Source organism: Roseimarinus sediminis, from assembly GCF_050433125.1.
GTDB lineage: Bacteria > Bacteroidota > Bacteroidia > Bacteroidales > Prolixibacteraceae > Roseimarinus > Roseimarinus sediminis.
The window spans coordinates 33,187-90,857 of record NZ_JBNPXV010000014.1; the positions used below are offsets into that span (position 1 = coordinate 33,187).

The following is a 57,671-nucleotide window of genomic DNA, read 5'->3' on the forward strand; positions in this document are numbered from 1 at the left end:
CCATTCCATGCAAAGGTGAAAACAATTGCTTTCCATCGCTTCCAATTGCCTCCCATTGCTTTCAATCCTTTTCTATTGTGTCCTATTGTGTCTATTGTGGTTTTTTTTAGTACCTGAGTACCTGAGTGCCTGAGTGCCTGAGTGAATAAGTTCATAAGAACGCCATTGCGAAGCAAGTTTCGATTCTGTGCAAAGGTGAAGACAATTGCTTCCCATCGCTTCCCATTGCTTTCAATTCTTTTCTGTTGCTTTCCATTGCGAAGCAAGTTAGCCGTCCACTATTCGCACACCAACGAGCCCCGTAGAAATATTCTCCTTACGTCGAATTTCACGGGGCAGGCAGCGAGCAACCAGCAACGAGCAACGAGTAACGAGCAACCGCTTCCCATCGCTTTCTTTTTCCTTCCTGACTTTTTCCTTCTTTTCAATTAAACGCCCCCACTTCGGGCATGGCTTCAATGGTGTAGTTGGCCTCATTATCGCTGATTGCTTCCGTTTCACCACAGCTTCCACCGTCGAGGGCGTTGCTGATTACCAGGTTGATATCCTGGGCGCTTCCCGGGGTGTTTTCAATCTGAAAAAGCAGGTCGACATAGGCATTGTTGCCGGCATCAACGCTTCCCGAAATCAGGGACCCTGTACGTGTTGGAGCTGTTGTGTCGTTGCCTTCGAGTGTTAGCACTGTAACATTTGATGGGTTCGAGGTATTGATTACCGTGCCTGTTAGAGTAAAGTCGAAGGTCCAGCCACTTTGATAGTCATAGGCGGCATCGGGTTCAACGCGAAAGATGACTTCGGTGGCACCATGGTTATAACTGGTATTCTCAGGATTAAAGGCCGGGTTGGTAGCAGGTGATAAATCGGGGCAGTCGGACGCACCATTGGGCGAAACGATCAGGTTGAAACGGGTGATGGAAATGGTAAAAGACACTTCATCGCTACAACCTGAGTTGCTATCGTAAATGTACAAGCTGGCATTATTGCTTATAACATCACCAGCATTGTATTGAGTGCCACTTCCGTTGCTTCCTGTATAGTAAGCTTCGTTGCCGCTAAGGTTGGTACCGGTGATGGCAGGCAGGGTATACGGGCCGCATGACGTTTGGTTGCCGGGTGAGTTGATAACAGGCAGCGAATTGACAGTAACCGTTACTTCGTTGGAAGTACCGTTGTTATTTTGATTTTTATAATAGTAGTATCGATAAAGAAAGGTACCTGCTGTTGTAGGTGTATATACTTCAGAACAGTTGTTGCCAGGATTGGCGATGATGGGGGCCCAACTGGTTCCACCATCCGAAGAAGCTTCGTAGTATTGAATGTCGCTGCACGAAACATTGCCAGAAACAGCGGCAGTAAAAGTGAGCTGATCGCCCAGACAAATGGAAGAACTGGAAGAAGTCAGGCTAAAGGTAGGGGCAGCATCATCGTTTACAATAAATACAATGTGCGACGAAGGGGCTGCCAGGGCAGCATTGCTTGGCGTCCCCAGTTGAATGATGATGGTTTCATTGTCTTCGTATTCACTGTCCTGATGAATGCTGAAGCTGATACTGGCAGTCGTGTTTCCGGCTGTGATTAGCAGGGGAGTATTGGTGTTTAGCGTATAATCAGTTCCTCCACCCGAGGCGGTACTTGATGAACTTATTGTGAAGGGGATACTAATATCGGATGAGCTTGTTGTATTCAGAGAAAGCGTGATGGTGATGCCCGTTTCTGCTTCCGTTTGGTTGGTGGTGGCTGCATCGAATTTAACCAGGGGCAAGGTTGAGAAAGTGACCCTGATTTTGCCCTTGGCCCCTGCACCCCCACTGGTTTCAGTTCCTGGATTGCCACTACTTACGGCACCCGAGCCACCGCCACCGTGCAATGCTCCCGGATTGCCGTTGAAATAGCCATTGATAGTAGTAATTCCAGCCCCTCCGGCCCCGCCAAAATCAGCAGTGCCGGCACCTTCGGTGTTATTGACGGCATCTTTCCCATCGGCAGTTGATCCGGCACCACCACCACCACCACCGGAACCAGCATCAGAAGCATTGCCACCGTTACCCCCTGAGTGGACTATGTCTCCAATGGCACCTGATACAGATCCTAAGCCACCTATCCCAGGTGAATTTTTATCACCTTCAGTACCGGCAGCTCCTCCCGGTGCATAAACTGTTGAGGTAGAACCAAACCAGGAGGCATTACCGGCCGTATTTCCAATGCCCCCTGCGCCAACTGTATAATTGTAGGTGCCCGATGCACCGCTTATTGTTTTGGCAGCATAAGCTCCCCCTGCGCCACCACCGCCACGGCTGGTGCCTTCTCCGCTGTGTGAGGCATTGCCGCCGCCACCGCCACCACCCCAGCATTCCACCACAATGGTGCTGATGCCCGAGGGAACGGTAAAAGTGCCGCTTTCATCCAACTCGGCCGTTACCAGTGATAGATAGTCTATTCCGGGAACGGGATTGATCCATTCATCAAAATTCTCAATTTCAGGGCAACTAGTGCCAGAACATATCACCGTATCGAAAACATATACATCAACCGTCGGATTCCCAAATGATGTAGTACCATCAACTTCATAATCGCCTGCAACAATCAGGTTGGCGTATGAATCTGCAGTAAAATCATCTGATAAATTGAAATCACCTTCTACCACTACCAGTGTTGTATTCGACATGTACATATCTTCAGCACTTAGTGATCCATCAACATCCATGATGGTAGAACTATTTAGTGAGATGCCTGCATCAACTACCACATTACTTCGTGTTGAAAGAAAGGCATAATTGCTCATGCTCAGACTACCAGAACTAATAGTTCCATCAACACTAAGAAGTGTATTTCCACTCATCGAGATTCCTGCATTGACATCAAGAATACCATTGGAACTTAACGAACTCGTATTGCTTAAGGTCAGACTTTCTGATTCAATATTTCCAGCCACTTCCAGAATTCCGTTTTCTGAAAGTTCAATGTTACCATTAGTGTCAAGATGCTGTCCAACAATTAGCTGGGCGTTATACTGAACTTTTAGTCCGGACATGAAGGCACTTCCAGTAACATTGATGTCAAATTGCCCGTTGTTGCCTCTGAGATCCAAAGATCCTGAAATGTCCAGATTTCCGCCAACATTGATTTCACCGCTATGACCAAACTGGAGATTCCCGTTGGTGACTATAAAATCACCAGCTATGTCCATTACCAAAGGTCCCCAAAAATTAAAATTGCCTGAGTTAGAAACAGTGAAGTCACCGGTTACAATCAGGCTGACATTTGGCCCCATTATCTGTCCACTGGCCCAGTTCAAATTACCATCATAGGTAATCACATGGCCGGCATTGATGTTTACCTGATCACCGGGCAAGGGGTATTTATTGTCTGTGCGTCCCCAGGTCGCATCATCGGTCCAGTCTCCTGTTGTAGCACTCGAGAAATAATCTGCAAAAATAGGTTGTGAGGTAAAAGTAAAAATGAAAAGCAGCAGGAAGATACGGAGCATGAACCGACCACTTCTTACAATGCCACGACCAGCCTCTCCAGCGGAAAAATTGCCGTTGATGGTATGAGCTGTGGTAGGTGAAACTTGTTTCATGCCGTTTTGGTGTTGTTATGATAACAAAATCATTAAAAAACCTTGATCTTGCCGGTGTATCCCTAATGCTGATTAGTATAAATAACGATTGGTGTTATGATAAATATACCTTAAGTAAGGCATGCACTGGTGTTGGTGCGACTTAACAGTAACTTGTCATACAGCTTTTTATTCGTGTTCAAAGATACTTATTAATAAAAAACTGGCCAACCACAACAAGTATTAAGATCGAATGATCGTATTTTTCTATTGTGTCTTTTTTGGAGTTCCTTAGTTCCTTAGTTCCTTAGTACCTGAGTACATAAGTTCATAAGAAGGCCATTGCGAAAATTTCGATTCAGTGCAAAGGTGAAGACAATTGCTTCCCATCGCTTTCCATTGCTTTCAATTCTTTTCTGTTGCTTTCCTTTGCGAAGTAAATTACGATTCCAATATCCGCATTCCAACCAACAACCTTGACAACCGATAACTGATAACCGCTTTCAATCCTTTTCTATTGTGTCCTATTGTGTCTATTGTGGTTTTTTTTAGTACCTGAGTTCCTGAGTGAATAAGTACATAAGTTTATAAGAACGCCATTGCAAAGATTTCGATTCCGTGCAAAGGTGAAAACAATTGCGTCCCATCGCTTCCAATTGCGTCCCATTGCTTTCAATCCTTTTCTATTGTGTCCTATTGTGTCTATTGTGGTTTTTTTTAGTACCTGAGTACCTGAGTGAATAAGTACATCAGTTTATATGAGCGCCATTGCGAAGATTTCGATTCTGTGCAAAGGTGAAGACAATTGCTTCCCATCGCTTTCCATTGCTTTCAATTCTTTTCTGTTGCTTTCCTTTGCGAAGTAAATTACGATTCCAATATCCGCACTCCAACCAACAACCTTGACAACCGATAACTGATAACCGCTTTCAATCCTTTTCTATTGTGTCCTATTGTGTCTATTGTGGTTTTTTTTAGTACCTGAGTTCCTGAGTGAATAAGTACATAAGTTTATAAGAACGCCATTGCAAAGATTTCGATTCCGTGCAAAGGTGAAAACAATTGCGTCCCATCGCTTCCAATTGCGTCCCATTGCTTTCAATCCTTTTCTATTGTGTCCTATTGTGTCTATTGTGGTTTTTTTTAGTACCTGAGTACCTGAGTGAATAAGTACATCAGTTTATATGAGCGCCATTGCGAAGATTTCGATTCTGTGCAAAGGTGAAGACAATTGCTTCCCATCGCTTCCAATTGCCTCCCATTGCTTTCATTCAACCCTTTTCTGTTGCTTTCCATTGCAAAGCAAGATAGCATTCCACTATTCGCACACCAACGAGCAACGAGTAACGAGTAACGAGCAACGAGCATCCGCTTCCCATCGCTTTCTTTTTCCTTCCTGACTTTTTCCTTCTTTTAGTTAAACGCCCCTACCTCGGGCATGGCTTCGATGGTATAGTCGGCCTCGTTGTCGTTGGCCGTTGAGGTTTCACTGCATCCATAGCCATTGTTGGTATTGTCGATGCTGATTTCAATCAGCTGTTCGCTACCCGGGGTGTTTTCAACCTGAAATAGCAGGTCAACATAGCTGTTGTTGCCGGCATTGATACTTCCCGACAGCAGAGTGCCTGTTCGCGATGGCGCTGTTGCATCGTCGCCCTCGAGGGTAAGTACGGTAACATTCGAGGGATTCATTGTCGCAATCACAGTCCCTGTCAGGTCGAAATCGAACGACCAGCCGTTCTGGTAATCCGAGCCTGCATCGGGCGCTACCTTGAATATGACTTCGGTGGCCCCATGGTGGTAACTGGTGTTCTCGGGATTAAAGGCAGGTTGTGTCGTGGCCGATAACTGAGGACAATCGCTTGCCCCGTTGGGGCTAAGCAACAGATTGAATTGCATGATGGTCAGTGCTATGTTCACGGTACTTTCACATCCATTGGCATTGTAAAGCGTCATGCTTCCCTGATAGGTGCCGGGTGGGGTGGCAGGACTGACCGAGATCGTATTAATTATTCCACCTCCCGGGTTAAAGGTGAAGGCAGTAACACCCTGGTCGGCAGGTCCGGTATTCCAGTCGATGGAATAAGAGGTGGGAGTTCCGCTGGCAGCGGAATAGCTAAGGCTGGTAGTGAGCGTATTGTAGCAAATGGCAGTGGCCACGCCGCCGGTAGTGATCAGGGGAACGGGATGAATGGTCACGGTGGCCGTGTTGGAGTTTTCAGTGTAAGCCCCGTCTGTCACCTCGCAACGCACCTGGTACGTTCCCGCATAGTCATCCATGTCGTCGAGCAACAGTGTTGCCGAAGTTTCGCCGCTGATGTCGGCTGTTGGTAACAGGGCAGGCGTAATGTCGGTCCAGTTGGTGCCAATGAGCACCTGCCATTGATAGTTGGGAGAAGCAGCTGTTGCACTCACAGTAAGATTTCCACCCTCGTTGGCACATATGGTGAGGTCGGCAGGATGGCTGTCGAAAATGGAGGCAGGCTCAATCAGTATGGTTACAGCCTGACTTGCTTCACAGCCGTTTGCTGTATAAATGGTCAGGGTCCCCTGGTAGGGGTTTATATTATCGGGTACGTTGGCAGGTATCTCAATTCCTGTGATCGTACCACCCGATGCGGAAAACGCAAAAGCAGTGGCTGCCTGATCTGTCAAACCTGCCAGGTTGGCCGTAGCGTCCCAGTTGATGGAGTAACTGGTTGGAGTGTTCGTACTGGCGGTGTAGGAAAGGGTAGTCGTCTGGCTGATTGTTCTGCTTCTTACAGCGGCGATGGTTCCATCGGTACTAATAGAAGGTAAGGGATGAACGATCATGGTGATTTCATCACTAAGGTCGGTGGCACTGCCTGGTAAACAGCCCGTCAGACTGGAAGTCATTTCACAGGTGATTTTTTCGCCATCGTTCAAACCAGATGTACTGAAGGTTGAGCCGTTTTCCCCCGGAATTAAAACGCCATCGTTGAACCACCGGTAATCGGGATCGCTTCCTCCATGCAAAGGGTGCGCCGTAAATGTGACCAGTTCACCTTCGCAGATTTCGTTCGAAGGACTGGCCGTAATGCTCACCTCGGGCGTAAAGCCATCGGAGACATAGACTTCGACCGAGGCTTCGGCGGTACAGGTGTGCTGGAAAACAATGCTGTCGAGTGCAAAATCGTTGCCTGCACCCGATCTGTTCTTGTTTACCAAGACCAGTTCTGCTTCATCGTAGCCTCCCGAATTCCAGTTATAAATAAACTGTTTCGACTGACATGCATCGTATTCGGCTTCGTATATTTCTCCTGCTTCTGTGCCATTAATGTATAACTGCAAACGTGAAGGCGAGCCGAGTTCGACACTCTGTACATAGTAGGAAAATTGATAATCAGTATTTTCAACAACATTTACAGTTTGTGACCAGGTGATGGTATCGGTATTACTCGTATTTCCGTTGACGACCATTTGCAGATTACCACTTGCAGGGGGACAGCTATAGAAGTTGTCATGTACACTTCCGGGATCATTCACAATGGTATAGAGGCCTTCGGGCCATAGTGCATTATTTGTTGGGGGTACATATCCGTAACTGCTTGTAAAACCTATGTTCCCAAGTTCAAAATTTCCATTGTAAACCAGGTTAACCCCACTCAGGCGGTTGGTATATACCGTATAGGTACCGCTCATGGTCGTAGTTGAATTATAGATAACAGGATCCTGATCAGTGGAGTAGAAATCGGGTCCCTCCCAGTAGATATTGTCATAACTGCCTTCACTGTCGAGTAGGATTGGATCATCCACACAAAATGAACCACCCACGCTGGCACTCAATTCGGGTGGGATAATGGCATAAGCCGTTACCGGGGTATAAGGGGTGGAACACCCTCCGGCAGTAAGCCTTACATAGTAGGTTTGGTTGGAAGCGATGTTCACCTGTAATGTTGAACTGTACCCGTTTTCTTGTTGAATCGGTTCGTAAGCACTATTGAACCACTCAAAAGTACCCAACTGAGCTGATGAAGCACTGACGGTAACCGTTACTTCATCGCCATATTTACACTGGCTGCCGGGCGAGGTGATGATGTCGGGCGAACCGATCGTAATATCCGTCCCGTTGTTGCTTCCTTCGAAATAGGGATCACTGGAGACCACCCTGACCCTGTAGGCTGTGCCATTTATAGCACTCAAAGGAAGGTCGGCCGTAATGGTGCCACTGCCTGTAGCGGTGCTTGTAAGTGTCGCAGGACTGCTAAAACTGCCGTTCTCATCCGAAAGCTGGACACTAAACACATTCCCTGAGTTAAACGATCCGCTTGTGGAGTAGGGAACTGTAATGGAGGAGCCGGGACAATAACTGTGTACTGATAGCGGGTGGGTGGTGATGCTAACTGCGGGCTGAACAATGATGGTATAATCTTCTACTTCGCCTCGCGTATTGTTTAGAATACCACAGGAAGAGCCACAATCATTATTGTTGTAACTTAATCTGATTCTCATGCGGGTTGTTCCCAGTGTTGCTCCTGACGGTACATCAAATGTATAATTTTGTGGACTGCTTGCATTTTCACCGCAAATAACATTCTCAGATGGATCGTCGAAATCACCATCCTGGTTCCAATCAATCCATATACCTATATCATAACCGTAACCCCCATCTACAAAATTTATTGAGATAGAAACATTTGTTTCTCCCTGTATTAAACTGGTTGAAGAACCAGTATAATCTCCGTAACCGTTGGTTGACCATCCTGTGCTGGTAGTCGTTATATCTCCTATAGTTACTCCATCGATATACCTCGTATTATAGCCAGTGTTTCCCGCGTCACAATAACTAAAACATGGCGAAGCAGCGGTGGTAAAAGTCCAGGTAGCAGCCCCACTGGCTTCACCACAGCCATTTACCGGAACTGCCCTCCAATAATACGTGGTATTGGCCGCCAAAGTACCTACACTGTAACTATTGGTTCCCACGTTTGCCGTCACAGAACCCGGCAAGCTTCCTGCCCCAAAGTATATATTGTAGGAAGTGGCTCCGGCAACAGCCGACCATGTTAGCTCAGTGAGTGGTGCAACATTCCCTGCATAGCAAATATTGGAAGCAGTATTGGCGGGGTTGGGGTTTGTAGCAGCTGCGGGCGTTGCGGCAGTAACCTCAACAGCTCCGGAAACCTCACTGGTCGAGGTACATCCGTATGAATTTGTGATGATAACATAATAGTATAGTGTTCCTGCTGTTGATGTCGGTGGTGTAAAACTTGAAGCAGTAGCCCCGCTTATCAGCGTACCATCTAAGTTGGAACTACTGGTGTTGCTGTACCACTGATACCCCGTAATGCTCCCGCTACCAGCTGTGGCTGTTGCCGACAAGGCGTTGGCAGCTTCGTTCAAACAATAGGCTTGCGTGGCAGCGTTGGGTTGAATACTGATAATTGGAGCTGTGGCATAAATCCATTCAAGTTCAACAGCGCCATCGGCACCGGTTTGTGATTGTCCGCCGCCTTCACCACGACCACCGCCACCGCCACCGGGTAGGTTCCCGGCTGTAGCGTTAGGCCAACCATCGGCTGATGCTCCATCTCCACCGTTCCCTGATCCGGTTCCACCTGCTGTTGGGTTCCAAGTACTATTACCACCATTTGCGCCAGGATTTCCATTGGACGTTTGAAAAGCAGAACCACCACCACCACCACCTGCTTCATTATCATCACCATTACTATTATTTCTGGCGTTTCCTCCGTTTCCTCCTGCCCACGCAGCTGTAATGATGCCACCTACGGTTTGTGCAGCACCACCTGCTCCACCATTTCTTGAATTACCAAGGGATAATCCTCCATTGGCCTGAATATAAGCAGATCCAAAAGTTACGCTTGAGTAGTTGCCCGGTGCAGTACGGGGTTGTCCAACAGTACCCCCAGTACCTACGGTAACATTCAATACGTTGCCGGGAACAAGTCCTGAAATGGTTCCTGCCGTAAAGGCACCGCCCCCCCCACCACCGGCTGCACCATTTCGGTTAGTTCCACCGGCACCGGCGCCCCATGCCTTCACGTTCACTCCTTCAACACAGGCGGGAACAGTCACATTGGTCACACCGGGTTCAAGCACAAAGTTATAATCGGCCTGGATTTGGAAGTTGTCGATGTCCACATTACAGGCTCCATTTCCTGTCTGTTGCCATTGAATTCTGAAGGTTATTGATGTATTGGCATCCGAAATTGCTGAGTAATCGTAATTTAGTGACACCCATGCATTCGCTGCTCCATAAGTTGTCAGCGGTTGGGCTCCTTCGTAATTACCACCATCGATGGAATAGGATACATTTGTTGAAGTGTAGGTCTCACCGGCCAGACTGCGACGATACTGAAAGTAGATTTGAAAATTGGAGAGATACTGAATGTCATTTCCTGAGAGTGTAAAATACCAGTAATAATCATCAACATCCCCGTTAGGAAAAGAATTGCGAATAGAATTTCCTGCGTTTGCTGCATTTATAATAGGAGAGCCAGAAGTTAAAGTACCTGAAGTGGTTTCACATTCATCCGTATAAGTGTAACTGCCGGTAACAGACAAAGGGAGCGGGGTCTGTGTGAGAATATTTGAGGAACAATTGGAAGCACTTTGGTTGAAATCCCAGTAAAAATATTGCGTTTGTGAATTACCCGGCTTTCCGGAAAACAGGATGAAAAATAGAATAAGAAGTTTTATCGCTACAGTTGTCCTGGTTTTGAGATATTTATTTGGAGTAACGTTGAAAGTTTCTGAAGTTGTGAGCCATTTTTTTAGATCATAGCTATAACAGGACAGCACTCTCAAGCCTCCTGTCACAACCCAAACCGATGACACAATTGTTTTAACCCTGCTCATTCCAACCAGTTAACATAGCAACTCCACAGCAGCTTTACCTGCCGGCCTTGCCTGTATGAAATAGATGTACACTTACCCTGAAATGAATGCTTAATCTTACCTCTTTTTCCTCTTGAATGTAAAATCCTCTTCCCCGTCCTGTTTTACGGGCGCATTATTCCGCTGCAAAAATAACAGCGTCTTTGATTGTATAAGCTGAGCTTTGCTGGAAAAGCAAATTGATTTGACGAATGCCGTGTTTTTTGTGACGAACGGAAGATGCAGGTCTGGTTCTTGTATTAAACGAATCGGTGGATTTGAGTACCTGATTGCATAAGAAAGCCATTGCAATGTAAATCACTAATCCAATATTTGCACATACCAGCAAACAGCCCCGTTGAAATATTCTTCTAAGGTCGAATTTCATATGGCAGACAACGAGCAACGGGCAACCGTTTCCAATTGCCCTGTGAAATGTAGAGACGCGCTATAGCGCGTCTCTACTATAGTGCGTCTCTACATTTCAATTAAACGCCCCCACTTCGGGCATGGCCTTAATAATGACCGAAGTCGATTCATCGGTGGCATAGTTACATCCCCATTCATCGGTTACCGAAGTAACGGTGAATACCGGTGTGATGCTGTTGCCCGGATCGTTGTTAATGTAGAAAATCAGGTCGACGGTGTTGGTGCCGTTGTTCACCTGGTAGTTGTTAAAACTCTGCGGGTTGGGTGAAGGATAGAGTCCGCCGGTACGTACATCGACTGTTGCGCCGATGTTGTAATCCAAATTCCATGTTGTTGCGTCGGAGTTGTTCAGGGTGACCCTGAAAATCACTTCGGTAGCACCGGCATCGTAGCTGGTATTTTCCGGGTTGAAGCCCTGGTTGGCGATCAGTTCGGGACAATCGTTGTTCGACGAGACCAGTTCAACGGTAACAGTGATGCTTTTTACTGTTACATCGTAGGTGCATGTACTGCTGTTGCCGCAGGCATCCGTAGCAGTCCAGACTACCGTGGTAGTGCCTTCAGGGAAGAGTTTACCATCGAGCGTACTTCCGCCTCCGTCGTAGTTATGGGTCAGGCTGCTTACAGTGCAGTTGTCGGAGGCAACAGGATCAAATTCGGCACCATTTACCTCGTAAATACAGCCGCTGTAGTTGGCATTGACTGTTTGTGTCCCCGGGCAGCTGGAAAAAACCGGGGCAGTGGCATCGTTAAAAGTAATAGTTATGGATGCAGTATTTGAAGTTTGACCTGTGTCGTCCTTCACGGTATAAGTGGTGCTGATTGAGCTGCATGCGCTGGCAGGTACCACAGTCAAAAGGCCCGAAGTCGTGACGGTCCATTCGTTTCCTTCGCCATCGGTATAGGTGTTTCCGGCTGTAACCGGAGCTCCTGTAGGATCAAGGATCACAGAAGTCAGGTCAAGTGCACTGTCATCGCTATCGTTGGCGAGCAAATCCAGACCGGAAGCTTCGCTGGTGCAGGTCAGGCTGTAACTGTCGTTGTTGGCAACGGGGGGCGTATTGCAAACACTCACAGAAAAGTTCAGTCCTGCGCTGGTGGCCGTACAGCCCTGGGCACTGGTCACTACCACGGTCACCACATCGCCGTCGCTCAGGGTGCTGGTGGTATAGCTCGTGCTGGCCGAGTTGCTTTGAACGGTAATCCCGTTGATTTTGAACTCGTAGGTACTTCCCCCCGAGGCGGTAAAGGTAACCGACTCCCCGCTGCAAATGGTATTGTCGGCATCGCTCGAAGTAAGCACGGGGGTGGGAAGGGGGTTAATGGTGAGGCTTACAGGTGTTCTCGATGTACTGGTACAGCCACTGGTGGTATTCCGGGCCTCGGCATAATAAGTATAAGTGCCGGCGGCGCTTTCGCCCGATGTATACGACAAGGTTCCAGTTGCAAGTGCCGTTCCTCCGCTTGCAGTGCTGTACCAGTCGGCTGTAGCACCCGAAGCCACATTAACGTTCAATGCGGGATTCGGATTGCCGGCACAAACCGTTTGGTTACCGGTACTGGCAGGAGCAAGAGGAAGACCATTAACATTAACAGTTACACTATTACAGGATGATTCACCACAAGTGTTTTCATAACGAACAAAGTAGGTGGTAGTGCTTGTTGGTGATGCAAGCACCAATGGAGAACCTGTTCCAACAGGGGTGCCGCCACAGCTGCCCGAGAACCATTGAAGGGTCGTTCCTGTTCCTCCCGTTGCTGTTAGGGTAATGCTTCCGGCATCATCGGCACAAAATCCATCACGATCGGATTGGACCGAGGAGGGAGCAACAGGAGCCGGGATCACCGTAATGGCAACAGGCCCGGTATTACTGCCGCTTACACACGAAATAGCATCCGTAACGCTGGAAACACTGATGGTAGTGGAAACCGAGGGTGAAACTTCAACCTCTGTGCCAGAGGTGTAGTTTGTAAAACTCTGGCCATTGCTCAACACCACAATATAAGGTGAGGTTCCTCCGCTAATGTCTACTTTAACTGTCACGCTGTTTCCTGCGCACATGGTGGTCGATGAAACAGCTGACAAGGCAGAGGACAATGCAGGCAAGGATAAATCCCAGGTGCCGGTCAGTGTGTTGCAGTTGTTAACATCCCAAACCCTTACCTTGTAAGTTCCTGAATTGAGACCGGTAAATGTTTTTTCCGATAAGGCGGAAATGGCTGTTGCAATAGTGTCAGAAGTTCCTTTAATTAATTTGTAAATAAAGGGTCCTCCACCACCCAAGTCAGCTACCGTGGCGGTAATGGTCCCGTTACTACCACCACCGGCACAGGTAGGATCATCACCTGCCGTGATGCTTGCTGTAAGGGGAGCGCTTTCAACGATTTCCGTAATCTCTGCGGTTTCACAACCACGGCTGTCCCTAATGATCAGCCCGTAAGTACCTGCAGAAAGCCCGCTCAAATCCTCATCATCGTCAAAGTCGTTGGCGGCATCGGTATCCCAGTCGAAGGAGTAGGGTGAAAATCCTCCCGAAACGTCCAGTTCAATGCTCCCGTTGTTACAGGTGGAAGGCGAGGCAACCGTAGCTGAAACAATATCTTTTGAAAAACTAATGGAAAAATTGTCGATATTGAAATAAGAATTGGCTTCATATTTTCCTCCGGCCACATCATAAATTTCAAAACGAAAAGTATTGATTCCATCAATGAAAGTAACATTGGTTGATGTTTCATCCAGGGTGATGTTGTCTGCAGCAACTTGTGCTGACCCGATTGGAATGTTAAATGCTGGAGAGGCCGCATTGTTTACATACATTCTGATACCAAAATCATCTTTATTGGCGTTTGGACCTCGGGTTAGGCTATAATCAAATGAAATAGTTGGAGTTGTGTTGTCAAGAGTAGCCCCTGTAAGGTCAATACTTCGCGAAATGTCAGATGTACCAGAAAGTGTTAAGTTATTAAGATCAGTGTTTCCAAAGGTTAGTGCATCCCCAAGTACTTTAATTTTATTTTGGTTATCAGTCCCCTCGATCCAATCATTGCTTCCAAAAAAGTTGTATGTCCCATCGTAACCCGAATAACTGGCCTGAGTGCCGTTAAAAGAATGTGCAGCTACATAAACACAAGATTCGGTGGAGATGTTGGGTTCGACTAAAGCAATTCCTGTTTTTACAGATTCACAAGCATTATCATCGGTCACAACAACATAGTATGTATTCTCGCCAAGACCGGTAAACTGATAGGTGGAGTTGTTATTGTTTGTGTTTGATGTTACCAGCGATCCTGAAGGATAAGTTCCGGTGTACAGTTCATAATTAAAGGGAGCGATACCACCCGTAAGGTTGATAGTGATTGAACCATCGGTTAGCGCAGCAGAAGGGTTGGAAGGGGTTGCAGTAATGACTATTTCAGCCGGCTCGGTAATTACAATGCTTACTGAATTGCTGTTGGCATTCAGATTGTCACGTGCCCTGACGGTATAAGTTCCGGGCAGAAGGTCTTCGAATACACCGGAAGACTGACTGGTTGAGAAATTATCGATGGAATAAATATAGGGCCCTGTACCAAGAGTCGCCACCACTTCAAAGGCTCCGTCGTCGGCACCATAACAGGAGATTTGTGTGGTGCTTACTTCTGCGAGGTCGATTGAACCGGGGCCTAACACGGTAAAAGACTCTTCCCAGGTACAATCATTGGCATCTTTCACAGTGACGGTGTAAGTTCCTTCAGCTAATCCTGTAAGGTCTTCAATTTCCCCAAAAGTTCCTGAGCCATTGATGTGGTGCCAGTCGTAACTGTAAGGAGTATCTCCTCCGGCAGCGGTGATGTCGATCGCACCGTTGTTTCCGGTAGTAGCGTTGCTTACCGACGAAGCCGACAAATAAACATATTCAACCGTAAAGGTTGAGACATCGCTGATGGAGTCGCGGCATTCGGTGGGAACGCCTAAATCGGTGATAATGCAGCGGTACTCGTAATTGTCGAGCAGAGAGACATCTGAAATTAGTAAGCTGGAAGTGGTCGCACTGGTAGTGCTCATCGAGGTCTGGCTGTAAACTCCTGCATCGCTCAGATTGGTAAATCCGCTTCCCGAATTGTATTGCCATTGCACATTATAGGGGCCTTCTCCTGTCCACTCAACTGTTATGCTTGTCGGATCTCCATAGCACAAGTCCTGATCGAAGGGCTGTGTGGTGATTTCCGGTGGTCCATAGGCATTGAAAGTAACAAAGGCAACACTTTGTGCTTCACAAGCGACCGATGCTGTAATTCTTTCTGCTCTAATGTAAAAGGTTTCAGTACCGGCTGCTGCAAAAGGAAAAGTGTACAGGGTGATGGTTCCACCGGTTCCCAGCACGGAATATCCGGTGGAGTCACCGGCTGCATTCACAGGAGTATAAATAACCAACTGTTCACTGTTGGTCAATGTGATTTCACCGCTCAATGTAATGCATTCATTGTTTTGGGCTGCACTTATTACTGAAGAAGACAGATCAGGAACCTGACACTGAACCGTCGCTTCAAGATCAAAAGGACTGCTTTCGCATTGGCTTCCTTGTTGCAGCGAAACACTCAATGCCCCGCCAACATATAAATCACCGCTATAAGTTGGTGAGATGTCCACTGTGCCATTACCAGTTCCACTGGAAGTAAAAGTAGTTGTACCAATGGTGTAGCCATCAATCTGCAGGTTGATGGTATAGGAGGTGCTGGCTGTAAGTCCGTTATAATTGACTGGTACAGGGTCGGTGGTATCGTAAATAGTTGCACCCAATGTAAATGTACCGCTAAGGGTGGTCGTGCCGTTAAGCGTTACCGCTGCTGAAAGCGGACTCACTGTTTCGCAGCCATTGCTGTTGGTGGCTGTGGCTGTAATTGCCTGTCCGGTTGAAGCAGAAGCAGATACACTCCATGCTCCTCCTGAAACCGTGGTTGTACCAACCAAGCCAGCATTCACATATACTTGAATGGTGGTTCCGTCGGGTTCCACCGAATAACCCGAGATGGTGCTGATTGAAGAAGCACAAAGATCCACATCCACAACCGGTGGAGTAGTAACACCCTGTCCAACCAACACCCCGGTGGATGGATCAGACAAACAGGTTCCGGAACCTATTTGTTGAGCAGTGAGGGTTATATTACAGATTTCTTCTGGATTTACATAAATTGACCAGGCACCGTTGGTCGTTAATATTTTTTCTCCAATTAATATTCCGTCTGCATACAAAAAGAGGGTTGCACCGGACACGCCTAATGTCCCTGTCACAACATCTGAATTAGGTGCTGTAGCATCGATTGCCGGTGCATTAATCGTACTGGTACAGTTTCCTACATTGAAATAGACTTTTGAAGAGGGACAGGTTGAAGGAGCTTGTGCAATTACATAGTAAGTATCGTCGCTCATACAGTTACCCTGCCCGCCACAGCCAATGTCAATGGTTCCGTTGGCAATATCGGCTGCAGAAATTGTATATGGATTGTTATCAGCCTTGTTACCAATCCATTCGGTATCATCGGCAGCATTGTAAACAGTGAACACTGTGAATTCGGGATAGTCAGCTACATTTAAAATTGTAACACCTTTATTTCCATTGTCAATGGTTACGATACCCGGTATTTCGGTACAGTCAGAACCAACAAAGGTTAGGTTGCATGTACTTAATGAAACCCCTTTACCCGGAGCAGTGGCAGTCGCGTTTAAAACATCTCCCGAAGTAAAAGGGCCCACACTTCCCAGTGACCAGGCGTTGCCTGAAACGGTGGTAGTGCCGATGGAAACATCGTTTAGGTAGACTTCAATTACGGTACCATTTGCCTCATTGCTTGAGCCACTTACCGAGGTTGCGCCTGTTGAGATAGGTCCCGTAATCGTCGGGCATTCACTCCGTATCAGCACCTCTTCTCCAGGAGGAGTGGGGGTTTGGTCTTCAATTAAATCTTCAAAAACATTGTCGAGATTGCTGCCTTCACTGGTGCCTCCCACATCCGACTGTGAATTTGATCCAATGCCCCCGTTGGGATTCATGGTGGTTAAAGCGGCATAACGTAAGGGGGTGCTGGACGAAACGCCCAGAGCCGACAAGGGAACAAAGAAATCGTAAAAATAGTCGGGCGACGAGGAATTGGTGGTAAAGGCTATCGATTGCTGGTAGTTGGTGTCGCCGGTATACGAAGATGAAGCTGCAGGCTGACTGGCAGTTCCATCAATATTATAAACAAATACCCCAAAATTGGTCTGTAGCGAAACCTCTATTTCAAAACCAGGATTCCCGGTAACTGCATTGGGATCGGCATCGGCTCCTGTAAAGCCAAACTTTCCGTCGGTATCGATCAACATCGAATAGGTTTTCGAGTTGGGCGCATAACCATCCAGGCGGAAGCGAAAAATCAGATTGTCACTGCCATCAATGTAAGTAAAGATAGCATTCTCTCCATCTTCGCTGGTTCCTACAATGTCATTAAAAGACCCGGAAGGGCCTTTTACCGGGTCACCCGAAGGATCGGGCCGAACAACAGTAACAACGGGTAGCTCAGTTTCAGTATGTTCATAGTCATTGGCAACATAACCGGTAGAATAAACCGAAGAATAACCATCGCCGTTAGGGTCGAGTACAGCAGCGCCGGTACCAGTGGCCGGCTTAATAATCAAACCCGGCGTCTGTGCCCGTGCTCCTGCTACAAGAAAAATAAATAAAAGTACAATTAACCCTGTGCGCATAGTAATAACTTCCGCCGGACCAGCAGTGAATAGTCATGTAATGATCAATGCTCTGCAATCAGGCATCTTTTGTTCATCCACCCTGTAAACCCGTTAATTAGTCTGCTAGTAAACATCGTCGGACTGCTGTTTGTTCTTTGTTTCCTGTAATTTGTTCTCCATTCAGTCCGCTGATCAACAAATATAGGACAAACGAAATCAAAATGCACCATCCCTCTGGTGAATAATCAAGAAAACAGATTGTTGATTGTTTGTCTGATAGGAATTTTAAGTACGCAGTGCTTTGCTATTTTTAAGCCTTAATGCATCTTTGTGCCAAAATTGCAAAAACATGTCTGGAATACTTTGCCTGGAAAGCTCCACCGAAATTTGTTCAGTCGCCCTGGCCGATAAGGGGAAACTATTGGCTTTGAAGGAAGATCGCAGTGGAATGAATCATTCACGCCTGCTGACCGTCTTTATCGATGAAATACTAAGTGAGCAAAACTTATCAGTCAGTGCGCTCGATGCCGTGGCCGTGAGTGGCGGTCCGGGTTCGTATACCGGTTTGCGCATTGGGGTTTCGGCGGCCAAAGGACTTTGTTTTGGTGCCGGGCTGCCCCTCATTGCCATCAGTCCGCTCGAAGCCATGGCCCACGAAGTAAGGATCAACAGCCATCAGTACGGAATCGAATTGAACGAAAGCGATTTGCTGGTGCCCATGATCGATGCCCGCCGCATGGAGGTGTATTGCATGGTGAGCGATGTCAACGGAAAACCGGTTCAGGAAGTGCAGGCCCTGGTCATCGACGAGGAAGCACTGAAGCAGTGGCCGCAACAGCGTTTGCTCTATTTTGGGAATGGGGCCGAAAAATGTCAGCCGGTATTAAGGGGCGAGAATTATCACTATGTCGATGGGGTCGTCGCTTCGGCCAAACACATGACTGCCCTGGCAGAAAAGAAATTTCTGGCTGCCGACTTTGTCGATGTGGCCTACTACGAACCCTTCTACCTCAAAAACTTTATCGCCACCATCCCGCGCAAGAATGTGTTGGGGAGGTAGGAAAGGAAAAAGTCAATAAGGAAAAAGAAAGCGATGGAAAGCGGTTGAAAAAGCTTGTTGGTTGTTGGTTGCTGGTTGGCGGTTGCTGGTTGCTGGTTGTCGGTTGCTGGTTGTCGGTGTGCGAATAGTGGAATGCTAACTTGCTTCGAAATGGAAAGCAATAGAAAAGGATTGAAAGCAATAGGAAGCAATTGAAAGCGATGGGAAGCAATTGTCTTCACCTTTGCATGGAATGGAAATCTTCGCAATAGCTTTCTTATGAACTTATGTACTTATTCACTCAGGAACTCAGGAACTCAGGCACTCAGGTACTCAAAAAAAACCACAATAGAAACAATAGGACACAATAGAAAAGGATTGAAAGCAATAGGAAGCAATTGGAAGCGATGGGAAGCAATTGTCTTCACCTTTGCATGGAATCGAAATCTTCGCAATAGCTTTCTTATGAACTTATGTACTTATTCACTCAGGAACTCAGGCACTCATGTACTCCGCCCAATGACTTTCTGACTTTATCCTCTCAGGACTTAGTGTCGACAGACAAATTTTCTGCTTTGACGACATCCTGATTTTGAGTAATGACTAAACAAGTGTTAATTCAGGTATTCGTTCAAAATGCTTTCTGTTGATTGTTTTTAGGGGCAAACGATACACCAATGCGCTGGCAGCGATGAAAATGTCCCTAAATTCAATGATTTTATTTGTTTTGCGCAAGTGATGGTATATTTGGCTGGACTTTTTTGCAACTACTAAATCAAATGGCAATACTGGAATGTCTTCTGTTAATATCCTGATATCGGCTTCTTTTTCCGGAGTTGGTGCACCCATGTATAATTCGTAAATAGTTACGGCAGATAGGTATAAGGGTATATCATCGGCTATACCGAACAGGGTGGTCGCCTTCTTGTTCTTTGCTCTCAGAAACTCAATGAATACCGATGTGTCAATTACCATTCCTGAACTTTCCATTGCCTGAATGCTTTTTGATTCTCTTCGAAAGCTTTGCAATCTTCAGCCGACCATGCAGAAACACCCAGGATCTTTTTCTTATACAAAGCCAGCTGATTGCTGTTTTCATTTTTTTGCCGGCTTAGCAAAATATCCAGAAAATCATTGAGCTCCTGCTTTCTGCTTCTGCTTAATTTGTTGTATTTGATCGTGATATCATCCATCGTTTTTTTACAAAGATATGAAAATACAATGATTTGCTAAAGAGGAAAGTAATGGAAATCCGCCAGCTGGCGTACTGCTTACCTGCCCTGTGAAATTCGACGTAAGGAGAATATTTCTACGGGGCTGGTTGCTGGATGCTGGTTACTGGATGCTGGTTACTGGTTGCGAATAGTGGACTGCTAACTTGCTTCGCAATAGCTTTCTTATGAACTTATGCACTCAGGTACTCAGGAACTCAGGCACTCCCTCATTCCCTCCCTCTGGCTCAATATTTGTTTGAATACCGTACATTGTAAAACGGAAACCATGAAACGAGCATTCATCATCATACTATGTATCGCTGCCCTGCTTCGGCTGGAGGCAAGGGAGCCGCTTGAGCGGATGGGCTTCGAGATTCGTTTTGGCCTTGTAAAAGGAGGAGCCGCCCTGTATGAACTGAGCGACACCCTCTACGACGGCAAACGCCATGTGCATTCACAGCTGCATGCCTACACCACCGGACTGGCCCATGTGCTCTACGAGGTCGACGATCGTTTTAGCAGCATCATTCATCCGGACGATTTTCTTCCGGTAAAAGCCAACAAAGTACTGAGAGAGAAAAAATACCGCTTCAACAACGAGGTCATCTTTTACCATCCCGACAGTACCGCCTTCAGTCAGCGTTCGGGCTGGCATCCTGTGTCTCCGGGCGTGGGCGACGTGTCGGCCCTGCTGTTTACACTGCGTAATACAGGCTGGCTCGACCAACTGGTGGAAAACGAGCTCATTGAAATCTCGTTTTGGGATACCGACGAGTGCTACCCGCTTCAGCTTCGCTACACCGGAACCGACATTATTACCACCCGCATAGGAAGCTTCGAATGTTACCGGCTCGAGCCGCTGCAGGTGGCCGGTCGTTTCTTTAACAAGAAAAATCCAATGAACATCTGGATCAGTACCGACGAACAAAAACTGCCCGTTTTGATGGAACTTAATTTCACCATCGGAACCGTCAAGTGCGAACTGGTAAGTTATCTGCCTGAAGGGTAAGGAAAGTCATTGAGGAAAAAGTCAGAAAGTCATTGAGGAAAAAGTCAAAAGTTCATCCTGTGTCTTGCCCGAACAAACAGTAGAGACGCACTATCGTACGTCTGTCAGAAAGAAAATGGTCATTGTCCGGAAAGTTTTGGGCGGAGTACCTGAGTGCCTGAGTTCCTTAGTACCTGAGTGAATAAGTTCATAAGAAAGCCTTTTCGAAGCAAGTTAGCATTCCACTATCCGCAACCAGTAACCAGTAACCAGTAACCAGCCCCGTAGAAATATTCTCCTAAGGTCGAATTTCACAGGGCAGGCAACCAGCAACGAGCAACCAGCAACCAGCAACCAACAAGCTTTTTCAACCGCTTTCCATCGTTTCCAATTGCTTCCCATTGCTTTCATTCAATCCTTTTCTATTGCTTTCCACTATTCGCAACGAGCAACAAGCAACGAGCAACGAGCAACAAGCAACAAGCAACCCGCAACCAGCCCCGTAGAAATATTCTCCTAAGGTCGAATTTCACAGGCAGGCAACCAGCAACGAGCAACCAGCAACCAGCAACCAACAAGCTTTTTCAACCGCTTTCCATCGTTTCCAATTGCTTCCCATTGCTTTCATTCAATCCTTTTCTATTGCTTTCCACTATTCGCAACGAGCAACGAGCAACGAGCAACGAGCAACAAGCAACAAGCAACGCGCAACCAGCCCCGTAGAAATATTCTCCTAAGGTCGAATTTCACAGGCAGGCAACCAGCAACGAGCAACCAGCAACCAGCAACCAACAAGCTTTTTCAACCGCTTTCCATCGCTTCCAATTGCTTCCAATTGCTTTCAATCCTTTTGAGTAGCTTTCCACTTTCCACTATTCGCAACCCGCAACTCGCAACCCGCCCCGTAGAAATATTCTCCTAAGGTCGAATTTCACGGGGCAGGCAACCCGCATCCCTTTATGAAACCCAAGAACTAAGCAGTATGTTAAATCGATTTTGTCATAGATTGTATTAACTATGTAAAATAAAGAATAAGACCTAAAGGACTGATTCTTTGTTTTTATGTTAATATGGGATTTGGATTAAATTGATGCTGGCTGAGTATTTATTTTCAATTATTATCCGTCTTTTGACAAACATCCTTCTTTTTTTCTCCAATATTTTCTTTTCTTTGTTTATTGTTGTCTTTTAAAGTTTTGATTAAGCAATCAATCAGGTGAGTATTATGTTATTCATCTGTTTAGATAACCTGGGTGGATGTGTGTTAAGTATTTTTATAGGTGGCTGTTAGCAACAGGTTTGTTGCTATGCATTGTAAGCGCTTTTGCGCAAGATATTACACCTGAAAGTGAATTGGGAGCAGATCATCTGCTTGAGCCCTATTCAAGTCAGGGAGATGTTTTGTGCCCTTCGGCGGCTTCCTACCCAAGTACACGTATTTTTAGAATTACGGCCGATCAGGAAGATTTGGGTGATCCCGGTGCAAACCTTTTTGAATGGTATGTGTATGGTGGTACCATCATTAATTACTCTGGCAGCATCGAGGCTGCACAAAGCAGTGAAGAAAAGCCGGTATCTTCAGGGATCAACCTTACAACAATTACCTTAAGAGGTGTTGATGGAACCGACTCGTGGATTGAAGTCCAATGGGACGAAGCCAATGCCATCGATGCCTGGATTGCTGTTCGGCAAAGCAGTGAATGGCTTTGTTCTGATGGTTTGTGGCGGGTTTTTGAACAGGAAATCGGAAATGAAGCCCCCGTATTTGGAAAGGTTCCTGCCGACATTTCACTGCCATTTGCCTACACTGCGTCTGCCTACTCCTTGCCCTTGCCCGAAGCAACTGACGATGCCTGTTGTACCAGCCCGCTAATTTATACCTATGTGGTCGATCGCCCTGTTTCAGGACCTACTGCCGTTATAACTTATAATCCATCTGACCTTAGTACCTTGAATGTTTACCTTGAAGAAGGCGAGAACGAAGTAAGCTGGACGGTTTCCGACGGGGCGCGATCAATTGAGCATACTTATACAATTACTGTTGAGCCGGTCTTCGACATTACCAATGTGGCCTGGACGAGCACTACATGTGACGCTGATAACGGAATGGCCTTTGTGTCGCAACTTACACCTTTGGCTGAGAATCCCAACCGAACAATAGAATATAAGTTCAATTCCGACGACTGGAATGCTTCTTCTTCAAAAACAGGGCTGGCGCCCAATGTCAATCATACCGTGCAGGCCCGTCTGGTTTACAGTGTTGATCCCTATGCCGACGGTAATCCTGTTAGTTATACTGAAGAATCAAATACCTACACCTTCCAATTGGCTGCCTATGCCAGCCAGGCGGTCGATAAAGTGCTCGATCCCGAAGTTCACACTACTGACATTTCGCTGGTGGCGACCTCTTGCGGTAACAATGCCGATGGGCGTATTACGATGAATCCCGACGCCATGCTTGCCCAAAACCGTTCTCTGCAGTTTAACGGTAGCAGTGATTATTTATTATTAAACAAAAATTACACGACACCGCTTAGTGAGTTTACCCTGGCTGCATGGGTGAAAACTACGGCCAACGACGGAACCATTTTATCCTTCGATAAAAATGTCTTTTTCAGTCTGGGGGTTTCTGGCGGACAGTTGCAATTATCGACTACTTCGACCGACGGGCAAAGTAATTCGATACTGGTCGACGGGGAGATCAATAAAATCAATAACGACGAGTGGCACCTGGTGGTCGCTACCTTTGGAACGAATGCAGCGAGTGATGTGGTATACGACATCTACCGCGACGGAGTGGCGGTTGAAACGGCGGTTGCCCACAACGGAAGTGGAACCATCGGCCGGGATGCAGCGCTTGATGGTGATGAATGGACGCGCTATGGTGCAATTGGAGCTGTGCTCCGGTCAAGCGCCTTTGAAGCCTTGGGTCAGGCTTATTTCTTTAGTGGTTCGCTTGCCGAAGTCGGGATCTGGAATGTTCGTTTAACACCTGAGCAGGTGCTTGAAATGAAACGCAACGGCATGGTGAATACAGCGGTGGCCATGACCGACCATTTTGCATTCAATAACCTTCCTTCGAATGTGAACGTACTCAATGCGGTGCCCAATGTGTTGACCGATGTAGCCAGTTCAACGGCCAATGGGAGCTTTGCACGCTTTTACAATGCTTCGGCACTTGAAGATGACGCCCCAAAATTGTACTCGTGGAACGATGACCTTACCCTTGTAAGCACCGAGCGCGAAGGACTCAGCGCGGGTGAACCCGGTTATGTTTTTAATGTGAGCGATATTTTTGGCTGTGGAAAAGTAGACAATGCTGCCGATCCCTATGTCATTCCCAATGGCGATGAAAGTGATCCTTATCTCCTTTGGAATGTGGCCATCGAAAAAGAAGCCACCCAAAGTACCCTTGCCGCAGTCGATGTTTGTGGTACGCCCATGAACGAAGGGATGGCGGTGGATGGCAATCTGGAAAGCATCTGTTCCTTTACCGAAACAGAGACAGAAGCAGGTAATGAGCCATGGTGGCAGGTCAATCTGGGTAATTCGTATCCCTTGAACAGAGTGCGCATCCATGCGCATCAGGCTTTAGCTGCCTTCGATGTACTGGTTTCACCGATCGACTTTCCTGCAGGTCGCCTGGCCGATGACTGGCTTTTGGCCGGCGTTACTGTTGTTTCAGGAACACCCCTTGGTGCCGGAGCAAGCGCTGACGTGATTTTCCCGGCCAATACCAATGGCTCTTTTGTCAGGATTCGTCTCCACGATGATACGGGAACCGAAATCCTTTCGCTTAACGAGGTGGAGGTCCTCACAGCTTATCCCGATCCCGATTTGCGTCAACTCTATCTTGCCGATGAATGTACTTACACCATCAATGGTGACGAAACAACCATCGATCCGGTACCGGTCGATGACTGTGGCGAACTGCCACAAATCAGCTATCAGTATACCGATCCGCAGACGGCTGCCGATGAAACAGGGGTGAGCCTGGTGGGGAGTGTATGGAGCATGGATTATTACACCGTTAACTGGACGGCTGTCGATGAAAACGGCAATACCGGTACGCTGACAACGACCTACGATGTGGTGGATGAAGCGCCACCTTATTTTAATGACAATCCGTTTGATGCCATTCCTGATGAAATAACCTGGTGCGATGCACTGGAATTTACACTGCCCATTCCCGATGTGGATGACAACAACCGGCTGTGCAACCATTTACAGTCCCTAACCCTGCTTCGGAACAATACCGTGATTTATACCGTTCCGGGAATCTCGACCTACCCGGTAGGAAAACCTGAAAACACACCGGTGCTGGCGGCTAACATGTTAACCGGCACCTACGACTACACCTGGCGTGTGGTGGATGCAAGCGGCAATGAGGCAAGCCGTACTTTAAGTATTACTACCCAGCAACAACCCATCCTGAGTGAAGTAAAATATTCTCCCATCACCTGCCAGGGAAGTAACAACGGGCGTGTCTATTTCTCAAAAATTGATGTCGAACCCGACAAGGACATTGTCTATATTTTAAAAAGCACTACGGGAACACAAACGGAATATACTCATACTTCGAACGTATTTACCGTAACGACCGATCCGGTAGTTGAAACCGATCTGGGAATCATTCCGGCCAACGATACCTATCAGGCCTGGTTGGAGGTGGATGGCTGCCGTACACCCACGGCCTATCCGCAGGACCTTGTAATTCGAAATCCTCAGGCACTTTATACTGTTAATGACATCACCCATGTGCTTTGTTTTGGTGACGACGATGGAGCCATCGATGTGGATCCCCGTGGTGGCAATGGAGCTTATGCACTGCATCTGATTGGGGAAAGCGATCCCGCCACCTATGTTTCGGCACCGGCTTATCCCGAAATTCAACTCGGCGAAATGGGGATGATCGAAGCGTGGGTGTACATCGATTCCATTGCCGATGGGGGAATCAACTGGAATGCCGGCATTTTTGGACTTCCCAACAACGGGAATGGCTATGGTTTTCGCATGGCCGATGGTGATCTGCAGTTTTATGTGGGGGGTGAATTCATTAATGTAGATCCTGTCGACCACAATGTCATTGAGCGCACCTGGATCTATCTGCGCGGTGAATGGAACGGTTCCGATGTGGCAAACACACCTTACCTTACTTTTGAAATCAGTACACTGGGTACCAATTCCGAAAATCGTGCAGCCGCTTTTGCAGCCGATGCAGGAGCCGATAATGTTTATATTGGCAGTCTGAACGATGGTGATGACACGCACAATCTGAAAGGTTTTGTTCGTTTTGCACGTATCTGGAATGAGCAGATCGATGCACAGACGATTGCACAGAACCTTTACCTTGCATCGCCCATCGATCCCGATAACAAGCTGGTAGCCAACTATCCTATGTCGGGTGGTGCGACAACTTCGACTGTAAGCAATTCTGCGAATCCTTCGCAGGCAGGAGCGGTTATTGGTGATTACCTGCGCCAGGCCTATGCCTATTACTGGCTGGCCCCCGATGGCAGCTATGTGGGAAATGAACAGGACATTGCCGGGCACAGTGCCGGTATTTATACCCTGACCCTGATAGATCCTTATGGTTGTGAACAGGATTTTCCCATCGAAATTGATACCCGGGATGAAATAGCGCCGGTGTTGAATTTTTACAGCGATAATGCCCGCAGCAATCCGCTGCCCATGGGCGATCCCATAATTCGTTACACTTCGCAAAGCGATGGGGGCAATACGGCCGGGAATTGTGAATACATCGCCTACAACGATGAGTTCAATCCGCGCATTACCGATGGTACCTGTGATCCCGATGAGGTCGACATCACTTATGCCTGGCTGGATGGCGATTTGTTTGTTGATGACGATGCAGAAGCTGGAAATGATCCATCGGATCTTGATACGCGGGTGATGACCGGCATCAGCACCCTGCGCTGGACGGCCAACGATGGTGCCAATACCTCGACCAGGGAAATTAGCTATTACATTGTTGACGATACAGAGCCCACCGATCCGGTCCTGCCCGATGTATACCTGTCAATGCCCGACGATGATTGTGAGTACCTGGTAACTGATACCTCACTCGATCCCGACCCAACTTCACCCGATATCGACAATTGCGGAACCGGTATCCTTACCAACGACTTAAACGGAACTGCTACCTTAGAGGACCACACTTTCGATGTGGGTACGTATACCGTTACCTGGACTTACACCGACCGTGAATTCCCGGGGGTAAGCCGTAACGAGGAAAACACCGAAGATATACCGTATTCAATATCCTTTACACAAAATATTATTGTGGAAGACAATACAGCACCTGTCCCAAGTTGCAAGGCAGCTGTAGATATCGCTCCTTTACAACTTGATATCAATGGTGATGCCTTTATCGATTACCTGGATGTGGATCAGGGATCATCCGACAACTGTGTTGATTTGGATGCCATTGTGATCACAAAAGACATCAGCGACGATATCTCTACGACCAACACAATCAGTCCCGATGCCAACCCTTACTGGGAAGTAGCGTTCAATACCGACTACGTATTCACTACCTTAAGCCTGCAGGTAAACGAAGCAATGAACGAATACTGGGTGTTGGTTTCCAATACGGGGACTTTTGAAGAAACAGGTGGTGATTTGCTCAACCCGCAATGGGGCGACGACGTGGTGTATTATGAATATTATAATACCGGCGATGTATCGGGTGCGGTGAATATTCCCATTGATCGTATTGCTGACCCGGGAAGCCATCTTCGTATATGGCGCATTCCAACTTCACCAAGTATTTATTCCATGGATATTGATGTTGTTGAAATCTTTGGCACCAGCGATTTGGCCAATGCCACCGAGTTTACCTTTACCTGTGACGATGTGCGCTATATTGCCGGAGCAACGGTACGCGATAAGGGAGATTTTTCCCCCATCAACATCCTGCTTTCAGCCATCGACATTCATGGCAATGTGGGATCGTGCATGACTCAGGTAACTGTGCGCGACGACGAGCCCCCGGTGGTCATCACCCAAAGTGCCAATATTGAAGTTCATCCCGATATGGGTGGTACTATTAACCTGAACGATTACATCGATCAGATTGATAACGGAAGCTATGACAACTGCTACGGGACCGATGGTATTGCCGACCGCTGGATAACCCCTGAAGAACCTATTACCTGTAGTTTTATTGGCTCCCTGCCCGTAACGCTGCACGTGGTCGATCAACACGGAAACCCGGCTTCTAAAACCGAAACAATTAACATTGTTGATGGTACGGAACCCAACATTGCTGCCTATGCAAGCATTAGCCTGCCCATTGGCCCCGATGGTTATTACGTGGTACGACCCGAAGACATCCTCGAAGTTGTAGAAGATAATTGTACCGACCTGGCTGATTTGGTTTATACCATCGATCCCGATACCGTTTTCTGTGCCGATATCAAAAATGGCTTTGGAGGTTTCATCGATTTAAGCATTTCGGTAACCGACAGGGGCAACAACACGGCAACGATCAATTTGCTGCGCGAAGATGAAATCGTATTGGTTGAAGATTTATTGGAGCCTACCTTCTCATTAAGTAGTTATACCCACACCATTCCCTCAACGGGTTCGGCCCCCATTTATTTCGACGACATTGTAAAAGACGGCAACCTGCACGATAATTGCACCGACCGTGCCGATTTATTGCGTTACATCCGTTACGAAGACGATGTGTTAACATTAGACCCCGATGAATGGTGTGGTTATGGTAATGAGGGGGGCGGAACAACTGCTGTTAGTAACCTGGCCGGCCAGGCCACCGTTACTGGTTCAACTGCACTAAGCGGCCACTCACGTTCTTATGTAAACGACGACAATCCGGCCGGATATACTACTGCTTCGAACATGACCTACTATGCAACCAGCGATGTAGCCGGTACCCGTACCATTCAATACAATTTTGCCAAGAAGTACGAATTTGATAACATTGAAGTACTTTGGGCCGATATTGCTGCCGATGATGGAAATGAAGCCTTAAGTCATGACGGGACATACATGGATGACACTGATATAACTACAGGCGGTTCAACCAGTAATAGTTCAAACATCCGAGACGATAACACCTCATCAGTTATGACCATGGAAACCGGAACGGCAGCAGCCGACGCTTTCTGGGTGCAGTATGAATTTAGTCAACCGGTAATGGTAGCCAATTGCCGTTTGCGTTGGGGGGCTGGAAGCAGCCTGGAAGCCAACTCGACCATTGAATACGAAGACCCCGATAACCCGGGCACATGGATCAGTTACGGAACCATTGAAAACACTACGGCTTACGCTTCAATTTTAACCATAAACGCAGCCGCTTCCATTGAGAAAATTCGCCTCAGTTATGATCCCGCAAATGGAAATACCCCGGTAATTGCCGAATGGTATGTATATGGCCAGGCTTGCTCGCCATATGCCGGAAAAGAAGTTGTTAGTGTTGTTGATTTTCCAGGTGAAATATTGGTAAGTCATGATTGGGAATATTTGGAAAGTGTTGATATGAATGATGGTGGCAACCAATTGGATTATATTAATGATGGCGACGACGCTGGCGACACATATTACTATGTTTACAATCAGAACAGCAACGATGCCTATGGAGAATGGATTGAATATCAGTTTTATAATGTAATGACTTTTACATCTACCGAGATATATTGGACTACAAGGAATGACCGGGAGGCAAGTGCAGCAAAAATACAATGGCACGATGGCAACCAATGGCAGGATGCAGGTGCTATAGGTACGGCTGATGATGCATATCGCACGTTGGATTTATCAGGAATAAGCTCCGATAGGTTGAGAGTTGCATTCACAACTCCGAATAACTATGATTATGTTCGTTTGCGTAACTGGAGAGTGTATGCTGCTCCTTGTGCATCGGCAACAATTCCTTCGCTAATAACTGATATAAATGAAGATGATAGCTACCTTGAGGATGCCGACGTTTATGCTTCAGCAGATATTGGCGATAAGGATCACTTGCGGGATGGAAATACTAATTCTCAGTGGGTGCCAAATACCTCTGGTAGTTGGGAATCGCATTGGGTACAATACAATTTTAAAGAGGAAATAGTTTTTACAGGGTATTATATAAACTGGAGGAGTCAAAATACTAGTAGGCTTCGTAACGTTGAAATTCAATATGAACAGTCACCTGGAGTATGGGCTGATATTGTTTCAATTTATACACCTGGAAATGGGGAAGAATCTGATAATGGTTTTTCAGTACAAGCTCAGAGTTTTAGAATAAATCTTGATGTCAGGGATAATGCAGGTATCGATGAATGGTCAATTGATGGTTATCCCAGTACAGGTTTAACTTTTTCCGACTGTTGGGTAACCCAGCCCGCAACATTGTATAATTGCCCCACTGTTAGCACCCAACTTCCCATACTTAGGCCAACAACGGCCACTGTTGAATATTCTGACGATGGAGGCACGAGCTGGTCAACTCCTGTTGCGGTGGGTACAACGGCTTTTCCTGCCGGAGCAAACGATACCGACCTTGATGGGGGTAATCCGGTTGAAGCCAATGCCCTGCGCTTAACATTCGATAATTCAGCAGAAGAGGGTAATATCGGTCTTTACGAGTTCCGCACCTTTGGCCGCCGCATACCACAAACCGGCGACGAAACGGTAATTGGTGCCTGCATTACTCATGATTGTACCCACGTACATAAAGATATAACCGTACACCTTAAGGCCGTTGATGAATCGGGCAGGGAAGGTATTGAAACTGTTATAGTGCCGGTTGAACCGTATTTTGATATCTATACTATAGATATTAAAGACTGTGGTTTTACAGGAGAACGTTATTACCCTACTATTACCGGCCTGTCAGGTAATCAGACATATTCTTATACTTGGCAGGAAATCCAGGACCGTTCAGGAGCTACTGGCACAGGAAGTCACCAATCTCTCTTTTTAAGATATACAGATTATGATCCAGATGATTGCCCACGCTTTAATAATCAGAACGATACCTGGACAACTGACTATTTAACTACCTATACCATGCCTGTAGCGGGTATTGATTGGATTGAACTACTAACTTCAGGTTGTAGCTCTAATCTTGCTGATGGTAATAGATACCGAATTCGACTGGATGTAGTAGATAACAACACTTGTTATGATTTTAAATACTACGATTTTGAGTATATTGGTGCTACTTCTTCAGCTACATCTATAGACAGCCTCGAAAGTTGTGTTGGTGACGAGGAAACCTATCAGATAAAATTTGCTCCTCAAAAGACCTGGCTGCAGCAGAGCTCTTGTCGTTTTTATTGGGACGATATCAATACTGGTACCATTGATGAACTTGACGAATTGGAAGCAAACGGCTTGGTAACTGTTATTGATGGTGGAGCATCTTTTGGCGATGCCGGTACCAGTTATGGTGATTATTTTGTTACCCTTCGATTTGATAAATCAACCAAAGCGAATGGTGATGCAACTACCGATTTGATTTATAGTTATAAAGCTCGTGGACTCCATCCATTTTGGGTTTCTACCGACTCAATAATTAGAACTGCAGGGGTAGGAGGTCAGTATGAAAGTGGATATTTTCTTTTAATTAATGATTCTGTTACTGGTGGTCCATATTTTACAGCAGATACACCATTGCGCAACCAAACTGTAGCAGAAGGTAGAAGTTATATTCGGGTTTCTTTTAATCGAAGTGGTGATACAACTCCTAATGATGATTCCTATTGGTGGTATGGCGACTATGATTCTAATTGTCTTGAGACAAGGAAATACCGTATTACTGTTCACGAAGTTGCAGAGCCCATCATCGAAGCCACTTACGACATTGTACCCGATGGTTCTTCTACCTGGTATGAATTTACCGGAGATCCGCTGGTCGATGAAGCTAATTTCCCCATTTGCGTACGCGATACCATCACCTACCGGGTTAAAAATTACGAGGCTGCTGAGTTTGCCTACCTCGACTGGAACTTTGAAAGTGAACATGCGGAGCCCGTTCCTACCGGACGTCGCCTGGCCGGAGGTAACGCTTACGACCAGACCATCCAGATGGTTTGGGATGTTTATTCAGGCGATCCGGCTTACATGCCCCGATTAACGGTGCGTGGGTACAACGAACTGGATTGTACGGGCGATGTAGCAGTAGTAACACATACCTTTAATGATGTAACACCTCCAGTGATAAGTATTCCGGCCGATGTGCTGGTGGAAAATGAACTGGGGCAATGCGGGCGCATGTTTACCAATATACCGCCACCCGAAATGAGTGACGAATGCGGCAGACCTGATATCAGCCGCATTGAAAATTATTGGTGCGATATTGATTTTCAGAGCGATGGAACAGCCGACATCGAAGGGCGTAAGAATGCAGCCGCATTTTATCCGGTTGGAGTGCATACCATTACCTGGTATGCCGTTGATTACAGTGGCAATATAACCATCGCCGCAGACAATCAGTATACCTTAACCGTGCTCGATACCGAAGCCCCTGCCTTTACATCGCAGCCCGGACCTGTGGGCCCGCTCTATACCTCGGTTTCACCAGGTGAAAATTGTACTTATTTGTATACCGCTGCCGATCCAAACAGAGACGTACCTGCCAACGATGTATGTGAAGGGGCTGTTACACCGGTAGCCAATATCTGGCATTTCAGTGCAGTGGACGATGATTATACCATTCTTGATCCCGTTCATGTTGATGTGGAAACGCTGCATGGTGTTAAATTCCCGGTAGGCAAGTCAAAAGTGGTGTGGACGGCCAACGACGGAGTCGACAACAGTGCACATACCGGTTACACTGCCGATGGAAACGAAGCAAGTGTTGAGTTTATAGTAACGGTAATTGATGATACTCCTCCAGGCGTTGCTGATGATGATTTGGGAAGGGATGGCATTCAACTGGAACCGATTACCGTGAATACCAATGTCGATCAACCCGGGGCGACCTTTGATGTGATTGTTGGTCCCGATTATTTGGGAACGACCCCTGTTACGCCCGACGATTATACCTTATTTTATCCAGGTTACGATACCGATGCAAACATAACTGATCCGCTTAATTTATTCAGTGACAATTGCAGTAGCGATTTTTCATCTGATTTCATCAGTCGCAGTGATGGAGAGTTAAACGAGACCATTGAATTTCCGGTTGGAACCACCACCATTCGATGGCGGATATTTGATTTTCCAGGCAACAGGACAGATGTTTACCAGGATGTAATGGTGCTTGACACCCAGACCCCCGAGTTTCGTGACAATGCTGATGCTAACGTTGCCGAAGATTTTGCTGATCGGTCAATTACTTATTGCCAACGCAGCAACTATCGTATTCCCATTCCGCGTACCTATTGGGACAACGTGCAGGTGGAGGAACTGGCTTATACCGTTGTTAACAACACCACTGGTGCAACCGTGCTTTCGGGTTCACTCTTGCATTCCGCTTCTCCAAACTTTACAGTAGGAGGTGTACCTTACCTGACTGCATTTAATTTTGATGATGCCTCACTGGATGTAGCTGACCGCGTGGATGAAGAAAATGGAACAGACTATACCATTAGTTGGACCGCCATTGATGGTGCCACACCAGCACCGTTTAGCAGTGCTGTTCAAACTTATAATCTCCGCATACAAATGCAGCCCCGCTTTAACCATGCCACCACCGAACCCATCGACTGCGGTGGCGATCAGGCACGGATTACCGTCGATGTGGCCCCGGGAGCTACCGATGCCGAAAGCATGGATCTTTCTCAGGAACATTTTATTCGTTACGAAGGCTACCCACTGAATCCGGGTGATGCTGGTGCCCCCGAATTTAACATTGGTTTTGGATGGCAAAACAGTCCGGTATTCGATTTCAATGTGAGTGGTGACAATGAATTTACCGTGCGGATGCGGGTGAATGGCTGTGAAGCACCCGACCAGATTACCGTAAGCATTGTGGCGCCCGAAGCGGTCATTCTTGATACCGAAGTGCAGCAGCATGCCTCCTGTCCTGAGAACAAGGATGCCGCCCTCTCGGCTTCCATGAGTGGCGGGGTACCCGGTCAGCCGCATTTTACCAACGGAACACAAAACTTTACGGTGAGTGATACCGATTACGATCAGCTTGATATTACAAGTGCAGGCGCCATTGAAGCATGGGTCTATCTCGATGCCGAAGGATCGGCTGTGATTGTGAACAAAGGAACCGCTTTTGGCCTGAAGATTAATCATGACGGAGGCAGTGGAGAATCGTATTTTGCTGTGTTTGCCGATGGCGATGAACTGCAATCGACCTACGCCGTAACAAGCAGACGCTGGTACCACGTGGCCGGCTGGTGGGATGCTTCCGGTTTATCGATCAGGGTCGATAAGGTCACGACCGATTCGCAGGCAGGCAGTTACAGTGCAACAGCAAACAATGAGGTACTGACCATCGGGGGAACCGGTTTTACAGGTATCATCAGAGATCTCAGGGTATGGGATTTAAGCATAGCCGGGCATGCCTTTGCCACCGGAGATATTTTCCCCGGGTCTAAATTGCGCGGCGATGAGACCGGGCTGATGGGTTACTGGGACATGGGCGAAGGGCAGGGAAATGCTGCCAATAAGCGCGTCGGTTTTGGTAATGATGCCCTGCCTTCCGATGTGGCCATCTGGGCCGACCTGCTTCCTCAGCCTGGTATTTACACCTGGGAGCGGCTGGCCCCCGGAGGTGAATTTTATCAGACTTTTTCCTTGCTTTCCGATCAGTCGAACCTGTACCTGCAGGAACTGGAAGTAGGTTCTTACCGGATTTCCTATGTCGATCAATATGGTTGTGCCGCTTCGAATACTTCCTTTAAATTGCTTTATGCCGTCGATAACGAACTGCCCGAATACACTTATCCTGTAAGTGGTGAATGGGCTGCCAAAGTAGCCACCATTACTACCGATGAGGATGTATGTACGGCCACGCTTTCCACACAGGAACTGGCCAATTTGTATACCCCCGACATTTCGGATGTCGATTGTGGTGACTGTGAATTCCAGACCAACTGGCGGGTAGTATATACCCCCACCAACGAGTTGTTGTTTAACCAGGATTATCACAGCGATTTTATCGACCAGGCCTTGATCAATGCCGTTCTAAAAAATCAGGCCGGCGATGGAACCAATGTAGTTCGCATTATGGTTTCTCAAAACGGCCTCGATAATTTTGATGAACCCGAAGAATACATCATTCAGTTGATCGATGATCAGGATCCGGAGCCGGTAGGTAAGTTTAACGAAGCCATCTCGCTTGAGCTTAATAATACGCCGAACGGTGGGGGAACCGTTACCCTGAATGCGGCCGATTTTGACAACGGAAGCGATGATAACTGTACGAAAGACCCTGAGCTGTTGAATCCTCGATTGGCAACACCCAGTCCGGCCCAAATTGCCGGTGGAACATTCAACCCCAATAATGCAAGCGATCCACTTTGGGTGGAGAACGCTCCCTTCGATTGCGACGATGTGGGCAATACCGTTCAGTTGTATTATCAGGTGACCGATGAAAGTGGTCGATCGTCATGGATTACCGAAGCGACCGAAATCGTAGTCCGCGATTTGCATCCGCCTGTTTTTCTTTCCACCAGTCAGCTGATAGCGGGTGAATGTGCGACAGTCAATGCCGATAATGTGAACTTGGTCCCGGCTTATACTTTATATGGAGAAGATTATCCGGCCAATGATATTCGTTTCAATCCCGACGATTTTACCGATAACTGCGATGTGGTACATGCACGCTTTAAACTGAAATACCTGTGGGATGGTGACATGGCCGCCGGGAATATCAGCTATACGAACAACGATTACGATACCTTTGGTTATCCTGCTTTTGATGCAGGAGATCAAAGTACCTGGACTGTTAACCTCGATCCGACCGTTGATTCCGAAGGAAATAGCATCGCCTATTACGACGGTACCACCGAAGTGTATTTCGAGTTGACCGATAAATCGGGCAATCGCACCGAAGTGCTGGTTTATACGGTGTTGGTATTACCCAAGCCAACCCCAGGTGCAATGGAATAAAAATGAAGTAATTATGGAAAAAATCAAGAAAATAATTTATCTTTCGGCGGTTTTGATTTTAACGATCCTGCATCTGCATGCTCAGGAAATAGGAGGAAAATGGGATCCCCTGCTGAATTCTGTGCACACCTATCAGATACCCATGGGCGATATTTCGTATACGCCCAATTGGGGTTTGTATCCATCAGGCACCCTGGCAGGTGCGATAGAAGACGGAAGTGCTGTGGCGTATACGCCCGGTGTCGATTACGACGTGATTCCACTTCCACCCGCTGAGCAGATTAAGGATGGAGCATCTTTCTGGAAAATTCAGTTTAACCGGAATATTAACGAAAATCAAGGCTACGTAATAGGTTACAAGGAAACTACCGCCGACGGGAACAAATGTTTGACGGCGGTGGTTCGCGATGTAATGGTGCATCCTCCTTTTGATGTCGATGTAGCTTTGAATGATGATGAGTTGAGTGTAGCTTGTAGTGAAAATTCGGGTGTGTTGTTCCAAAGTGTGGGGACCATGCAAACCGAAGTGGTTTATAAGGTTTTTATTGAGCATCCGGCCGATGATCCGGGCTACTTAAGCGAAGGGGGGCGATGGTCGTTTAAGTTGAATATAAAGATAAGTGGTGTGACCGGGAACAATGGCAGTATTGCCAGTATTGATGCAACCGACCGTTTGCCGGAAGAAGCCGGGGCTGTCAACCTGTTTAGTGTGGCTCCTGCATTGGGAACCGATGAATACACCACGGCCGACATCATGGTCAATGCGTCAGGCGATCCTTCGGCCACAGTAACGCCGGTTTACCTGACAGTGGTGTACAACGAAGTGCTGGGAGAAAGTCAGAATATTGAGTTGGAGATATTTTCGATTTATGGAAGTTTTGAGGAACGCGACATCGATGAAGTAAACAATACCCGCGAGGGCAATAACATTGTGAGACACACAAAGTATGCCATGCCGGCAGCAGGCGATATTATTGCCCTGAATTGATAGAGCGAATATAAATAGAGGCCTTGTTGAAAGATTTTTCTTTTTTTAGGGTAACTTTTGGGGCTGTGGAGGAATTAACTAGTGAGAGAGAGAAAACTTGGTTAGCGTAGCAACATACAGGAGGAACAGTCGTTGGGGCGACATTTTACACCTGCTTCCGTTCAGTAAAATGAACCGGGCAGGTCGTTTGCTGCTTGTACTTTTGCTCATTTCTGCGGCTTTCCTGCCCACCCGTGCCCAGAATACCGGCGCCCTTCCTTACCTCGATTCGGAACATGCCTACCAGCTGAAAATTGGTGAAGCAGGAAACGATCGTAAATGGGTCATCACCGATAAGGCGGCAACAGATCCAATTACATATACCATCTGGAAAGCTGATTTCGCTGATGATGGTTTGGATTGGTTTGAGGTGACCGACCAGGCCATGGCAGATGATGGACTGGAAACCATTGAAATATTATTCGACCGCAGTGTTTTTGCCCCCGGTGAAACCTTAATTCCCAGCTGGTACCTGCAATACTATGAATACGACGAAACGAACGCTTGTATTTCGGCCCGTGAATTTGTGCTTACGGTGGGAGAAAACGAATTCTACCTGACCGTAGGGGCTGACGATGCCCAGTGTAACGACCGCAGTGGCCTGGTACATACCTATGCTCAGGTGGATAACGATCCGGTTGGAACAGATCTTTATGCCACTGAAGTCACTTACACCGTCACCATGCACAAGGAGGGTGACTACGACCCTGACAGCTGGCGTTTTGATGCCAGTTTCTTTGAAGATATTACCTTAAGCAACTCAATCACACCAACGGCCTTTGCCGCTACAGTGAGCACCGTCGATGGTGGCAGTGCCTCGTTTGCAGGAAGTGGCCCTTATACGGTGACTGTCATTCCGCCTCCATCGGCCGATTTTCCCGACGAGGTAGAAGTTACGCTGACCGTTTCCTTTGAAAATCCCGTGCTGGCCGATGTGACCCCGACGCTAACCGTGAGCAACGGTAGCGCCACGAAGAACGGTACTCCGCCTGCCGTTACCTACGACAATGAAGACATTTATCCTTACGATCCTGTAGATCCGCTCCTTGTTCCTGGCGACCGTGAGCAGGTAGTGACCATTCGCGCTATTCCGGCTACAGACGATATTGAGCCGGGATTAGGAGAAACTGTGGCGAGTGCCGGCAATCCGCTTCAGAATTCAACTCACCGTTACCAGGTGCTTATGGAAGATGCAGCTAGCAACCGCTTAAATGCTTTAACCGGCTGGCACCTTACCCGTACAGGTGGCACCGATGAGATCGCTGAGGATGCGGCTACTTATACCCTTACTCCGACCTACGATGACGCAACTAATACAGCTGCTGCCAGTATCCGTTTCAATTTTACTTACGACGACGAAGTGCCGGCAAACAATGAATACACCATTTATTTTACCGAGCAAAATTCAAAAGACTGTAGCTCGGTAAGGGCCTATCCAATTACCATTGGAGCACCCTTTGATGTTGATATTGCTGCGGTAGACGATGATTGTTCGTACGCAGACGGAAAGGTTTACGAAACTTATACCGGAGAAGAGACACAAATAGTATACACAGTAAACCTGAACAATGCAGCTTATGATGCCACCTGGCAGTTCGACCTCGAATTGCTTTGTGCTGAACTGGGCGATGAACTTACCGTGCTTAGCGATGTGGCTAAGTTGTTCGTTTCGGGAGGCACCATGGGAACTCCGGAAAGTGACGCAGGGAAATATACCATCCCTGTAACGATAAGCAAAAGTGGTGAAGATCCTGTTGGCAAGTCGGTAACAGTTACGGTGACGTATAGTGGTTTGTACGAAACAGCACACAATATTACAGCGAATTTGGTGGTACCAACTGAAGAGGGCAGTTTTGGCTCCTACAGCGAGACCGATGCCGACGATGGGATTGTGTTAAGCGATGCAGGTGCTGTAGAAGGAGCCATAAACCAGGCTGCGCATGTGATTCAAGCCATGCCGCAACCGGGTGTTTTAGCCGGGGTGGATTAACTAGTTTTAATACCTCCCCTAACCCCTCCTTAATGAGGGGGACAGGGGCTACCTTAATAGGGTGGAAACGTTCTAAGATAAAATACCTCCCCCAACCTTCGCCAGTTGACGGAAGGGGAGTGAGGGCTGCCTTAACAGGTAGATACGTTCTAGATAAAATACCACCCCTAACCCCTCCTTAATGAGGGGGACAGGGGCTACCAGTAATGATAGAAACGTTCTTTAAAGTTTGAAATATTGAAGATAGAATAAACGGTAGGATGCTGTGATTGGCACAGGCCCGTCTCCCCCCTTCAGGGGGGATTAAGGGGGGCCAAAATCCTACATTTATTAGGATGCTGTGCCTTGCACCGCCCAGTCCTTCCGCCAGCTGGCGGAAGGGGAGTAAGGGCTGCCTTAACAGGTAGATACGTTCTAAGATAAAATACCACCCCTAACCCCTCCTTAATGAGGGGGACAAGGGCTACCAGTAATGATAGAAACGTTCTTTAAAGTTTGAAATATTGAAGATAGAATAAACGGTAGGATGCTGTGATTGGCACAGGCCCGTCTCCCCCCTTCAGGGGGGATTAAGGGGGGCCAAAATCCTACATTTATTAGGATGCTGTGCCTTGCACCGCCCAGTCCTTCCGTCAGCTGGCGGAAGGGGAGTGAGGGCTGCCTTAACAGGGTGGAAACGTTCTAAGATAAAATACCACCCCTAACCCCTCCTTAATGAGGGGGACAGGGTCTGCCTTAATAAGGTAGAAACGTTCTTTAAAGTTTGAAATATTGAGAATAAAGTGAATAAACGGTAGGATGCGGTAAGAAGCACTGTCCCATCTCCCCCCTTCAGGGGGGATTAAGGGGGGCCAAAATCCAGCATTTATTAGGACGCAGTGCTTTGCACAGCCCAGTCCTTCCGCCAGCTGGCAGTGGAGCTAGAGGGGGGTAAAACCCGCACCACACCGCAAACAGGCAACTTATGAACCATGCAGAGAACATAACTTATGGTGCCAGCCCTGAAATTATTAAAAGGGCTAACGAGTTGAGGAAACGAATGACACTCTCTGAAATAAGGCTTTGGAACAAGCTTCGAAACAGACAGTGTGGTGGCTATAAATTCAGAAGACAACATCCTATTGAACGGTTTATTGTCGACTTTTATTGTCATGAAGTTCGCGTGGTTGTCGAAGTTGACGGACCGGTTCATCTTTCAAAAGAACATACAGAATACGATGATAATCGTTCTGCTGAATTAGAAAAATGGGAAATTGAAATCATCCGCTTTACAAATGAACAGGTGAATGAGAATTTGGAAGCAGTAATAGGAGAAATAAAGCAAGTGTGCGATAAGAGAGTAAAAATGTTATAAGATATAGTACCTCCCCCAGCCTCCGCCAGCTGGCGGAAAGGGAGTAGTAACGTTCTAGGATAAAATACCACCCCCAGCCCCTCCTTAAGTAGGGGGGGTAAGGGCTACCAAAACAGGTGGAAACGTTCTTTAAAGTTTGAAATATTGAAAAAAGTATAACGGTAGGAGGTTGTGCCTTGCACTGTCCGGTCCTCCCCCTGAAGGGGGAGTTAGAGGGGGCAAAAAATCCTGCACTGCACCGCCGCATGTCCCCCCTCCAGGGGGGATTAAGGGGGGTAAAACCCTCTCAACCCCGACAATAATCGGCAAAGAGGGGTTTTCACAACGACAATCGTCCGATGAATATCGGCTTTAGCCGAAACAATGAGATGGAATAAGAAATGAGAATAGTTGACGAAACATATCTAGTAACAAAAATGATAAGGAAAAGTCCCCTTTCCGTCAGAAGACGGACGATGTAGGGGATTTAGGGGTATATGAACCAGGCATACCACATAGCAAAAATTTTAACCCTGCTGACAGCACTGCTGCTCTTGGCCGGGCTGCGCTATGGCCATGCCCAGAATACCTCCTACCTTCCCTACATTAATTCGACCCAGAAATACCGTGTTCCCATGGGCGATGCCGGCCATTCGGTACAATGGCACCTGTATGAAGATAGTTATGCAGCTCCATCTACCACCTACGATCTGACTACGCTCGAAAATGGCGGAGCAAGCTGGATTACAACGGGAACCGAAGTGATTGGAACCGATACCTATGCTTACATTGAAATAAAATACGTCAACACCCAATTTACTGCCGGTGAAAGCTGGTATGTGGGCTATTCCGAATGGGATGCAGGGGTGGGGACAGGCAACTGTGTGGCGCGGCGTACCACTCCGCTCATTAGCCTTACAGCCAACCTTTTCAGCGTTACCGCCCGGGCCGATGACGAGGACTGTAACAATTTTTCAGGCGAGGTATGGCCCAATAACATCAACATTGGTGACCCGCAGGATGGAGTGGTCTATTTCACCATTGACATGAGCAAGGCGGGCAATCATGCCGTGAAAAGATGGTCGTTTACCGGGACCATTGTGTCGGCTGGAACCGGCTATGTAGCACCGGCCTCTTTATTCACAACTACCAGTGGTAGCACCGATGGCAGTCGGGGCAGCTACAGCATCACCAATGTGGTGGGCAACAGCTTTACTTTAACGGTTACCATCGATGCTGAAGATGTAAGTGACCCCGCTTTTATAAGCGATGCAGTGACCATTGCCGCCAACATTAGCGGGCCGGCCATTAGCGAGGTCGATGTAAGGCTACAAATTACCGGGGCCGCGGCCGTTTCGGGGGGCAGCTTCGATGTGGAAACCGACGACAATGGTGTGGGAGACAAAGATCAGGTGTTGACCCTACTGCCCATCCCGGCCACCAGCATTGTAAGCATTGTTCAGTAAAAAATGAAATAACGATAAAAACCTAAAACTTAGAAAAATGAAGCAAAAATTTACAAGTGAAAAAAACAAAGAATTAAAAAGTTTAAAAGAATCAAAGTTTAATTTTAAAATTTCATGCCTTATGAAAAAACAGATTTTTACATTAATGATGACGCTCGCCATCGTACTTGGCTTGAGCGTTAGTGCTTTGGCACAATTTGGTGGTGATGGTTTAACTCCTGGTAACGCAAAAGTTGTAGCACAAGGTTCTGCTTATGATTTTAGCGTAACAACAGTTGACCCCGATGATGAAACCTATCTTTGGACAGTTCAGGAGTTTGGATTTACCGATGCAAACATTGGTATTCAGGCTGGTCTTACAAACGTTAGTGCAAGTAAGGCTACCATTACAAATGCAGATGCGGCAACTGCCAATGTACGATTTGATGATGTTCCTGCGGAGAATACTATGTTTGCTGTTCAGTGTGTAACATCGAATGCTGACTGTTCTACAATACGGCGCTTTTATATCTCAGTATTTAACTTTGAAGTTGATGTTGTATTGTGTAATGCTACTGGAGGTGATGAGAATCCCGATAATGCAGAAAGAGTTAATAATGACTGGAATGCAAATGTAGTTGATAATGCACATAGCTCAGTTGCTATTCAGGCTATGAATCAGGCGCTAATAAACAACCCAACGGATAATGAAAATAAAGTAACAAAAACTTACTATAAAGTTAAAGTTACCTTAACTGGTACACCTGCGAATACTGGATTAGAAGATTTCAAATGGAGATTAACCTACAGTGTTCCGGGTGGAACTACTCCTGATTTTTATCAGGTAGATTTAGTGGAAGCGCAATCTACGGCTGGAGCTTCAGTTACATTTAATGCAGCGGGTGCAGGTGGTACTGCAACTGATGTTGCTGCTGATGCAACTTCCGAGATTGATGTTACTGGGCAAAAATTGATTTTCTTCCCTGCTCTTTCCGAAGGTGATGCAGTTGTTGCTGCAAACTATGTTTTTGAAGTTCAGACACATAATAGACTAGGCATCAATGATAATTTGTACGATCTACAATTAGATGCAGTCGATTTGGAGTTTGGCGCTTCCGAATCTTATGATAATGGACATAAAGAGTTTACTGCTGTAGATGCAGATAAAGGATCAGGAATTTATCTGGCTGATGGTAGGACTGGAATTAGGACTATTTCGGCTTCTCCAGCATCAACTGTTATTTCTGTTACAGACAATTAATTACATAAGGCTATCAATATATCAGGTACTCCCGGCTGGTCCGGGAGCACCTTTAGCCTTTTTAAAATGATGTTCTTTGAATTAGCAATGAATTGGGCTAAAACCCAGCCCCAAGGGGGCGTTAGCATTAGCACAGGGTGAAACCCTGTGAATGCAAACACCGCACCGCTGCCTGAGCCCCGAAGGGGCGCAAGCAACAGGGCAGGCAATGTATCCCGGTTTCGGAATGGTATATTGTAAAAATGCGAATTGGCGCAAGCAGATTGATAATAGTACGCAGGCTTCCGCCCTTTCAGGGCTGACCAACCGTATTGCATACTGGCAACATTGGGCTTCGCCCAACGCTACTGCTTAAATGCCTTTGGCCTTAAGCTCAGTGCCAATCCGGAATGTGTACAAATGAACCCAGCCCCAACGGGGCGTTAAGCATTAGCACAGGGTGAAACCCTGTGAATGCAAACACCGCACCGCCGCATAAGCCCCGAAAGGGCGCAAGCAATAGGGCAGGCAATGTATCCCGGTTTCGGAATGGTATATTGTAAAAATGCGAATTGGCGCACGCAGATTGAAAATGGTACGCAGGTTTCCGCCCTTTCAGGGCTGACCAACTGTATTGTATACTGGCAACATTGGGCTTCGCCCAACGCTACTGCTTAAAGGCCTTTGGCCTTAAGCTCAGTGCCAACCCGGAATGTGTACAAATGAACCCAGCCCCAACGGGGCGTTAAGCATTAGCACAGGGTGAAACCCTGTGAATGCAAACAACGCACCGCCGCATAAGCCCCGAAAGGGCGCAAGCAACAGGGCAGGCAATGTATCCCGGTTTCGGAATGGTATATTGTAAAAATGCGAATTGGCGCACGCAGATTGATAATGGTACGCAGGCTTCCGCCCTTTCAGGGCTGACCAACCGTATTGCATACTGGCAACATTGGGCTTCGCCCAACGCTACTGCTTAAAGGCCTTTGGCCTTAAGCTCAGTGCCAACCCGGAATGTGTACCAATGAACCCCAGCCCCAAGGGGGCGTTAAGCATTAGCACAGGGTGAAACCCTGTGAATGCAAACAACGCACCGCCGCATAAGCCCCGAAAGGGCGCAAGCAACAGGGCAGGCAATGTATCCCGGTTTCGGAATGGTATATTGTAAAAATGCGAATTGGCGCACGCAGATTGATAATGGTACGCAGGCTTCCGCCCTTTCAGGGCTGACCAACCGTATTGCATACTGGCAACATTGGGCTTCGCCCAACGCTACTGCTTAAAGGCCTTTGGCCTTAAGCTCAGTGCCAACCCGGAATGTGTACCAATGAACCCCAGCCCCAAGGGGGCGTTAAGCATTAGCACAGGGTGAAACCCTGTGAATGCAAACAACGCACCGCCGCATGAGCCCCAAAGGGGCGCAAGCAACAGGATAGTCCCGATTGAATCGGGACAGCACTATTAACCCGAAGGGGAGCAAGCAAGGGTAAGGGGCAACACCCTGGTAACCCTGTTATTCCGGCAATTTCCGGAACGTAACAAAACAATATGAATACCACGTTCTAATAATTATGACATGCCACAATCGCTGTCAAAGGTGTATTTACACCTGATATTTAGCACCAAAAACCGTAAGCAGCTCATCGATCACGAAATCGAAAGTCGCTTACATGAATATCTTGGAGGTATAGCGAAGGGCCTTGAATGCAATCCCATACAAATTGGGGGCGATAATGACCATGTACACATTTTGTGTCTGTTATCGCGTAAGATTGCACAAATGACCCTGCTGGAGGAGATAAAAAAGCGTTCATCAAAATGGATAAAGACCATTGATCAACGGTATGCTTTCTTTTACTGGCAGGATGGTTACGGAGCATTTTCCGTAAGTGCTGATGCAGTCAACAAGGTGATTGCCTATATTCAAAACCAGAAAGAACACCACAAACGTGTTTCTTTTCAGGATGAATTCAGGGCCTTCCTGAAAGAATATGGAGTTGAATATGACGAACGCTATGTGTGGGATTGAACAGGAGAAATGGTACACAGGTTTCCGCCCTTTCAGGGCTGACCAACCGTATTGCATACTGGCAACATTAGGCTTCGCCCAACGCTACTGCTTAAAGGCCTTTGGCCTTAAGCTCAGTGCTAACCCGGAATGTGTACCAATGAACCCAGCCCCAAGGGGGCGTTAAGCATTAGCACAGGGTGAAACCCTGTGAATGCAAACACCGCACCGCTGCCTGAGCCCCGAAGGGGCGCAAGCAACAGGGCAGGCAATGTATCCCGGTTTCGGAATGGTATATTGTAAAAATGCGAATTGGCGCACGCAGATTGATAATGGTACACAGGTTTCCGCCCTTTCAGGGCTGACCAACCGTATTGCATACTGGCAACATTGGGCTTCGCCCAACGCTACTGCTTAAATGCCTTTGGCCTTAAGCTCAGTGCCAATCCGGAATGTGTACAAATGAACCCAGCCCCAACGGGGCGTTAAGCATTAGCACAGGGTGAAACCCTGTGAATGCAAACAACGCACCGCCGCATGAGCCCCAAAGGGGCGCAAGCAACAGGATAGTCCCGATTGAATCGGGACAGCCCTATTAACCCAAGGGGGCGTTAAGCAACAGCACAGGGTGAAACCCTGTGAATGCAAACACCGCACCGCCGCATAAGCCCCGAAAGGGCGCAAGCAATAGGGCAGGCAATGTATCCCGGTTTCGGAATGGTATATTGTAAAAATGCGAATTGGCGCACGCAGATTGAAAATGGTACGCAGGTTTCCGCCCTTTCAGGGCTGACCAACTGTATTGTATACTGGCAACATTGGGCTTCGCCCAACGCTACTGCTTAAAGGCCTTTGGCCTTAAGCTCAGTGCCAACCCGGGAATGTGTACCAATGAACAATTGAATATTGAATGATTTAACACATTACAACAATGAATTCGGACAAAACAACAAACCGTTTTTCCAGGCAACTAGGAAAAACCATGGCAACACTCAGCATGCTGATCCTTTCTGCATCGTTTGTGCTGGCACAGGAACCCTATGTGTTCATCGAAGGATCGATCCACAGTTTTAAAGTCGACGACAACCCGGCCAATACCTTTGCCTGGAGCATGGACCTCGACCCCTATAACAATGTCGATCTCGATCCTGCAGCCTACGACCTGCTCGATGGCGGAAACACCCATGCCGTGACTGTTCAGTTCAGCGACCTGGGCCGCGCAGCAGCCGAACTGGTGTATCTGGTGGTAGAAGAAACAGCTCCCAATGGTTGTTCTACCAAACGGGCACTTCAGATTCAACTGGAACCCAACAACATGTATTTCGATTTTGCAGCACTGCCCAATGCCGACGATTGCTACAATTTCGACAACAACTACTTTGCCGAGGTGCAGGTGGGGATGAATTTCAAAGACCGAAGGGGTGCTGCCGACAGTGCCATCCCCGAAAGCCGTTTCCCGCTGAAGGTAAAGTATACTGTTGAAAACAAAACCGATGGTACCGGCATTGTCGATGGCAATGCAGGCGACTATGTCGAAATGGCCTACAACGCCGAAAACCTATATACCCTCGAGGTGGCTGAAGCCAAAGGTGAACTCGCGCGTACCATCGAATACGAACTGGCCATTACCGAAGTGGTCGACAAGTATGGAACTAAGATTACCCACGACGAGAACCGCAGGGTACAAATACGCATCATGAACCACCTGCCGCAGAACAGTACCATGGACATGGCACTGGCCTACACCGTGACCCCCATTACTTACATGGGTAAACTGTAGCGCAAACTGCCTGGAGGTGAGCGAAAAGCGGGTCGGATGATGGCCCGATCGAAACCGGTATTAGTACAGTGGCCAACATGCCTTTGTCCGAATGGGCATGCTGCCAATGAACTAGAACCAGGTAAAACGATGGGAAGAGCTAACGACCCGCAATTAAGACCAGGGCTCCCGGCAAAGGTCGGGAACAAGCCGTAAAATATCCGGTCAGGGGTGGGGCCCGCCGGAAGTAAAGCACCCGAAACCGCATGGGTGAAAGGTGAAGAAGGAAAATGAACAGGAGAAATTAAAAACAGAGGAAAATGAAGAACTGGGTAGAAGCAATGAAGCGAATCATCGCAGCCAATCTGAATCTTGAACACTATTGGTTTGTACCTGCTCCGGAGGTGATTGAAGATAAAAGATTGAAGATTAACGATTGAAGAAGGAAGAAGCCATTGGCCAGAAAACGATTAAAGATTTTTCTAATGACTAATGACCAATGACTCTTTTAATGACCAATGACTTTTTTCTAATGACTATTGACGAATGACTCACTAACAACAGCGCAATGATGAGACGAAAAATAACAACACTGATGCTTGTCGCAGCACTTCTGCTACCGGCACTGCTTGTGCAGGCGCAGAAAGTAATCGACGGGTACAATCCCTTCACCTTTCTGAACCTCGACGATGAGTCGAAACTGGCATTGTCGGATGTGGTCGAAAGCTCGTACCATTATTACCAGCTTTCGGGCGACCCCAATTACACCCTGCCGTCCACCTTTGTGTGGTATGTCGAAAACGGTACCATGGGCACCTACGACGAGGCCAGCGACACCTGGACACCGCTCGTGGGCACCAGTCCCATTAGCAGCGGGGAGAGTTACGAGCAGCAGGGAGTGACCCTCGACGGGGTACCCAACTCATCGGGTATCTGGGTGAAGTGGGAAGGCAGCGCCGGATCGACCGGCTACATTGCAGTGTACGAGCGGAGTTCCGACAATTGTGTGTTCGAAAACCAGATTACCGGTTTCAAACACAACATCCTGGTGCCACCCGAAGTGTGGTTCCTGGTTGACAATCGGGAGGAGTGTTCCGACCAGATTTACTCGGTTACAGCACAGTTTAGCCAGGTACACGATAATTCGTTTCCTTACACGCTCACCTACACCTATCCCGATGCGCAGGGGATTCCGGTACAGGTGGACACCACCGTTGTGTTGACCGACCTTGTTGATGATCAGCTGACCTGGGATTTGCCGGCTGTTGAAGACCGTGATGTGACACTCGACGAGCAGTACACCATCACGCTGAACATATTACGCGACCGTTACGGCTCGCTGGGCTACATTGCCCCGCTGGGTGCCATTGCCGGTCAGCACGAGGCATTGACCCTCACCATCTTCCACCTGCCACAAACCGGCGGTATGACGATGGATGGATTGTAGATTAACGATTGAGGATTAACGATTGAAGACAAAAGACAATAGATAAAAGACAAAAGATTGAAGATTTAAGACAAAGACAAAGACAAAAGATTGAAGACAAAAGACAATAGATTGAAGACTGGAGACAAGCAGTTGGCTTTAGCCGAAGAATAAAAAGAGTGAATAAGAAGAAAGATACAAATAAGTAAAATAAAAGTACCATTTCCCCCCTTTAGGGGATTTAGGGGTATTATGAACATTAGAGCAAACATAGCGCAACTCATTTTACTGGCAGTATTCCTGCTGGCAGGATCGTGCTATGCCTTTGCCCAAAGTGTTCCCATTCCTAACCCGGCGTGGCCGCTCGACAGTGTGGTGAACGGTTCGGTGCACTATTTTGAGGTGCCCGGCGACCGCAACTTCGACGATCCTTCAAGGTTTGTATGGACGGTGGATGGCGGACGTCTCTTCATTGACGAAGACCTGACGGTAATGGCCGGCGACGGCAGCACCGCTACCGTAAACGGGAATGCGCAGAATACCACCGGCATGTGGGTGATCTGGGACAGCTTTGACCAGCCCCTCGATACCGGTTACATTTATGTTTACGAAATATCGGCCGATGGCTGTCAGCGCGCCGACGATGATCCCGGGAAGTACCAGGGCATGCGTGTGAAAGTATCGGCACCGCCCGACGTTTACTTCCTGACACAAAGCACCGTGACCTGTTCGAACGAAGAGGGAGTGCTGGTTGACCTGGTGATTGACGGCATGCCGCCTTTCGACCTGAAATATGCCCTTAACGAAGTGGAATACGACATGCACATTCTGCCCGAAGATATGGTTGACTCCGATTACGACGGGGAAGTGAACAACATTACCTTCCTGATCGACGACTATACCGGAACCACAGTGGATAAGGAATACACGCTCACCCTGATGGAAGCATCGAGTGGCGGGGTGATGGGGAACATCCTGCTTTACCCCGAACATACGGTATATGCCTACGTGCAACCTCCGGCACCGGTAATCAGTCCCGACTGGTTGCAGGTAACCACCGGACAATTGCACCGTTACGACCTGGCCGATTCGGGGGTCGATGCAGCCACCTGGTTCTGGGAGTTGCTTGATCCACTGGGGAATGTGGTTTTTGAAGCCTCGTCGGATGTGGAGCCGGGGCTCGACCTGCGTTTCGACTATGGCATTGGCGATTTTACCCTGGTAGCGTATTACCAGGCGCAGAATGGTTGTATTAGTCTGACCGACTCAATGGTCATTGAGGTGTACGACCTGCCCACGATTGCCTTTGCCGACGAGAGCCCCGACATTACCAGCTGCTCGGAAGTGTCGATCAATCCGGGGGAAGTATTTGAATTTATTGTGGAATACGAAGGGGCACTCACCTACGATTTTGCCTACGAGGTATACGATTACAACGGAAACTTATTGTTTCAGACCCTGAATGAATACCAGAGCGGACGCAGGGTGTTGATTCAGATTCCGCACACCTTTATCAACCCCGAGCTCACCAATGAGGCCTGGAAGGTAAGGATTGTGAATGCGGTGAATGAAGAAGGAGTGGATGTGGAAATTTTGGATGCAGCCATCGAAGGCGGAAGGGATGAACGCTTGATCATCATCCATCCGAAGCCGGTGGTGAACGACGATATTAACTTTGCCAATTAAAGGCAGCAGTGTGTGGCTGCGCCGGCAATGGTAAGTAAGAAGGAAGAGGCAGCGCCCGGGCAGGTTGGAGGCCGGGTAGCTGAACGCAGCCACCGCCCATGCGGAAGCCCCTGGCAGAAGCGACCGGAGGGAGCTCCCTGCAAGGGGACTGGAGCAGGGCGGCGGCAAGGGCACTACCGGACGGAAACCGGCTGCCCGCCAACTAATTTTTAAAAAGAAAGTAAACTGAGTGAAGCGATTTTGGGGAAATAGGATTTTGATGGGGCTGCTGCTGCTTTTGCTGCCTGCTGTTGTGGTGCATGCGCAAAAGAAGCGCTATGTGCAGCAGAACTCGATCCATGCCTTGTCGGTTCCCGATAACCCTGACTATTCGTTTCACTGGACCATTAACAACGACCTGGGCGGAATGGTGAATGTGCCGGGCACCTCGAATGTGACGCACAACATTCAGTGGACGGAGTTGACCACCTATCACGTAAGCGTGATGCCCATGCTCGACTCGGTGAGCTGCTACGGTGAAGCGGTGAGCCTCGATGTAGTGGTGGTGGAATACCTTTCGCTGCATACCTTCGACGATATTTATTTTACGGCCCAATCGACGCCGGTAAGCGGCAATGTGGGCGAGAACGACGTGGACGAAACGGGAGCCGGCATTTATTTTACACCAACACCCGTAATAGCCCCTCAGCATGGCAGTCTTGACCTGTTGCCCGACGGCAGCTTTACCTATACGCCCGAAGCGGGTTTTACGGGCATCGACGAATTTGTTTACGAAGCTTACAACGACCATGAATATCCCATGTATTCGAATGCGCGCGTTAGCATTGTGGTACAACCCGCCAACCAGCAGGCCGATGTGGAAGTGAAGAAAACGGGGCCCGAAAAGGCACTGTTTGGAGAAGACATCCGCTATCGGCTCATAGTTAGCAACAAGGGACCGGCTACTGCACGCAATGTGACCCTGGTAGATACGCTGGCTTTTGGCCTTTTCGATCCGCTGTACCGCATCGATGGTGACTGGATGCCCTGGGAAGATGAACTGGCCCTTGGCGACCTGCCTGCCGGCGATTCGGTGGTGGTGTACATTGAGGCCCATATCAGCGATTTCTCGCCCGGCATGTTGTTCAATCAGGGACTGGGCCGATCGGAAACCTACGACCCGGTGTACCGCAACAACGACTCAATTTGGATTACCCGGGTTTCGGCCATCTATGTCGACCTGCCGGGCTATATTTATGTTCCCAGCTGCGAAACCTATGTGCTTCCGGGCAACAGCAACGATGCCAATCTGCGCATCCAAAGCTACCAGTGGTTGCCGGCCACCGGTTTGAGCGATCCCAATATTGCCGATCCGGTGTTTACGCCCGACACGTCCACCATCGGGAAGACAACCATGTATATTTTGCAGATTACCGACATTGAAGGCCACATTGCTGCCGATACCACCTACATTGTGGTGCCCGAAGTTCCGGTGGCCAGCATCGAAGCCGACACCATGGTGATGGATCGTGGCACTGCGCTGAGCATTCATGGCGGTGCCAGTACCGGCGACGGCCTGCAGTTTGAATGGCAAAGTAACGATGGGAGCATTGTCAGCTTTTTGGATGAAGATTCCATCGTGGTGGAAAGCATTGGTCATTATTACCTGACCGTGACCGACAACCTGGGTTGTACTGCGATCGATTCGGTGGTGGTGCTGTATGAATCGCATCCGCCGCTGGCCGAAAACGATTGGGTGGAAATTGTGGCCGGAACCGATTCGACCATCAATGTATTAAGCAACGACAGCGATATCAACCTTTTCGATCTGGAGGTGAGCGAAGTGGTGACACCACCGCTTCACACGAGTTATTCGTGGAATGCCGACGGAAGTTTCACCCTGGAGCCCGATGCCGGTTACTGGCAGTTGGATAGTTTGGAATACCGGGTTTGCAACAACGGGTATCCGGTGCAGTGCAGCACGGCCTGGATTTTCATCGACAGCAAGCGTCCGCCGCTCAATACCGACATGAATATCAGTAAAAGCGGTCCGGAAATTGCCTTCAGGGGCGATACCATCGAATACCGGCTGGTGGTGTCGAGTGCAGGTCCCGATACCTCGGTGGTGACTACGGTGTACGACTATCTGAATGAGGGTTTCTACAATGCTCAGTTTAGTATCGACGGGGGACAGAACTGGAAGGTATGGCCCGACAGCCTGCGTTACACCGACAGCATTCGTCCGGGTGAGGATGTGCTTACCATCGACATCAGGGCCAATGTGCGCGCCAATACCGATCGTTTCATTGAGAACACGGCCTGGGTGGTGATTCGCAACATGATAGAAAATAATCTGGAAGATGATACGGCACGTGTTACTTCGAAAATGAAGGAACTGGTGCTGGCCGAAGCCGGTCGCGACACCACGCTGGGCTCGTGTGCCGATGGTGTACTGCTCGACGGGACGGCCAGTACGGGTGAAAACCTGACCTACCGTTGGTCGCCTTCGACGCATCTGAGTGGCATGAACAGTGCGCAGCCCTATTTCACCGTGCCTCCGGGCTATGGCGCCTTTAAGTACTACCTGACCATTACCGACGACGACGGGATTAGCGATACCGATTCGGTGACAATTAACGTATTGCCGCCGCCGCTGGCCGATGCAGGGGAAGACCTTTTCCTTGAGAAGGGCGATACCATTGCCCTGAGCAGTGCCGGTTCGTCGGGCATGCTCGAAAAATATTTCTGGCACACCAACAACGGATACATCCTGCCCAGCACCATCAACAGCAAGACGGCTGCCACCGATACCATTGGTACCTATTACCTGACCGTGACCGACAGTGCCGGCTGCAGCAATACCGATTCGGTCAACGTTTACTGGTATTACTATCCGCCCTTTGCCATCCCCGATTATTACAGTACCCGGCCCGGAACAGCGCTTACCGGAGAAAATGTGCTCGACAACGACCACAATCCCAACGAGGAGGATTTCCTGTTGACGGCCACACCAGGGCTGATAAAAACGGTGAACGGGGGAAATGTGGTGATGCAAAGCGATGGTTCGTTCCGCTATACTCCGCCCCTTGGCTTTAATAACAATGTGGATGCCTTTAGCTACGAGGTGTGCAACGATGCCGTACCACCCCGTTGTTCGTACGGCTATGTGCAGATTACGGTGAATAATCCGACCAACAAGGCCAACCTGAACATTACCAAGGAAGCACTGAATAGCGAAGTGCTCATTGGCAAGGAAAACGGAGCTGAATTTAGACTCAGTGTAATCAATCATGGTCCCGATGAAGCTGCCAATGTGACCATTACCGACAGCCTTTCGCAATTTTTCAGGAATGCACAGTACAATTACCGTAACTCGGGATGGAGAACCTGGGATGGTGATTTCGTTTTGGGAACACTGGCGGCCGGAGACAGCACTGAAGTGTTGCTGCGTGCCACCGCCACCAACGATGCGCCGGGCAAGGTGTTTAATGCGGCAACTGTTGCCTCGCGTACCTACGATGATTGGTATGACTGGGGTGAAGTGGAAAATCGAAACGTCGATACGGCTTCGGTGAAGATATCGAGTGACCTGATTGCCGAGGCACAGTTGGTGGAGATGCTCCCCAGCGATAAAAATCATGGTGATGCCACCCTTGGTTTTTGCGACAACCTGTCGTACCTGAGTGCCGAGGGCAGTGAGAGCTCGCTCGAGATGAGCTATGAATGGTCGCCGGCAGCCTATGTGATGAGTCCCAACGGGATCACCACTAAATTCAGGCCGCCGGGCAACGATACCACCATTGTGTTTACCCTCACCGTTCAGGCAGGCTACAGTCTGGCCTTTGCCTCGGTGGAAGTCCGGTTTTCCGAAGAACTGATTGCCGATGCCGGTCCCGACCGAAAGATCAATGTGGGTGAGACCCTCACCATCGACGGAACGGGAAGCAGCGGTGCAGGTGCCGTGTATTCATGGTACCAGGGCAGCAGGGAAATTACCAGTTTTGAAGGTGGAAATCCCTTGATGCCCATTGTTGATCAGAGTGGTTCCTACGAATTGTATGCTGAAGATCAGCATGGTTGTACGGCCGACGATCAGGTGTTCATTCGTGAAAACAATCTCTTTGTGGTGAGCGACTTCATTGTGGTGGTGGCCAACGACACGCTGCATGCCAATGTGCGTACCAACGATTACGACCCCAACGGCGACAGCATTTATTACACCAGCATTGTATTCGACGGTCCCTTTAACGGTACCTTGCTCGATCATCCTTTCGACGGGGCTGTAAATAAATCGGCCCTGGCTACTCCCAATAAGATTTCGGAGGGCGGCTGGTTTTCCTATGTGCCCGATGCCGATTTTACCGGCTACGATTATTTCACCTACGAAGTGTGCGACGACAACGATCCGGACCTGTGTATCCGGGGTATGGTGTACATCAGGGTGATTGATGTGGTGCTGCCCAACAGTCCGCCGCTGGCCAACCCCGACTACCTCTTTGTGAACCGCAACGATACCGTGTTGGCCAATGTGATGCACAACGATTACGATTTCGACGGAGGCCGGATCAGCATGAGTGAAATCGTGGTGGAACCATCGTTGGGAACCGCCGAGTTCGTTGGAAATGGAATGATCCGTTACATTCCCGATGAAGATGTTTCGGGCATCGACCATCTGGTGTACCGCATTTGTGATAACAATACAGGCAATCAGCTGTGTGATACGGCACGTGTGACCATCAACATTCATAAAATTGAAGAGGAAAATCACCGTCCGGTGGCAGTTGATGATGCCTTTTATGTGGTAGAAAAGGAAATGAGTGGCAATCTGTTGCGCAACGACTATGATCCCGACGGCAACCAGATTGAGCTGGTGTTAAGCATGGCCACCGAGCCCTTGCATGGGCGCTTCCGACTGAATAGCAATGGCGACTTCACCTATCAGCCCGATTTAGGTTTTGAAGGCACCGACCAGATGACCTATGTGATCAGGGAGCGTAATACCGACGAAGGCTACGAGGCCATCGCCACCGTGTATTTTACCTCGCTGGCCGAAGAACGTTATGTAACCGATTTGGCACTGGTAAAAACGGCACCGGCCGAAGCTGTTTCGGGCAGTACCATTGTGTACCGTCTCGATTTGAGCATCGACGGACCTACCCTGGCCAACGACATTGTATTGTCGGACACCCTTTACAACGAGTTGAGCAACTGGCAGTATTCATTCGATAGTCTGGCCTGGAGCGACTGGCAATACGATACCGACTTTGAGCAGATGATGCTTTACGATGATACCACCCTTTATGTGAGGGCACGCATTCCGGTACGCTATGCCGGCGACCTGGTCAACATTGCCTGGGTTGAACACGACATGAACGAGCTCGATGAAGAAAATAACCGGGCCGAGGCCACTACGCATGTGTATCAGCAGGTGATTGCCGATGCCGGACGCGACACCATACTGGGGTCGTGTGCAGGGGTTTACCTGCTCGATGCCACTGCCAGTGTGGGACTAGGACAGTTGCAATACAAGTGGTCGCCTGCTCATCTGCTCGACGATCCGACGAGTGCAACTCCTGGTTATGCGGTCATTCCGGAGCAAACTGTCGAATTCACCGTGGTGGTGAGCAGTAGTGTTGAGAATTTTAGTGGCAGCGACACAGCTCGTGTGCTGGTTCAGGTAGCAGAAGAACCTGTGGCCCGTGCCGGCAACGACATCAATCCCGATAACAGCAATGCGGTGTTGCTCGACGGATCAGCAAGTACCGGATCGGGCGCCATCAGCTACCTTTGGTGGACTTACGACGAAGAAGGCAATGTGGTGGAAGTAGCCAACACCCCTACGGTTACCGTTGATAAAACCAACAGTTATTTCCTGACTGTGACCGATCAGTTTGGCTGTACCCATACCGACCGTATGAACGTGACCTATCCCATTGACCAGTTCATAGCCGTTGACGATGAGATAGAAACCTGGCAACAAATGCCGGTCGATATTTATGTATTGCGAAACGACATTATTGACGAAGACGACGATTACGATCTCGATCTGCTGATTGTTTCGGAAGAGCCGTCACATGGTACCATCGTTCCGCGTCCATACGATTCGTTGTTTACCTACATCCCGGAACCTTACTTCACCGGTCGTGATACTTTTGTGTACATTGCCACCACGAAGAATTATTCCGATCAGGCCATGGTTACTATTTTGGTGAAAGAAAAACCACCGGTGGTACCCGATGCCTTCTCGCCCAATGGCGATGGTATCAATGACTTTTTGCTGATCGAGAACATCGAATTGTATGAAGAGAATACCTTGGTCATTTTTAACCGCTGGGGCAACATTGTATACGAAAGCACTTTGTACAGCAACGATGAGCCCTGGGATGGTGTTGCCAATAGCGGGGTGAGGGTTGGAACCGGTCCATTGCCCCCGGGAGTTTACTTTTATATACTCGATTTGGGGAACGATGATCGTTTGAACCAGCGCATTTTTAAAGGAAATATTTACATCGCATCAGATAACAGGAGGTAAGTTCTTTAATGCTGAAAAAATTAAAATACCTATTGATCGTTTTGCTACTGCTGGTAGCCGGGCTCGCCATGGCCCAGCAGGAAGTGATGTATACCCAGTACATGAATCAGTTGCTCTCGATGAACCCTGCCTATGCAGGTGCCAAAGGAGTGACCAGCGCCACCATTGTAGCCCGCGAACAGTGGGTTTCGTGGGAAGGGCATCCCAGCACGCAAACCATTTTTGTACATTCACCCCTGAACAACGAAATGGGTGTTGGCGGTTCAATTATAAACGATAAGATTGGTGTTGTGAACAGTACCGCTCTATTTGGCGATTATTCCTATACCATTACCTACCCCGGAGAACGCTACTTCTCGTTAGGATTGAAAGTAGGATTCAGTACCTATCATGCCGCACTGAATGAGCTGAATGTGGGTGGACTGGGCGATCCCAACGATCCGGCACTGATGTACCCGATCAAGCGCAACTTCATGCCCAATGCCGGTGTGGGAATTTATTTCTCGAGTCCCGATTTTTATCTTGGCTTTTCGGTTCCCAAGTTAATCGCCAACCGGATTACTGAAGAAGATGTTGAAACAGGCACTGTTAGCCGCGAGCAATTGCATTCATTTTTTATGGGTGGATATGTGTTTGATGTCAATAGAATTCTTAAATTTAAACCCTATTTCATGGTGAGGGCTACTCCCAATGCCCCGCTATCGGTAGACTTAACTGCCCAACTGGTGTTTATTGATAAGTTGTGGGCAGGTTTTACCTATCGCCTGGGCAATTCATTTGGGGTGATGTTACAGGTGCAATTAACTGAACAGTTGAAGCTTGGGTACGCATACGATTTAACGACAACGGCACTAGGTGCCTATAATTCAGGAACTCATGAAATACTGCTGGGATTTGACTTCAGCTTCGGACGAGGCAGGGTAAGGTCGCCAAGGTATTTCTAACTTTTGTAGTATTATGCAGATGGAATTAAAGAGATATATAGGGTTAACAATTGTAGTTCTGTTCCTGTCAACTTTTGCTCACGGGCAGAAAATTACCATTAAACTGGCAGACAAAGCATTTCACGATTTCTCATGGAGGGAGGCAATCGACCTCTACACTTTTGCACACGAGAAAGATCCTGAAAATGTATATGTGATCAGAAAACTGGCCGACAGCTATCGCTATCTCGGGAATACCGAGATGGTTGAAAAATGGCTGTCGATGCTGATCGAATTAGGGGAAGAACAGCCCGAAGATTTGTTCAACTATTCCATGGCCTTGAAAACCAATGGCAAGTACGATCTCTCGGAGGAATATCTCAAGGAATATTCAAAGTTAAGTCCTGAAGACGGAAGGGTAAACCTCGAGCAATCGTTGCTCGATTACATCAACTTTCTGGTACAGGATTCGGCCCGCTACGAAG

Annotated in this window: 26 protein-coding genes (1 of these 26 running past the window's edge); 21 read left to right on the forward strand and 5 right to left on the reverse strand. The window is 48.0% G+C overall.

What is annotated here, in order from left to right; translation table 11 throughout:
• Positions 1-424: 424 nt before the first annotated feature.
• The 3 genes from FHS86_RS15805 to FHS86_RS15815 all read right to left on the reverse strand — a co-directional run bounded on the left by FHS86_RS15805 (position 425) and on the right by FHS86_RS15815 (position 17,570).
• Positions 425-3,580 (reverse strand): glycine-rich domain-containing protein, encoded by a 3,156-nt coding sequence (locus FHS86_RS15805; protein ID WP_429415867.1) that lies wholly within the window; start codon positions 3,578-3,580, stop codon positions 425-427.
• Between the two features lie 1,392 nt (positions 3,581-4,972).
• Positions 4,973-10,105: a GEVED domain-containing protein gene (locus FHS86_RS15810; RefSeq protein ID WP_429415870.1), complete on the reverse strand. Its 5,133-nt coding sequence runs from the start codon at positions 10,103-10,105 to the stop codon at positions 4,973-4,975.
• A gap of 796 nt (positions 10,106-10,901) precedes the next feature.
• On the reverse strand, positions 10,902-17,570 hold the full coding sequence (locus FHS86_RS15815) for an Ig-like domain-containing protein (protein ID WP_429415873.1): 6,669 nt from the start codon (positions 17,568-17,570) through the stop codon (positions 10,902-10,904).
• Between the two features lie 331 nt (positions 17,571-17,901).
• Here FHS86_RS15815 and tsaB point away from each other — a divergent pair, with 331 nt between their 5' ends.
• Positions 17,902-18,612, forward strand: coding sequence for a tRNA (adenosine(37)-N6)-threonylcarbamoyltransferase complex dimerization subunit type 1 TsaB (gene tsaB / locus FHS86_RS15820; RefSeq protein WP_429415876.1), 711 nt, complete (start codon positions 17,902-17,904; stop codon positions 18,610-18,612).
• Between the two features lie 582 nt (positions 18,613-19,194).
• Here tsaB and FHS86_RS15825 read toward each other — a convergent pair.
• Both FHS86_RS15825 and FHS86_RS15830 read right to left on the reverse strand, forming a co-directional pair.
• Positions 19,195-19,581, reverse strand: coding sequence for a type II toxin-antitoxin system VapC family toxin (locus FHS86_RS15825; protein ID WP_429415879.1), 387 nt, complete (start codon positions 19,579-19,581; stop codon positions 19,195-19,197).
• The gene (locus FHS86_RS15830; protein ID WP_429415882.1) at positions 19,560-19,784 is read right to left on the reverse strand and encodes a hypothetical protein; all 225 of its coding nucleotides are present in this window, start codon (positions 19,782-19,784) and stop codon (positions 19,560-19,562) included. The genes FHS86_RS15825 and FHS86_RS15830 overlap by 22 nt, the downstream gene beginning before the upstream one ends.
• A 307-nt stretch (positions 19,785-20,091) precedes the next feature.
• On the opposite strand from FHS86_RS15830, the gene FHS86_RS15835 reads away from it, so the two are divergent.
• The 20 genes from FHS86_RS15835 to FHS86_RS15930 all read left to right on the forward strand — a co-directional run.
• A complete protein-coding gene (locus FHS86_RS15835; RefSeq protein ID WP_429415885.1) occupies positions 20,092-20,814 on the forward strand; it encodes a DUF3108 domain-containing protein in 723 nt (240 codons plus the stop codon).
• A 1,332-nt stretch (positions 20,815-22,146) separates the two neighbouring features.
• Positions 22,147-35,838: a LamG-like jellyroll fold domain-containing protein gene (locus tag FHS86_RS15840; protein WP_429415888.1), complete on the forward strand. Its 13,692-nt coding sequence runs from the start codon at positions 22,147-22,149 to the stop codon at positions 35,836-35,838.
• A gap of 13 nt (positions 35,839-35,851) precedes the next feature.
• Positions 35,852-36,826, forward strand: a complete 975-nt coding sequence (locus FHS86_RS15845; RefSeq protein WP_429415891.1) for a hypothetical protein — start codon at positions 35,852-35,854, stop codon at positions 36,824-36,826.
• 169 nt (positions 36,827-36,995) lie between these two features.
• Positions 36,996-38,855, forward strand: coding sequence for a hypothetical protein (locus tag FHS86_RS15850; RefSeq protein WP_429415894.1), 1,860 nt, complete (start codon positions 36,996-36,998; stop codon positions 38,853-38,855).
• Positions 38,856-39,819: 964 nt separating this feature from the next.
• The gene (locus FHS86_RS15855) at positions 39,820-40,209 is read left to right on the forward strand and encodes an endonuclease domain-containing protein (protein ID WP_429415897.1); all 390 of its coding nucleotides are present in this window, start codon (positions 39,820-39,822) and stop codon (positions 40,207-40,209) included.
• A 476-nt stretch (positions 40,210-40,685) separates the two neighbouring features.
• The gene (locus FHS86_RS15860; protein WP_429415900.1) at positions 40,686-41,654 is read left to right on the forward strand and encodes a hypothetical protein; all 969 of its coding nucleotides are present in this window, start codon (positions 40,686-40,688) and stop codon (positions 41,652-41,654) included.
• Positions 41,655-41,691: 37 nt separating this feature from the next.
• Entirely contained in the window at positions 41,692-42,894 is a 1,203-nt protein-coding gene (locus FHS86_RS15865; protein WP_429415903.1) for a hypothetical protein, read from the forward strand.
• Positions 42,895-43,045: 151 nt separating this feature from the next.
• Positions 43,046-43,249, forward strand: coding sequence for a hypothetical protein (locus FHS86_RS15870; RefSeq protein ID WP_429415906.1), 204 nt, complete (start codon positions 43,046-43,048; stop codon positions 43,247-43,249).
• Positions 43,250-43,347: 98 nt separating this feature from the next.
• Entirely contained in the window at positions 43,348-43,551 is a 204-nt protein-coding gene (locus tag FHS86_RS15875) for a hypothetical protein (RefSeq protein ID WP_429415909.1), read from the forward strand.
• A 98-nt stretch (positions 43,552-43,649) separates the two neighbouring features.
• The gene (locus tag FHS86_RS15880) at positions 43,650-43,853 is read left to right on the forward strand and encodes a hypothetical protein (RefSeq protein ID WP_429415912.1); all 204 of its coding nucleotides are present in this window, start codon (positions 43,650-43,652) and stop codon (positions 43,851-43,853) included.
• Between the two features lie 99 nt (positions 43,854-43,952).
• The gene (locus FHS86_RS15885) at positions 43,953-44,156 is read left to right on the forward strand and encodes a hypothetical protein (RefSeq protein ID WP_429415912.1); all 204 of its coding nucleotides are present in this window, start codon (positions 43,953-43,955) and stop codon (positions 44,154-44,156) included.
• Positions 44,157-44,449: 293 nt separating this feature from the next.
• Positions 44,450-44,902 (forward strand): IS200/IS605 family transposase, encoded by a 453-nt coding sequence (gene tnpA / locus FHS86_RS15890; RefSeq protein ID WP_429415915.1) that lies wholly within the window; start codon positions 44,450-44,452, stop codon positions 44,900-44,902.
• Between the two features lie 193 nt (positions 44,903-45,095).
• Positions 45,096-45,299 carry a hypothetical protein gene (locus tag FHS86_RS15895; RefSeq protein WP_429415918.1) on the forward strand — a complete coding sequence of 68 codons (204 nt, stop codon included), beginning with the start codon at positions 45,096-45,098 and terminating at the stop codon, positions 45,297-45,299.
• A gap of 224 nt (positions 45,300-45,523) precedes the next feature.
• Complete coding sequence (locus FHS86_RS15900; protein WP_429415909.1) at positions 45,524-45,727, forward strand: hypothetical protein; 204 nt, start codon at positions 45,524-45,526, stop codon at positions 45,725-45,727.
• A 136-nt stretch (positions 45,728-45,863) separates the two neighbouring features.
• Positions 45,864-46,661 (forward strand): hypothetical protein, encoded by a 798-nt coding sequence (locus FHS86_RS15905; RefSeq protein WP_429415921.1) that lies wholly within the window; start codon positions 45,864-45,866, stop codon positions 46,659-46,661.
• 550 nt (positions 46,662-47,211) lie between these two features.
• On the forward strand, positions 47,212-48,087 hold the full coding sequence (locus tag FHS86_RS15910; protein WP_429415924.1) for a hypothetical protein: 876 nt from the start codon (positions 47,212-47,214) through the stop codon (positions 48,085-48,087).
• Between the two features lie 231 nt (positions 48,088-48,318).
• Positions 48,319-49,752 (forward strand): hypothetical protein, encoded by a 1,434-nt coding sequence (locus FHS86_RS15915; RefSeq protein WP_429415925.1) that lies wholly within the window; start codon positions 48,319-48,321, stop codon positions 49,750-49,752.
• Positions 49,753-49,981: 229 nt separating this feature from the next.
• The gene (locus tag FHS86_RS15920; protein ID WP_429415928.1) at positions 49,982-56,263 is read left to right on the forward strand and encodes an Ig-like domain-containing protein; all 6,282 of its coding nucleotides are present in this window, start codon (positions 49,982-49,984) and stop codon (positions 56,261-56,263) included.
• An 8-nt stretch (positions 56,264-56,271) separates the two neighbouring features.
• Positions 56,272-57,207: a PorP/SprF family type IX secretion system membrane protein gene (locus FHS86_RS15925; RefSeq protein ID WP_429415931.1), complete on the forward strand. Its 936-nt coding sequence runs from the start codon at positions 56,272-56,274 to the stop codon at positions 57,205-57,207.
• 19 nt (positions 57,208-57,226) lie between these two features.
• Positions 57,227-57,671, forward strand: partial view of an OmpA family protein gene (locus tag FHS86_RS15930; protein WP_429415933.1) — the 5' end (the start) only. The gene runs 1,556 nt beyond the window's last position; the window shows 445 of its 2,001 coding nt (coding positions 1-445); its start codon is at positions 57,227-57,229; its stop codon lies off the right edge, out of view.

Excerpts from the sequence above, each read along its gene's own strand:
- FHS86_RS15915 (WP_429415925.1), top strand. The coding sequence starts at position 48,319 with ATGAACATTAGAGCAAACATAGCGCAACTCATTTTACTGGCAGTATTC.
- FHS86_RS15845 (WP_429415891.1), top strand. The coding sequence starts at position 35,852 with ATGGAAAAAATCAAGAAAATAATTTATCTTTCGGCGGTTTTGATTTTA.
- tsaB (WP_429415876.1), top strand. The coding sequence starts at position 17,902 with ATGTCTGGAATACTTTGCCTGGAAAGCTCCACCGAAATTTGTTCAGTC.
- FHS86_RS15900 (WP_429415909.1), top strand. The coding sequence starts at position 45,524 with ATGCAAACACCGCACCGCCGCATAAGCCCCGAAAGGGCGCAAGCAATA.
- FHS86_RS15905 (WP_429415921.1), top strand. The coding sequence starts at position 45,864 with ATGGCAACACTCAGCATGCTGATCCTTTCTGCATCGTTTGTGCTGGCA.
- FHS86_RS15870 (WP_429415906.1), top strand. The coding sequence starts at position 43,046 with ATGCAAACACCGCACCGCTGCCTGAGCCCCGAAGGGGCGCAAGCAACA.
- FHS86_RS15835 (WP_429415885.1), top strand. The coding sequence starts at position 20,092 with ATGAAACGAGCATTCATCATCATACTATGTATCGCTGCCCTGCTTCGG.
- FHS86_RS15865 (WP_429415903.1), top strand. The coding sequence starts at position 41,692 with ATGAAGCAAAAATTTACAAGTGAAAAAAACAAAGAATTAAAAAGTTTA.
- FHS86_RS15860 (WP_429415900.1), top strand. The coding sequence starts at position 40,686 with ATGAACCAGGCATACCACATAGCAAAAATTTTAACCCTGCTGACAGCA.
- FHS86_RS15815 (WP_429415873.1), bottom strand. The coding sequence starts at position 17,570 with ATGCGCACAGGGTTAATTGTACTTTTATTTATTTTTCTTGTAGCAGGA.
- FHS86_RS15805 (WP_429415867.1), bottom strand. The coding sequence starts at position 3,580 with ATGAAACAAGTTTCACCTACCACAGCTCATACCATCAACGGCAATTTT.
- FHS86_RS15880 (WP_429415912.1), top strand. The coding sequence starts at position 43,650 with ATGCAAACAACGCACCGCCGCATAAGCCCCGAAAGGGCGCAAGCAACA.
- FHS86_RS15895 (WP_429415918.1), top strand. The coding sequence starts at position 45,096 with ATGCAAACACCGCACCGCTGCCTGAGCCCCGAAGGGGCGCAAGCAACA.
- FHS86_RS15925 (WP_429415931.1), top strand. The coding sequence starts at position 56,272 with ATGCTGAAAAAATTAAAATACCTATTGATCGTTTTGCTACTGCTGGTA.
- tnpA (WP_429415915.1), top strand. The coding sequence starts at position 44,450 with ATGCCACAATCGCTGTCAAAGGTGTATTTACACCTGATATTTAGCACC.
- FHS86_RS15910 (WP_429415924.1), top strand. The coding sequence starts at position 47,212 with ATGAGACGAAAAATAACAACACTGATGCTTGTCGCAGCACTTCTGCTA.
- FHS86_RS15850 (WP_429415894.1), top strand. The coding sequence starts at position 36,996 with ATGAACCGGGCAGGTCGTTTGCTGCTTGTACTTTTGCTCATTTCTGCG.
- FHS86_RS15885 (WP_429415912.1), top strand. The coding sequence starts at position 43,953 with ATGCAAACAACGCACCGCCGCATAAGCCCCGAAAGGGCGCAAGCAACA.
- FHS86_RS15855 (WP_429415897.1), top strand. The coding sequence starts at position 39,820 with ATGAACCATGCAGAGAACATAACTTATGGTGCCAGCCCTGAAATTATT.
- FHS86_RS15875 (WP_429415909.1), top strand. The coding sequence starts at position 43,348 with ATGCAAACACCGCACCGCCGCATAAGCCCCGAAAGGGCGCAAGCAATA.
- FHS86_RS15825 (WP_429415879.1), bottom strand. The coding sequence starts at position 19,581 with ATGGAAAGTTCAGGAATGGTAATTGACACATCGGTATTCATTGAGTTT.
- FHS86_RS15830 (WP_429415882.1), bottom strand. The coding sequence starts at position 19,784 with ATGGATGATATCACGATCAAATACAACAAATTAAGCAGAAGCAGAAAG.